This window comes from Pseudomonas sp. Q12-87 (assembly GCF_001269755.1).
GTDB lineage: Bacteria > Pseudomonadota > Gammaproteobacteria > Pseudomonadales > Pseudomonadaceae > Aquipseudomonas > Aquipseudomonas fluorescens_S.
On the sequence record NZ_LHVI01000005.1, the window covers coordinates 1 to 55,482 of the forward strand.

The window sequence follows — 55,482 nt, forward strand, 5'->3', positions numbered from 1 at the left end:
GTAAGCGCTGTGAGGCGTTGAGCTAACCTGTACTAATTGCCCGTGAGGCTTGACCATATAACACCCAAGCAATTTGCTTGCTTCGAGCTGAAAAGCGAACGAGCACCAGATTGCGGTGTGTGAAGACGAAACGAACCGAAAGTTCGAACGTCACAAAACACCGAAACCTATCACATACCCATTCGCTGGAACGTGACCGCAAGGCACGCGCTGGCTACCGAATTTCTTGACGACCATAGAGCATTGGAACCACCTGATCCCATCCCGAACTCAGCAGTGAAACGATGCATCGCCGATGGTAGTGTGGGGTTTCCCCATGTGAGAGTAGGTCATCGTCAAGATTAAATTCCGAAACCCCTATCTGCTGACGCAGGTAGGGGTTTTGTTTTGCCCGCAGGAAAGTTCTTACGATAGGTACGGAAAGGTCCCGGCTGTCACAGCCCCCCGACAGTGCTAAGGTTCTGCCCTAGCTTTTGCATTTTCAAGGATGCCCTTCATGCCGGACGCAACGTCCCTTAGCCCAGCTTTCATGGTGGTTCACGGGAATCGCCTTGATGAATTGCGCAGCCTGGTGATCAGCTTGATGCGGCGCTATCCGCTGGCACCTCTTGAGAATGAAATCGCCCTGGTCCAGAGCAACGGTATTGCACAATGGCTCAAGCTAGCCCTTGCTGAAGATCCGGAAGAAGACGATAGCGGCGGCTGCGGTATCGCCGCAGCCATTGACGTGCAGCTACCTGGCAGCTTCATGTGGCAACTCTATCGAACCGTGCTGGGCCGCGACGAAATCCCGGCCAAATCCCTGCTGGATAAAGCCCCGCTGACTTGGCGGCTGATGCGCCTCCTGCCCCAATTGATCGAGCAGCCTCATTTCGAGCCTTTGCGGCGATTTCTCACTCATGACACAGACTTGCGCAAGCGCTATCAATTGTCCGAACGCCTTGCCGATCTGTTCGACCAATACCAAGTGTACCGGGCTGACTGGCTTGAAGACTGGGCTGAAGGTCGACATCAAACACGGAATGTCCGAGGCGAAATAAAACCGCTCGCACCGGCCAATTGCTGGCAAGCGGAACTGTGGCGCGCCTTATTGCTAGATGTGGGGGAGCAAGGCATGGCCCAAAGCCGTGCCGGCGTACACCAACGCTACATCGAACGCATCAACAACCTGGAAGTCGCGCCCAAAGGCCTGCCTGCGCGGGTGATCGTGTTCGGTATTTCTTCGCTGCCCGCCCAAGCGCTCGAGGCGCTCGCCGGTCTGTCCCGGTTCAGCCAGGTTCTGTTGTGCGTCCATAACCCGTGCCGTCACCACTGGGCGGACATCGTGGCCGACAAGGATCTGCTGCGTCACCAATACAAGCGTCAGGCGCGCAAGGCCGGGATGCCTGTCGCGCTCGATCCGCAGACTTTGCATCAGCATGCTCATCCGCTTCTGGCCGCCTGGGGCAAGCAGGGGCGCGACTATATCAACTTGCTCGACAGCTACGATGACCCCAACAGCTATCGTTCGGTGTTTCGCGACGGGCGTATCGATCTCTTCAGCGACGCGACTCCCACGTCCATTCTCAGCCAGTTGCAGGATGACATCCTGGAGCTTCGTCCCCTCAACGAAACACGAACGCATTGGCCTGCGGTCGATACCGCGCGAGACGGGTCGATCCGTTTCCATGTTGCTCACAGCGCCCAGCGTGAAGTAGAGATTCTCCATGATCAGTTGCTGGCCCACTTCAGTGCGGATCCGGCGCTGCGCCCTCGGGATATCATCGTCATGGTTCCGGACATCGACAGTTATGCGCCGCATATTCGCGCGGTGTTCGGCCAGCTCGACAGGACTGATCCCCGCTTCATTCCGTTCACACTGACCGACCAGGGCCAGCGCGGACGTGATCCGCTGCTGATTGCCGTCGAGCATTTGCTCAAGCTGCCCGACAGTCGCTTTCCGGTCAGTGAAATCCTCGATCTGCTGGATGTCCCGGCGCTGCGAGAACGGTTCGGCATCGACGAAGCCGACCTGCCCACACTGCATCGTTGGATCGAAGGCGCTGGTATTCGCTGGGGAATGAACGCCGAACATCGTGCTGGTTTGGGTTTACCCGCAGAGCTTGAGCAGAACAGCTGGCGCTTTGGTCTGCGGCGCATGCTGCTGGGGTATGCCGTGGGCAGTTCGCACGCCTACGAAGGCATCGAACCTTATGATGAAATTGGCGGCCTGGATGCGGCCCTGATTGGTCCTCTGGTCGCTTTGCTGGATGCGTTGGAGATTGCCCACCAGGAGCTCACTCGGCCGGCGACACCACAGGACTGGGGCGCGCGTCTGCAGCAACTGATGCAGCTGTTTTTCCAGGCTAGCAACGAGCACGACGACTATCTGCTGGCCCAACTCGAAGATCTGCGAGAGTCCTGGCTGCAGATCTGTGAGTCGGTTGGCCTGCACGATGAACTGCCACTGACGGTGGTGCGTGAGGCTTGGTTGGCTGGGCTGGATCAAGGCCGCCTGTCCCAGCGCTTCCTGGCAGGTGCCGTCAATTTTTGTACTTTGATGCCGATGCGCGCGATCCCTTTCAAGCTGGTGTGCCTGCTGGGTATGAATGACGGAGATTACCCGCGAGCCCAGCCACCTCTGGATTTCGATCTCATGGGCAGCGACTATCGTCCGGGTGATCGGTCCCGGCGTGAAGATGACCGGTATCTGCTGTTGGAAGCGCTGCTGTCAGCCCGGGAAAAGCTTTACATCAGTTGGGTGGGTCGTAGCATTCGCGACAACAGTGACCGGCCGGCCTCGGTATTGATTGGCCAACTGCGCGATCATCTCGCCAGTGGGTGGCGAATGGAGGATGGCGGCAAGGACCTTCTCGAAGCCCTCACCCAAGAACATCCTTTGCAGCCGTTCAGCGCGCGCTATTTTCATCAGGGCGATGACTTGTTCAGCTATGCCAGCGAGTGGCGGATACTCCACGATACTCAGGACCGGCCCCCCAAGGCGCAGGTCCTGGAGCCCTACGTTCAGGAGGAGCCCTTGGGGCTCGGTCAGTTGCAGGATTTCCTGCGCAATCCGGTACGCCACTTTTTCAGCCAGCGACTCAAGATATTCTTCGAGGCAATCGAAGCACCCCTGGCTGACGATGAGCCGTTCGTTCTCGATGCGCTTGAGCGTTACAGCCTGAGCGACAGTCTTCTTGAGGCCGCCCTGGTTCGCCTTGACCAGTCGGACCTCGCCCTGGCCGCCCACGCCAAGCGACTCCAGAACAGTGGCCTGCTACCAATGGCCGGCTTCGGTGAGTGCATGCAACGTGAATTGATCGAGCCCTTGCCGGACCTGCTCCAGCGTTACCAACAGCTCCTGGCGTTATGGCCCACACCGCTGGCCAGCGCCGTGCCTGTCAATTTGCAATTACACGGTGTGAATGTCGAAGGATGGCTCAGCGGCTTACATCGACGCGCTGACGGCGCAGTCCTTGCCGTTACCGCCATCCCCAACAGCATCGGTTCCGCCAAGACCCGTAAATGGCATCGTTTGATACGGCCCTGGGTCAATCACCTGGTGGCCTGCGCCAATGGCCTGTCGATGACCACGGCGCTGGTAGCCAGTGATGACAGCTTGCTGCTGGCTCCTTTTGAACAGTCGGTCGCACAAAGGCTGCTCGGTGATTTGTTGCAAGCCTGGCAGACCGGCATGCGTCAACCGCTGCCGGTAGCGGTGAAGACTGCGTTTGCCTGGCTTGGCCAGCATGATCCGGCCAAAGCCGATGCGGCTGCTCGAAAAGCTTACGAAGGTGACGGGCAGAACACTGAAGGTGAGCGTCGGGAAAGCCCGGCCTTGGCTCGACAGTTTTCCGACTTCGATGCCCTGACGGCCGACGAGACGTTCCCCGACTGGTGCAATGCGCTTTACCGTCCGCTGCTCGAAGCCCCATGGCATTCATCTGTCGGCGAGGAGCCACGCTCATGAGTCGACAGACCCCATTGGCCCTGGCTTTTCCGCTACGTGGCAGTCAACTGATCGAGGCCAGTGCAGGCACCGGCAAGACCTTTACCATCTCGGCGTTGTACCTGCGTCTGGTCCTGGGCCATGGCGGCCCGGCGTCTGGGTTCGGTCGCGAGTTGCTTCCTCCGCAAATCCTGGTGGTGACCTTTACGGACGCTGCCACCAAAGAGTTGCGCGAACGCATTCGCACCCGTCTCGCCGAGGCGGCACGTTTCTTTCGCGATGAGATTCTCGCTCCGGATTCGTTAATTGCAGAGCTGCGCGACGAGTTCGAGGCTGAGCAATGGCCTGGCTGCGCGAACCGGTTGGATATTGCCGCGCAGTGGATGGACGAAGCTGCCGTGTCGACCATCCACAGTTGGTGCCAGCGCATGTTGCGCGAACACGCGTTCGACAGCGGTAGCCTGTTCACCCAGACCCTGGAAACCGATCACAGCGAGTTGCTCGGCGAGGTGCTGCGCGATTATTGGCGGTTGTTTTGCTACTCGATGCAGGGCGAGGCTCTGAACTGGGTACGTACCCATTGGGGAGGCCCCGCTGCGCTGTTGCCCCGGGTGAGAGGATTGTTTTCCAGTGAGCGCGATGACGGTGACGGGCTTGAGCCCGCTGAACTCATCGCGGCATCCCTGCAGGAGCGCAGTGCCGCGCTGCTCGATCTCAAGGCACCGTGGCGGCAATGGGCCGTGGAGTTGCTGGAGATTTGCCAGCAAGGCGTGGCGAACAAGTCTGTCGACGGGCGCAAGATGCAGGCTCGCTACTTCGAACCGTGGTTTCAGAAAATCACCGCATGGGTGGAAGACGAAAGCCTCGAGTTGTTGGACATCGGCACCGGCTTCACTCGCCTGACTCCCGATGGCATGGCTGAAGCCTGGAAAGGCGAAGTGCCCAGCCATCCAGGCCTGGACGCCATGTCCGGTCTCAAGGCCAGCCTGGACGCGCTGCCCACGCCTGATGCCGCAGTGCTGCAACATGCCGCGCAATGGGTTGGCGCACGATTCGAGGCGGAAAAGCGTCGTCGGGCGGAAATGGGCTTCGATGACATGCTCCTGCGCCTGGACGCGGCTTTGCAGGCCGAGGGGGGAGAGCGCCTGGCGAGCCTGATCCGCGAACAGTTTCCAGTGGCGCTGATCGATGAGTTCCAGGACACCGATCCGGTTCAATACCGGATTTTCGAAAGCATCTACCGTATCGAAGAGAACAACCCGGACACCGGATTATTCCTGATCGGCGATCCGAAGCAGGCGATCTACGCGTTCCGCGGCGCCGACATCTATACCTATCTGCGCGCTCGTGAAGCCACTGAAGGCCGCTTGCACACCCTGGGCACGAACTTCCGTTCCAGCGATGCCATGGTCGGCGCGGTCAATCATATTTTCCAGAACGCCGAGTCTCGCCCGCAGGGGCGCGGGGCCTTTCTGTTCCGTGAACCGTCGGGCGAAAATCCGGTGCCGTTTTTGCCCGTTGAGTCCCAGGGACGCAAGGAGTCCTTGCAGGTTGCAGGACAGGCGGTTGCGGCATTGAACCTTTGGCACTTGTCATCCGATCAACCGCTTTCCGGTGCGGTGTATCGGCAAAACCTGGCGGCTGCCTGCGCCAGCGAGATCACGGCGTTACTCAATGGCGGCCAGTCGGGTCGCGACGGCTTCATCAGCGACGCACAGGCACTGCGCGGATTGCGCCCGGCGGACATCGCCGTCCTGGTGCGCGACGGTAAAGAGGCGCAGGCCGTGCGAGACGAGATGTCCGCACGGGGAGTGCGCAGTGTCTATCTATCCGATAAAGACTCGGTCTTTGCTTCGCAGGAAGCGCGTGACTTGCTGACGTGGTTACGGGCTTGCGCGGAGCCGGATGTTGAACGGCCGCTGCGAGCCGCGCTGGCCAGCATCACGTTGAACCTGCCACTGAAGGAGCTGGAGCGTCTCAATCAGGATGAGCTGGCCTGGGAAGCCCGGGTCATGCAGTTTCGTCGTTATCGCACCGTCTGGCGCACCCAGGGGGTGCTACCCATGTTGCGGCGCCTGCTGCATGATTTCGAATTGCCCCAGGCTTTAATGGCGCGCAGCGATGGCGAGCGGGTGCTGACCAACTTGCTGCATCTTTGCGAACTGTTGCAGCAGGCTGCCGGGGAGCTGGACGGCGAACAAGCCTTGATCCGGCATTTGTCCGAGCATCTGGCCCTTTCGGGGCAAGCGGGCGAAGAGCAGATCCTGCGACTGGAAAGCGATGAACAACTGGTCAAGGTCGTCACGATCCACAAGTCCAAGGGGCTTGAATATCCGTTGGTCTTCCTGCCCTTCATCTGTTCGTCGAAGCCGGTGGATGGCAGTCGATTGCCTTTGCATTATCACGATGAAGCCGGCAGGACACAGATCAGCCTCAAGCCCACCGCCGAGCTGATTGCCAAGGCCGACGCCGAGCGCCTGGCCGAGGACCTGCGGCTGCTCTACGTGGCGCTGACCCGTGCACAGCATGCTTGCTGGCTGGGTGTGGCTGATCTCAAGCGGGGCAGCAACAGCAGTTCGATCCTGCACCTGTCCGCGTTGGGGTATCTGTTGGGCGGCGGTGCGCCGTTGACCGAATCGACCGAGCTGAGGCGCTGGCTGGAAGACTTGCAGCAGGGCTGTGCCGCGGTGAGTTGCCAGGAAATGCCCGAAGCCACCGATGAGCGTTACCACCCTCCACGTAACGACGCGGTATTGCTCGAGCCCCGAGTGCCCGTGCGAAAGGCCAGTGAAAACTGGTGGATTGCGTCCTATAGCGCTTTGCGCATCGGGGAGAGCCTGAGCGAAGGCAGCGACGCCGCACCAGAGAATCCGCAGGCCCAGAAACTGTTCGACGACGAGCGGCTCGATCCGGATGCGCCTAGGGAGCTCATGGCAGTCGGTGGCGATATCCATCGTTTTCCTCGCGGTCCCAATCCCGGGACGTTCCTTCACGGCCTGCTGGAGTGGGCCGCCGGTGAAGGCTTCGCAGCTGCGCCGTCGGAGATTGAGGATGCCATTGCCCGACGCTGCAATCGCAGGGGATGGCAAGGTTGGATCCCTACGTTAAGCGACTGGCTGCAACACCTGGTCAAGACGCCCTTGCACATCGGCACCGACCAGGCGCCGGTGGTATTCGAGCAGTTGACTCAGTTCCAGATCGAAATGGAGTTCTGGTTCGCCAGCCACAAGGTTGATGTGCTCAAGCTCGATCAACTGGTATGCCGGTTCACCCATGGTGGTGTCGCCCGCGTCGCCGCCGAACCGGTGTTGCTCAACGGCATGTTCAAAGGGTTTATCGACTTGACGTTCGAACACGACGGCCGCTATTACGTCGCCGATTACAAATCCAACTGGCTGGGTGTCGATGACCTGGCGTACACCGCACAAGCCATGGAAAAGTCGATCCTGGACAATCGCTACGACCTGCAATACGTGTTGTACCTGCTGGCCCTGCATCGCCAGCTCAAGGCACGGCTTCCCGACTACGACTACGATCGGCATGTTGGCGGCGCGTTGTACCTGTTTCTCCGCGGTACTCGCTCAGCCAGCCAAGGCGTGTATTTCACCAAGCCGCCACGGGCGTTGATCGAACAACTGGACCGTCTGTTCCAGGGGGCGCCCGAGCCCAAGGCTGAGCCGGCGTGGGTCCAGGGAGAATTGCTATGAGCCGTTCGTTTGCCGATCTGCTGCCCAAATCTTCCGACGATGAGAGCCTGGTCGCCCTCGCGCCCTTGAGCCGTGCAGATGACCTGCTGCTATTGCTGACGCGTTGGGTCGAGCGCGGCTGGCTGCGTGCCCTGGATAAGGCATTCGTCGCGTTCCTCCATGAGTTGGCGCCTGACGATGATCCGTTGGTCCTGCTTGCCGCTGCGCTCACCAGCCATCAGTTGGGCCATGGGCATGTCTGCCTGGACTTGTTCGAAACCCTCAAGGAACCGGACTTCGCCCTGTCGCTGCCGCCCGAAGGTGACCTGTTGCACGGTGCGATGCTGCTGCCATCGCAAATACTTCGCACGCTGGACGGTGGCCATTGGTGCAAGATCCTGGCTTCCAGCCCGCTGGTGGGCCTGGCTGTCGATGAAAGCGAAGAAGCGCAGCAGCGTCCGCTGGTGCTTTCCGGCAAGCGTCTTTACCTGCGTCGTTACTGGAGCTATGAACGGCGGATCGATGAAGCGCTGCGTCAACGGCTTGCTGAAGATGAAACCGCGCCCGGCGACCTGCGCGAGCGACTGGACGGGTTGTTCGGGCCCGCCCGTGCCGAAGCTCCTGTGGACTGGCAGAAACTGGCCTGCGCCCTGGCGACCCGGAGGGCTTTCAGCATCGTCACCGGCGGCCCGGGCACCGGCAAGACCACCACAGTGGTGCGCTTGCTGGCCTTGCTGCAGGCACCGGCCGTCGAAGCCGGCCAACCGTTGCGAATTCGCCTGGCTGCCCCCACCGGCAAGGCGGCGGCGCGCTTGACCGAGTCCATCAGCCAACAGGTCAGGAGCTTGGACGTGGACGACGCGGTGCGTGAACGCATCCCTTGCGATGTGACCACAGTCCATCGCTTGCTCGGCAGTCGACCCGGCACCCGGCATTTTCGCCACCACCGGGGCAATCGATTGCCGCTGGATGTGCTGGTGGTCGATGAAGCGTCCATGATCGATCTGGAGATGATGGCCAATCTGCTGGATGCGCTGCCGGCGCATGCGCGACTGGTGTTGCTGGGAGACAAGGATCAGTTGGCGTCGGTGGAGGCCGGTGCGGTGCTGGGGGATTTGTGCCGAGACGCAGAAGACGGCTGGTACAACGCCCAGACTCGCGCCTGGCTTGAATCGGTCAGTGGCGAAAACCTGGCGGCCAACGATCTGCAGCAAGATCTCGACGGGACCCATCCTTTGGCACAGCAAGTGGTCATGCTCAGGCATTCACGGCGTTTCGGCGAAGGCAGCGGTATTGGTCAGTTGGCCCGCTGGGTCAATCAACAACAACCGGAGCGCGCTCGCCAATTGCTGAAGGGCGGTCAACATGCCGATTTGTTTTCCCTGGCGCTAAAGGGTGAACAAGACGGGAACTTGGAGCGTTTGCTGCTGGAAGGCAAGCCAGAGGGACCACAGGGGTATCGGCACTACTTGAGTGTTCTGCGAGAGCATCGCCCGGACATTGCACGTCCGTTGCAAGACAGCTGTTGGGCCGATTGGGCTCGGGAGGTCTTGTCGGCATTCGATGAGTTCCAGTTGCTCTGCGCGGTGCGCAAAGGCCCGTGGGGTGTCGAAGGGCTGAACCAACGAATCACCGCCGCGCTGCTCAAGGCTCGTCTGATCGATAGCGATCATCAGTGGTACGAAGGGCGTCCGGTGCTGATGACTCGCAACGACTACGGGTTGGGGTTGATGAACGGCGACATCGGCATTGCCCTCAAGTTACCCGAGCGTGACGGGCCGGATGCCGGCAAGCAGGTCCTGCGGGTTGCCTTTCCTCGTAATGACGGCCAGGGCGGTGTGCGCTTTGTCCTGCCCAGCCGCCTGAACGACGTGGAAACCGTGTATGCCATGACGGTGCATAAATCCCAAGGTTCGGAATTCACCCACACGGCGTTGATTCTCCCGGATGCGTTGAATCCTGTATTGACCAAGGAGCTGGTCTACACCGCCATCACCCGGGGCAAGCAGTGGTTCAGCCTGATCGAGCCACGAGCGGGTGTCTTTGAAGAGGCAGTGCGGCGCAAGGTCAAACGCTTGAGCGGGCTGATGCTCGAGCTTGAGCTGGCGGACTCCATCCCTCGGGTTCGGTGATGGACGGCCCTGGTGGCAACTTTGTCTGTATCGCCCGCAAGTCTATGTAACACGCTGTCTCGCTGGCTTTTTGGCACTGTGCTATCGTTCCGGCACTTATCGCATCGACCAAGAGATTTCCATGGCAGTGGCTGTACGGGAGGCAGTGCGCAGCAAGGGCTGGGAGCAGTTTCTGCTTGCCGGCTTCCTGTGTCTCCTGTCGTCCGTCGGCATCGCCCAGGGAGAAGGCTCCACGACCCAGGCGGAGCAGCGCGCCGAAGCCGTGACCCAAGTGGTATTGGGCATCCTCAGCTACGCCCGTTGGCCTGTCGAGCCAACACAACTGCAACTGTGCATCGTCGGCCCGACCCAGTACACCGACGATCTGGTCAAGGGCACGACTCAGCCCACCGGGCGGCCGGTGAACGTGCAACGGTTGCTGGCTGATCACCCCGACCTCGCCAATGAGTGCAACGCGGTTTATATCGGCAGGCTGACCAGCGACGAACGTACCCGCCTGTTTGCGTCCCTGATCGGCAAGCCGGTGCTGAGCATCAGCGAAGGCGGTGACCAGTGCACAGTGGGTAGCTTGTTCTGCCTGCGGGTCGGCGATGAACAGGTGTCATTCGAGGTCAACCTCGACTCGGTGGCGCGCAGTGGCGTGCGCATCCACCCGAGCGTCTTGCAACTCTCCCGCCGCAGGCCGGCAGCACCATGAGCCTGGGAAAATCTCGGGTCCGTCCCACCCTGGGTTCGGTCATCGGTCGCGGTCATCTGATCGTCGCCCTGGTGGCCATCACCATGGCCAGCGTTTCCCTGACTTTGCTCGGCGTCCTGGCGCTGCGCGTCTACGCCGACCACAACCTGCACTTGATTGCCCGCTCGATCAATTACACGGTAGAGGCGGCCGTGGTGTTCGACGATTCCGCAGCGGCCACCGAAGCACTGGCCCTGATTGCCTCTACCGAAGAAGTCGCCGATGCCCAGGTGTTCAACGAGCACGGTCGGCTGCTGGCGCGCTGGCAGCGGCCGGATACCGGTTTGCTGTCGGAACTGGAAATGCACATCGCCAAGGCGTTCCTGGAAAAGCCCATTAGCCTGCCGATCGTTCACCAAGGGCAGAACATCGGCCGTATACAGTTGGCGGGGCATGGCGGCAGCTTGTTGCGCTTTTTGTTGAGCGGCCTGGCGGGCATTATTTTATGCACGGCAGTGAGCGCCTGGGTGGCGCTTTACCTGGCGCGCCGTCAGCTGCGAGCCATCACCGGGCCGCTGCGCAGCCTGGCCGAAGTGGCGCACGCGGCACGCAGCGAACGAGCCTTGGACCGGCGCGTGCCACCGGCGGCCATTGCCGAACTGGACAACCTGGCCAATGACTTCAACGCCTTGCTCGATGAGCTGGAGTCCTGGCAAACCCACCTGCAAAGCGAAAACGAAACCCTGGCGCACCAGGCCAGCCACGACAGCCTGACCGGCTTGCCGAACCGGGCGTTTTTCGAAGGGCGGTTGATCCGCGCCTTGCGCAACGCCAGCAAGCTCGATGAGCAAGTGGCGGTGTTGTACCTGGACAGCGATCGCTTCAAGGGCATCAATGATAATTTCGGCCACGCCGCCGGGGACGCGGTACTGACCGCCGTGGCGACACGGGTCCGTGCCCAGTTGCGTGAAGATGATTTAGTGGCGCGCCTGGGCGGTGATGAGTTCGCCGTACTGCTCTCGCCCCTGCATAAGGCTGAGGATGCTGAGCGGATCGCCGAAAAAATCATCGCCAGCATGGAAATGCCGATTCAATTGCCCGGCAATGCCTCGGTACTGACTTCCCTCAGTGTCGGCATTGCCATTTACCCCGAGCATGGCGCCACTCCGGGCGCCTTGCTCAATGCCGCCGATGCGGCGATGTACCAGGCCAAGCGTCTCGCCCGAGGCGGCCAGCATACGGCGGGGTCGGATGACCCTGTCGCTGATCTTCAATCAAGGAGTTGATCCGTGCGTTTATCCCCTCAACGTTCCCTGCGCTGGGTCGCGGGTTTTTTGTTTGTCGCTATCCTGGCCCTGACGGGTTGCCAGACTGCACCGCAAAAAGGACTGACCCCAGCCCAAGTAGCGGTGCTCAAGCAGCAAGGATTTCAACTGACTGACGAAGGCTGGGCCTTCGGTCTGTCGGGCAAGGTCCTGTTCGGCAGCGACGTGGAAAACCTCAACCCGCCCAGCACCGAAATTGTCGAGCGGATCGGCAAAGCGCTGCTGGGGGCGGGAATCGAGCGGGTACGCGTCGATGGTCATACTGACGCATCAGGCTCCCCGGCCTATAACGAAAAGCTGTCGATACGCCGTGCCAACAGCGTGGGCAAGGTACTGACAAGCATTGGCATGCGTGAAGAGAACGTCCAACTGCGCGGCCTGGGCAGCACCAACCCTGTCGCCTCAAACGACACCGCCAGCGGCCGCACCGAAAACCGCCGTGTCGCCATCGTGGTCATCGCCGATTAATCGGCGAACACGATTTCGCGGCTTTCCCCCATCAGCAGTGGCTGGTTCTGTTCAGTCACCTCCCTGATGTAATCCCACAACAAAGTAATCCGCTTGAGCTTCCTCAAATCCTCACGGCAGTACATCCAGAACTGCCGGGTGATGGTGATTTCCTCCGGCAACACTGGCAGCAGGCGTGGGTCTTGAGCGGCGAGGAAGCACGGCAGGATTGCCAGCGAGCGCCCTTGCTGGGCGGCAACGAACTGGGCGATGACGCTGGTGCTGCGCAAGTGGGCATGGGCGCCCGGCAGGACGTTGGCCAGGTAGAGCAACTCGGAACTGAACGCCAGGTCATCCACGTAGCTGATGAATGAGTGCTTGTTCAAGTCGGCCGACCGCTGGATAGGCGGGTGGTTGTCCAGGTATTGCTGGGTGGCGTAGAGCTGCAGTCGGTAATCACACAGTTTGCAGCACACATAGGGCCCATGTTCGGGGCGCTCGAGGGCGATGACGATGTCGGCCTCGCGCTTGGAGAGGCTGATGAAGTGCGGCAGGGGCAGGATGTCCACCGAGATGGCGGGGTAGGCTTCGACGAAGTGGCTCAGTTGGGGGGTGATGAAAAAACTGCCAAAGCCTTCGGTGCAGCCCATGCGCACGTGGCCGGACAGTGCGACGCCGGAGCCGGAAACCTGTTCGCAGGCCATGTGCAGGGTGCTTTCGATGGATTCGGCATAGCCCATCAGCCGCTGGCCTTCAGCCGTCAGGATAAAGCCGTTGGTCCGGGATTTTTCGAACAGCAGCGTGCCCAAGGACGTTTCCAGCGAGCTGATACGTCGCGACACCGTGGTGTAGTCGACTGCCAGGCGCTTGGCTGCCGTGCTGGCCTTGCGGGTACGGGCCACTTCGAGGAAAAACTTGAGGTCGTCCCAATTCAGCGACCCCAGGGAGGTAATGTTTTTTTGCATGATGGACCGGCTTTTATGTGCGTTCTTATTAGATGTTTGCACATCTATACTCCAAAAATCGTCCTATCACCAAGGTGTCTATTACCTTGGCCAGTGCTGAAACAGCGCTCTCTTATAAGAACAAGCCCGGAGGCCAGCATGAACATTTCCCTTACGCCCAGCGATACAGCCCTGCAAACCGTCAAACTGTTGATCAATGGCGAGTGGGTTGAATCCCAGTCCAGTGAATGGCACGACATCGTCAACCCGGCCACCCAGCAAGTATTGGCGAGGGTTCCGTTTGCCACGGCTTCTGAAGTCGATGCCGCCATTGCCGCGGCCCAGCGGGCTTTCCAGACTTGGAAGTTGACGCCCATCGGCGCGCGGATGCGCATCATGCTCAAGCTCCAGGCCTTGATTCGCGAACACTCCAAGCGTATTGCCGCGGTGCTCAGCGCCGAGCAGGGCAAAACCATCGCGGACGCCGAGGGCGATATTTTCCGCGGCCTGGAAGTGGTCGAGCACGCCTGCTCCATCGGCACCCTGCAAATGGGCGAGTTTGCCGAGAACGTTGCCGGTGGCGTGGACACCTACACGCTGCGCCAGCCGATTGGTGTGTGTGCGGGCATTACTCCGTTCAACTTCCCGGCGATGATTCCGCTGTGGATGTTCCCGATGGCGATCGCCTGCGGCAACACTTTCGTGCTCAAGCCGTCGGAACAGGATCCGCTGTCGACCATGCTGTTGGTGGAGCTGGCCGTCGAGGCGGGCGTGCCGGCGGGCGTGCTCAACGTGGTGCATGGCGGCAAGGATGTGGTGGATGCGCTCTGCACCCACAAGGACATCAAGGCAGTTTCCTTCGTCGGTTCGACGGCAGTCGGCACCCACGTGTATGACTTGGCGGGCCGTCATGGCAAGCGCGTGCAGTCAATGATGGGCGCCAAGAACCACGCGGTGGTGTTGCCCGATGCCAATCGCGAGCAGACCCTCAACGCCTTGGTCGGTGCCGGATTCGGCGCGGCGGGCCAGCGCTGCATGGCCACCTCGGTGGTGGTGATGGTCGGCGCGGCCAAGCAGTGGTTGCCGGAACTGAAGGCCTTGGCACAAAAGCTCAAGGTCAACGCCGGCAGCGAGCCGGGCACGGACGTCGGCCCGGTGATCTCCAAGCGGGCCAAGGCGCGAATCCTGGAATTGATCGAAAGTGGCGTGAAGGAAGGCGCGAAGCTGGAGCTTGATGGCCGTGGCATCAGCGTGTCGGGTTTCGAGCAGGGCAACTTTGTCGGCCCGACTTTGTTTTCCGGTGTGACCACCGACATGCGTATCTACACCGAAGAAATCTTCGGCCCGGTGCTGGTGGTGTTGGAAGTCGACACGCTCGACCAGGCAATTGCCCTGGTCAACGCCAACCCGTTTGGCAATGGCACCGGCCTGTTCACCCAGAGCGGCGCGGCGGCGCGTAAATTCCAGAGCGAAATCGACGTCGGCCAGGTGGGCATCAACATCCCGATCCCCGTGCCGGTACCGTTCTTCAGCTTCACCGGTTCCCGCGGTTCGAAACTCGGCGACCTCGGTCCCTACGGCAAACAAGTGGTGCAGTTCTACACTCAGACCAAGACCGTTACCACGCGCTGGTTCGACGATGACAGCGTCAATGACGGTGTGAACACCACCATCAATTTGCGTTAAGGAGCCGGACATGAAGATCGCATTTATCGGCCTGGGCAATATGGGCGCTCCCATGGCGCGCAATCTGCTCAAGGCCGGCCATTCGTTGAATCTGTTCGACCTGAACCAGACGGTACTGGCCGAACTGGCAGCGCTGGGCGGCACGATCAGCGCTTCGCCGCGTGATGCAGCCCAGGATGCAGCTCTGGTGATTACCATGCTGCCGGCCGCTGCTCATGTACGTAGCGTCTGGTTGGGCGAGGACGGTGTGCTGGCCGGCATTGCCGCTGGCACGCCTGCCGTGGATTGCAGCACCATCGATCCCCAGACCGCCCGTGATGTCGCCGCTGCTGCGGCCAAGCAAGGCGTGGTGATGGCGGATGCCCCGGTCTCCGGCGGCACCGGCGGTGCGGCGGCCGGCACGCTGACCTTCATGGTTGGCGCGACCGCTGAGTTGTTTGCCACCTTGCAGCCAGTGTTGGCGCAGATGGGCCGTAACATCGTGCATTGCGGTGAAGTCGGCACCGGACAGATCGCCAAGATCTGCAACAACCTGCTGCTGGGGATTTCCATGATCGGCGTCAGCGAGGCGATGGCTTTGGGCGATGCCTTGGGGATCGACACCCAGGTGCTGGCCGGCATTATCAACAGCTCGACGGGCCGTTGCTGGAGTTCGGATACCTACAACCCATGGCCGGGCGTGATTGAAACGGCGCCAGCATCCCGCGGATATACGGGCGGCTTTGGCGCTGACTTGATGCTCAAGGACCTGGGGCTGGCAACCGAAGCCGCGCGGCAGGCCCGCCAACCGGTGGTGATGGGGGCGGTGGCGCAGCAGTTGTATCAGGCGATGAGCCAGCGGGGCGAGGGCGGCAAGGATTTCTCAGCGATTGTTAACAGCTATCGCAAGCCGCAATAGGGCTTTGTTGTTCCCAGGCCGTTGTGGTGAGGGGATTTATCCCCGAGGTCCGGCAACCTGAAAGTTGTTTTCCGAGAGACCATGTCGGGTGGTCTCTCGGTTTTTGTTTCAGGCAAAGACGAAATATTTGCGCACGGTTTCGACCACTTCCCACGTGCCCTTCATTCCCGGCTCGACGACAAAGATATCACCGGCACGCAGATGGATCGGCGCCATGCCATCCGGGGTTATGACGCAGTAGCCTTCCTGGAAATGGCAGTATTCCCACTTCACATAATCCACACGCCATTTGCCAGGCGTGCAAATCCAGGTGCCCATGATCTTGCTACCGTCTTCGCTGGTGTAGGCGTTGAGGTTGACGGTGTGCGGGTCGCCTTCGAGTTTCTCCCATTTGCAGGCGTCGAGGACAGGCAGTGGATGGGTGTCGCGCAGGACAGTGATGGGGGCGGTCATGTGAGCTCCGGAAGAGTCAAAAGAGAACCGGCACCCTAGCGCGGCGCAGCGAAGGATAGATGCCTGTGCTCGACACTGGGCTATCCAGAAGCGCGCATCACTCGGCCAGATGCCGGGCCAGGGCCTTGGCGTAGGCGGGCAAACCTTCGAAGTTGCGCGCACATAGCAGCAGTGCCCGGTGCGCCCAAGATTCTTGCAGCGGGACGTACCGATAGGAGGCCTGGGCCGGGCGACGCAGGACTGCAGCTTGCGGCACGACGGCGATGCCTGCGCCTTGGGCGACCATGCGAATGACTCCGTCGAAACTGTCGGCGCGAATACGGATCTGCATGCGCATCCCGGTATGCAGCGCCTGTTCCTCGAGATAGATGGCCAAGGCGCTGGAGGCGTTCAGGCCGACATAGTGGTGGCTCAAGGTCTCGCCGAAGCTTGGGGTTCGGCCGTCAGCCAATGGATGTCCAGAGGGTAGGATCAGTACCAGTGGGTCGTCGCGAAAGGGCCAGGTCTGAAGGCTGTCGGTGTCCACCGCGTCGGAAACGATCCCAAGGTCCGCCGCGCCCTCGCGCAGCGCATGGGTGATTCGTGAGCTGGGCAATTCCTGCTGATCGATGTCCAGGTTGGGGTGGGCCTTCAAGAAACCGGCTAGTAGCTCGGGCAGGTATTCGGTCAGGGCGCTGGTGTTGCACAACAACCTTACCCGGCCTTTGACGCCCTGGGCGTATTCGGCCAGGTCCTGTTGCATATGCTCGACATGTTGCAGCAGGACCCGGGCATGCTGCGCCAGGGCCTTGCCGGCCGGCGTCGGGATTACCCCGCGTCGGCCGCGTTCGAGCAGCGCCGTTCCCAGGGACGATTCCATGGCACGGACTCGTGCACTGGCCGCCGCCAGGGATAAATGGCTGCGGGCGGCACCGGCGGTGATATTGCCGGTGTCGAGGATGTGCAAGTAGAGGCGCAGGTCGGTGAGGTCGAAGTGCATGGCGAAGGGATCCTGTGCCGTGTTCAGTGGTGGCTGATTTGCCGCCATCGCGAGCAGGCTCGCTCCCACATTGAAATGCATCCCCCTGTGGGAGCGAGCCTGCTCGCGATGGCGTCGGTAGCATCAACAAAATCATCAGCCTCTCGCTGTGCAAGAGGCACCATCAGTATATGGCAGATTTTCAAGCCAAGGCCGCGGGCGCACGATAGCCCCATGAACACACTCATCGATTTTTATCAGAACCTCGGTCTGATGCTGACATTGCTGGTGATTGGTACCTTTGTGCTGGCCGGTACCATCAAGGGCGTGATAGGCCTCGGCCTGCCGACTGTCTCCATGGGCTTGCTCGGTCTGGCTATGGCGCCGGCGCAGGCTGCGGCGCTGCTGATCATTCCAGCGACCCTGACCAACCTCTGGCAGCTGGCCTTCGGCGGTCACCTGCAAGCACTGGTTCGGCGCTTGTGGGCGCTGCTGCTGGCGATTTTCCTTGGCACCGGACTCGGCACGCTGTGGATCGGCATGACGGGCGGGACCTGGGTGGTACGAGGCTTGGGTGGCGCGTTGTTGCTGTACGCGCTGAGTGGGTTGTTTCTGCCTACGTTACGGGTCAGTGCCCACGCAGAGCCTTGGCTTGCCCCGCTCTGCGGGTTGCTCACCGGCATCATCACTTCCGCCACCGGGGTGTTCGTCATTCCGGCGGTGCCCTATCTGCAGGCATTGGGCTTGAGCAAGGATGAACTGGTGCAAGCCCTGGGTCTGTCATTCACTGTTTCCACCCTGGCATTGGCCGCCGGCCTGCTGTGGCGCGGCGCCTTGGGTGGTGGCGAACTGGGTGCTTCGATGCTGGCGCTGGTCCCGGCGCTGCTGGGGATGTGGCTGGGGCAGTGGCTACGCCAGCGAATCAGCGCCGTGCTGTTCAAACGGGTATTTTTCATCGGCCTCGGTGTGCTCGGCGGCCACTTGCTGATCAGCGGCTAGCCGAGGACGGGCTGAGCATGTCGACCCGGCGGATGTCGAAATCGCGTTCCAGGTAATCCATGCGCTGCTCGAAAAACTGCTTCATGTGCGGCAGGTTCGAATGTATATCCAGGTGCGCCTGGGAGGCCCAGATTTCATAGAAGATGAACAGTGTAGGGTCTTGCTGGTCCCGTAGCATGTGATATTCGATGCAGCCGGGCTCGGCACGACTTGGCTCGACGTAGGCACGGAAAAGCGCTTCGAAGGCTTCGGATTTTTCCGGACGGGTTTTGGCGTGAAGGATAAAACCGTGCAATTGGCTCATCGGAGAATCTCGCTAATTGGAAGTCCGCGAAATTCTAAGGCAACAATAAGCCGTTGATTCGTGCGTATGGGTCAAAACAGTTTTGCACTTGTGGCGCTTATTCCGCCCGAGTCTCATCGGTACTCTGCCGCCATCGTTTTCAATCCTTCCATTCGGCGCCATGTATTTGGTCCATGCCGAGGAAACCCGATGAGGCCCACATGAAAAAAGTCCTGTTGCTCAATGGTGGCAAACAATTCGCTCATTCCGACGGTCGTTATAACGCGACCCTTCACGACACGGCGGCCAGCGTGCTGGACCGCGGTGGTTTCGACATCAAGACCACCTTTATCGACGGTGGCTACGACATCAAGGAAGAAGTGGCGAAATTCCTTTGGGCCGACGTGATCATTTACCAGATGCCGGGCTGGTGGATGGGCGCGCCGTGGACCGTAAAGAAGTACATCGACGAAGTGTTCACCGAAGGCCACGGCAGCCTCTATGCCAGCGACGGCCGGACCCGCTCCGATGCCTCGCAGAAGTACGGCAGCGGTGGCCTGGTGCAGGGCAAACAGTACATGTTGTCGCTGACTTGGAACGCCCCGCAGCAAGCCTTCGACGACCCGACCGATTTCTTCGAAGCCAAGGGCGTGGACGCGGTGTACTTCCCGTTTCACAAGGCCAACCAGTTCCTGGGCATGACCGGCCTGCCGACCTTCCTCTGCGTGGACGTGATGAAGCGGCCGGACATCGCGACCGATGTGGCGCGGTATGAGCAGCATCTGATCGAGGTGTTCGGTCTTTCTCGGTAATCCGGCTACCATCGGGGCCTGCCTGAGTTGCATTTCCAGAGAGGACGCCCGTGAAAGCCAGATCCGACGAACTACAGATTTTCGTCTGCGTGATCGAGTGCGGATCCATCTCCGCCGCCGCCGAACAAGTCGGGCAGACACCGTCGGCGGTCAGTCGCACGTTGTCGCGCCTGGAGGCCAAGCTCGACACCACGCTGATCAACCGCACCACGCGGCGCATGGACCTGACCGAGGAGGGCAAGTACTTTTTCGAACAGGCCAAGGGTATCCTCGACCAGATGGATGAGCTGGAGGAGCGCCTGTCGTCCCGCCAGAAAAATCCCGCCGGACGTTTGCGCATCAACGCGGCCTCGCCGTTCATGCTGCACGCCATCGTCCCGCACATCGAAGAATTCCGCAGGCTCTACCCGGACATCCAGCTCGAGCTGAACAGCAACGATTTGATCATCGACCTGCTGGAGCAAAGTACGGACGTTGCCATCCGCATTGGAACACTCACCGACTCGACGCTCCACGCCCGCTCCCTGGGCTGCAGCCCGTTGCACATCCTGGCCAGCCCGGCCTACCTGAAGCAGCACGGCACACCGTCAAGCGTCGCCGAGCTGGCGGACCATGCGCTGCTGGGGTTCGCCCAGAATGACGGGCTCAATCAATGGCCGCTGCGTCATCTCCACGGCGATCGCTGGCCGATCCAACCCGCCATCAGCGCGTCCAGCGGCGAGACCGTGCGCCACCTGGCATTGCAAGCGCAGGGCATTGCCTGCCTGTCGGACTTCATGACCCGTGAAGACATCCGAGTCGGTCGACTCAAGGTGCTGCTGGTCGATGCCAATAGCGGCTATCGTCAGCCGATCAATGCGGTGTACTACCGAAACTCCCAACTGGCGCTGCGAATCCAGTGCTTCCTGGACTTTATCCAGGGCAAGCTCGCCGAATACGCTTCGCGGGAATTCGCCGCCGAGCCCACTGCAGAACCCTGTGGGAGCGAGCCTGCTCGCGAAGGCGATATGTCAGTCGATTAAAATGTTGCCTGACACGCCGCATTCGCGAGCAAGCTCGCTCCCACAGGTTTTGTACCGGCGGCATCTTTAGTCGTGCTGCACGCCCGCGCGCTTGAGCATTTGTTTGCAGCGTTCGGACAGGTGAAATACCCGCAGGTGTTTGCCGGCCTTGCTGTAGCGCTCGCGCAGGGTTTTGAGGGCGGCGATCGCCGAGTAGTCGACGAAGCGCAAGTGCCGGCAATCCAGGGTCACTTGGGCCGGGTCGTTGGCCGGGTCGAACAGGTTGAGGAACGGCGTCGTCGAGGCGAAGAACAGCGTGCCGTGCAGGCGATAGAGTTTGCTGCCGTCGGCTTCCAGTTGCGCGTCGGCATACAGCTCCCGGGCCTGTTGCCAGGCGAAGTTGAGCGCCGCGATGACGATGCCGCAGAGCACGGCGATGGCCAGGTCGGTGAACACCGTGATGACCGTCACCGCGATGATCACCAGCACGTCGTTTCTCGGGACTTTGTTGATCACCCGCAGCGAGGCCCAGGCAAACGTCTGTTGCGATACCACGAACATCACCCCCACCAGCGCGGCGAGCGGGATGCGCTCGATCAGCGGCGACAGGAACAACACGAACAGCAACACCATGACCCCAGCCACCACGCCCGACAACCGACCACGTCCGCCCGAGCTGAGGTTGATCATCGTCTGGCCGATCATGGCGCAACCGCCCATGCCGCCGAACAGGCCGGAGGCCACGTTGGCCGCACCCAACGCCACGCACTCGCGATCCGGGTAACCACGGCTCTGGGTGATTTCATCGGTGAGGTTCAAGGTCAGCAGGGTTTCCAGCAGGCCGACCATGGCCATGATCACCGCATAGGGCGCGACGATCAGCAAGGTCTTCAGGTTCCACGCAATATCCGGCCACGCAAAGGCTGGCAAGCCGCCGGCGATGTGCGCCATGTCCCCCAGCGTTCGGGTTGGCAGGCCGAGCAGGTAGACCGCCAGGCCGACGCCGAGGATTGCCACCAACGCCGGCGGCACGCTGCGGGTCAGGCGCGGCAACAGGTAGACGATGGCCATGGTCAGCGCCACCAGGCCGGCCATCAGGTACAGCGGAGCGCCGCTGAGCCAGGCCCCGCCATTCTTGAAGTGTTCCAGTTGAGCCAGTGCAATCACAATCGCCAGGCCGTTGACGAAGCCGAGCATCACCGGATGCGGCACCATGCGCACCAGTTTGCCCAGGCGCGACAGCCCGAACGCCATCATGATCAGCCCGCCCAGCAGCACGGTGGCCAACAAGTACTGCACGCCGTGCTGCACCACCAGCGCGACGATCACTACCGCCATCGACCCCGCCGCTCCCGACACCATGCCCGGACGTCCGCCGAACAGGGCCGTCAGCGTACAGATGATAAACGCGCCGTAGAGTCCCATCAGCGGGTTGAGATGGGCCACCAGGGCGAAGGCGATGCACTCGGGAAGCAAGGCGAAGGACGTGGTGAGGCCGGCGAGGACGTCGGCGCGAAGGCGTGCTGGTTTCATGGGATACCTGACTGGGGCACCGGCTGAGTATCGATTGCCGGGCATGATGCAAAAACAGGTGCGGATGGTACGGAATTGAGGGCGGAGCGGCCAGCCGTTGGTCGATTTGTATTGATGGGAATCTGGGCCACTGCGTGCCCCAGCGGGAGCAAGCTCCCTCGCCACGGAGGGCAATGAAAATCCTCTGCTGGATTTTCATCAGCACCGTTTCTCGATGTCCGTCAGCGACATTTCTTGTCTGTGTACGAAAGTTACTTTCAATGGGTTTGAAGATTGCTCGTCGAAATGATTTATGAGTTTCACAACACATCGACGTCACCCCATTCGAGGAGTCACGCATGGCACCTGCTTTCGGTTATTGGCTGTTGGTCTACGCCGCCATCGCCATCATTGCGCTGATCGTTCTGATCGCCCGTTACCGGCTCAATCCGTTCATCGTGATTACGCTGGTGTCCATCGGCCTGGCGTTGCTGGCCGGCATGCCGCCCTCCGGTGTGGTGGGCGCATACGAGGCGGGTGTGGGTAAGACGCTGGGGCACATCGCGCTGGTGGTGGCGCTGGGGACGATGCTCGGCAAGATGATGGCCGAGTCCGGCGGGGCGGAGCGCATGGCGCAGACGCTGATCGAGCGCTTCGGCGAGCGCAACGCCCATTGGGCAATGGTGTGCATCGCCTTCCTGGTCGGGCTGCCGTTGTTTTTCGAAGTCGGTTTCGTGCTGCTGGTGCCCATCGCATTCACCATCGCCCGGCGCGTGGGCGTGTCGATCCTGATGGTGGGGCTGCCGATGGTCGCCGGGTTATCGGTGGTCCATGCGCTGGTGCCGCCACACCCGGCGGCGATGCTGGCGGTGCAGGCGTTCCAGGCCTCGGTGGGGCAGACCCTGCTGTACGCGATCCTGATCGGCATTCCGACCGCGATCATCGCCGGTCCCCTGTACGCCAAATTCATCGTGCCGCGTATCCAGTTGCCGGCCGAAAACCCGCTGGAGCGGCAATTTCTCGACCGCGAGCCGCGCGCCAGGCTGCCGGGTTTCGGCGTGACCCTGGGGACCATCCTGCTGCCGGTCATCCTGATGCTGATCGGCGGCTGGGCCAACCTGATCTCCACGCCGGGCAGCGGTTTCAACCAATTCCTACTGTTCATTGGCAACTCGGTGATCGCCTTGCTGCTGGCGACCATCCTCAGCTTCTGGACCCTGGGCCTGGCCCAGGGCTTCAATCGCGAGTCGATCCTCAAGTTCACCAACGAATGCCTGGCCCCGACGGCCAGCATCACCCTGCTGGTGGGCGCCGGGGGCGGTTTGAATCGAATCCTGGTGGACGCCGGCGTCACGCAGCAGATTGTTGGCCTGGCCCAGGAATTCCAATTGTCACCGCTGGTCATGGGCTGGTTGTTCGCCGCCCTGATGCGCGTGGCCACGGGCTCGGCCACGGTGGCGATGACCACCGCTTCGGGTATCGTCGCGCCCGTGGCGATCGGCCTGGGTTATCCCCATCCCGAACTGCTGGTGCTGGCCACCGGGGCCGGGTCGGTTATCTTTTCCCACGTCAACGACGGCGGCTTCTGGCTGATCAAGGAATACTTCAATATGACCGTCACGCAAACCTTCAAGACCTGGACCGTGCTCGAGACGCTGATTTCCGTGGTCGCGTTCGGCCTGACCCTCGGGCTTGCACAGTTGCTTTGACGCAGCACAACCCACAGGAGCCGTCATGGACATCCTTTACCAGATCCGCTCCCGCCAGGACTCCTTCAGCGCCGGCGAAGGACGCATCGCCCGGCTGATGCTCGACGACGTAGGATTTGCCGCCTCCGCCAGCCTCGATGAACTGGCCCAGCGAGCGGAAGTCAGCAGCGCCACGCTGTCGCGTTTCGCCCGCACCGTCGGCTGCCGTGATCTTCGTGACTTGCGCTTGCAACTGGCCCAGGCCAGTGGTGTCGGCAGCCGGTTTCTCGACCCGGCCGGCGCGCCCGAGCAGTCGGCGTTTTATGGGCAGATTGTCGGCGATATCGAATCGACCCTGCGCCAACACCTGTCGGGGTTCGAAGAGTCGCGATTCGACGATGCCGTGCGAATGATCGGCAAGGCGCGGATGATCCATGCGTTCGGGCTCGGTGGCTGGTCGGCGTTGTGCGGCGAAGAACTGCAGGTGCGGCTGGTGCGTTTTGGCTACCCGATCGCCGCGTGCCGTGACCCGGTGATGATGCGCATCACCGCCACATCGTTGAGCGAGGCGCATCTGGTCATTGCGTGTTCGCTGACAGGCATCACGCCGGAGCTGCTCGGAGCGGTTGAGCTGGCCCGTGGCTACGGCGCGCCGATTCTCGCCATCACCCGCGCCGGTTCACCGCTCGCCCAACTGGCCGATGTGGTGCTGCCGCTGCAAGGCGCAGAAACCTCGTTCATCTATAAACCCACGGCGGCGCGCTACGGCATGCTGCTGGCCATCGACGTGCTCGCCACCGAGCTGGCGCTGGCCCATCCCGAAGACAATCAAGAGCGGCTGCGGCGGGTCAAACTCGCCCTGGACGATTACCGCGGCGGCGACGATCACCTGCCGCTGGGAGACTGAGATGTTGTACGACACGCTAATCCGCAATGCGCTGGTCATCGACGGCAGCGACACACCCGGCTACAGCGCTGATGTAGCGGTTCGCGCCGGTCGCATCGAGCGCATCGGCAGCCTGGGCGATGCCCGGGCGGTGGAAGAAGTCGTCGCCGCTGGCCGCGTGCTGGCGCCGGGCTTCATCGATGTGCACACCCACGACGACACCGTGGTGATCCGCCAACCGCAGATGTTACCCAAACTCAGCCAGGGCGTGACCACGGTCATCGTCGGTAACTGCGGCATCAGCGCTTCACCGGTCAGCCTGCGTGGCGATCCGCCGGACCCGATGAACCTGCTCGGCACCGCCCAAGCGTTCGCTTACCCTCGCTTCGCTGATTATCGGCAGGCGGTGGCGGCGGCCATGCCTGCCGTCAACGTCGCGGCGCTGGTGGGGCATACGGCGTTGCGCAGCAACCATATGGATGATTTGTTGCGCACGGCTACCGGGGACGAAATCGCCGCCATGCGCCAGCAACTGCGCGAAAGCCTGGAGGCCGGCGCCCTTGGCCTGTCCACTGGCCTGGCCTACGCCAGCGCGTTTTCAGCCTCCACTGACGAGGTGATGCAACTGGCCGAGGAGTTGAGCGCCTTCGGCGCGATCTACGCCACTCACCTGCGCAGCGAATTCGAACCGGTGCTCGAAGCCATGGATGAGGCGTTCCAGATCGGCCGTCACGCCCGCAGTCCCGTGATCATTTCCCACCTCAAATGTGCCGGGGCCGGTAATTGGGGACGCAGCCCACAGGTGCTCGCAGCGCTGGAAAACGCCGCGCAAGGTCATCCCGTCGGCTGCGACTGTTACCCCTACGCGGCAAGTTCCTCGACCCTGGATCTCAAGCAAGTGACCGATGCCCATCGCATCACCATCACCTGGTCGACAGCGCATCCGCAGGTCGGTGGCCGCGACCTTGCCGACATCGCCGGCGAGTGGAATGTGTCGCTGCTGGAGGCGGCGCGTCGCCTGCAACCGGCCGGTGCGGTGTACTACGGCATGGACGAAGGTGACGTCAGACGGATCCTCGCCCACCCACTGTCCATGGTGGGCTCCGACGGTCTGCCTGAGGACCCGTTTCCCCATCCGCGCCTCTGGGGCGCTTTCCCACGGGTGCTGGGACATTTCAGTCGTGACGTCGGGCTTTTTCCCCTGCACACCGCCGTGCACAAGATGACCGGCCTTTCCGCGGCGCGATTCGGCTTGAAGGAACGAGGTGAAATCCGGGAAGGCCATTGGGCAGACCTGGTGTTGTTCAATCCGCAGACCATTCGCGACGTTGCCGACTTCAACGAGCCGCAACGGGCCGCCGAAGGCATCGATGGGGTATGGGTCAACGGTGCCTTGAGTTATGGCGGGGGCCAGGCGAATGGGCGCAGGGAAGGGCACTTTCTGCCGCGCGACGGCGACTTGCGCCCAGGATTCAGGGTTTGACGGTTGTAAGCGGCTGAATTTACTCTAATTGACGCCACAATAATGGCACTGCGACACTAAAGAAGCCGGGGCCAAGGCCGAAGTATTAAGGTCACCCGTCTAAACTGGGTATTTTCAGCCAGGGAGCAACCCATGAGCTTCGGTAAAACCACTCCGATCCTGAGGATCTTCGATGAAGCCAAAGCGTTGGCGTTCTATGTCGATTTCCTGGGCTTTACCGTCGACTGGCAGCATCGCTTCGGTGACAATTTTCCGCTGTATTTGCAAGTCTCCCGTGGCGACTGTGTGTTGCACCTGAGCGAGCATCATGGCGATTGCACACCCGGCTCGGCGTTGCGGATCGAGACCGATGAGCTGGAAGCGTTCCAGGCGCAGCTGCTTGCCAAGGATTACCGCTATGCTCACCCGCAGATCCAGGCCATGCCCTGGGGCAGCCAGGACATGACTATCAGTGATCCGTTTGGCAATCGCCTGGTGTTCACCAACGCAATCAGCGTTTGAGCCGCGTCATCTTCTGTTCCGACTACCTCCTGGGCGAACACGTGAAGGCTCGTTCAGTTCCTGGACGCGAGCGTTGTACCCGGCGTAGTCGACGACGGTGCGTCCGGTAGGCACGGTGATTTGTGAAGGAAGGATCCCACTGCAATTGATGCACGCAGGGAATGGCTCGGGGGCGTCCCCCCTGGATATCCTGTCAGTCAGTATCGTGGTGTCCGAAAGCATTCTTTCCGCTCTGTCCGGGTAGAGCGCTACGATGGAATTCGCCAGCCGCACTTCCGCATGGGCTCCGGGCCCGCCAGCAAGCATCGGCATGATCCCGTCCATTTTCTCGATATGGGTTTCGATCCAATCCCGGGTGGGTTGTTGCAGTTGATGGACCTGATCGGTCAACCGGCTCAGCGTCGGAGCGTCTTTCAGGACGTCTTCCTCTATTGCCACATTGTGGAACATGTCGTTTTTCGCGGCGGCGTAGCGGTTGGATAAATCAGTCAGGTAGTCGGCGGTATTACCGATCCGATAAGTGCCGAAATTCAAATAGTATTCCTGAGGCGTGGCGGTCCTGGCCCTGCCGTCATAATCACGGTCCACGCCTTTGTAACCCTTCATGCTGCCTTGCGGTTTTGGAAGATTGAAAAAGTCGCTGAGCCCAACTCCTTCGGTCTTGATGTAGCCATAGGAGTGCGCGAGAAACTCGCGGCCCACTAACTCACCACTGAGAAACTGATCGGACGTTTTATCGTAGGAGTCCGGCATCAAACGATAGGAATAGTCACCCTGGGCAGAATCCATGATTTCCTGGGAACGGGCCCGGCCCCAGCTTTCGAATTCCTTGAGTTCTTCATCCCTCATCAGGCCCGAAGGGTCGATGAATCTCATCGGGTTGTTCCCCACCATGCAATACAGGTTCAACCCATCCACCGCCCCCGCCGGATCGGGGCTGATCCAACGTTGCAGCCACGGCGCGTAATACCTTTGCCCGTAGTAGTACAGGCCGCTGGCATCACGCTCCTTGCCGGAATAGCGAATGGTCCGGTAGTCGGCTTCCACGGCCGAGCGGGACGCTGCCCAAGCGGTTCCGCCATAGGGCAGGTAGCTTTCCTGGCTGATCAGCCAGCCTTCATCGTCGAGCTCCAACGAGCTGGAACCCAGGTGATCCTCGAGGCTGTAGCGCAGTTGGTTTGACGCGATGCCGGCCGGACGGCCTTGCGTCCAATGCAAATATCTCACGCTGCAACGACCGGCCTGCAGGGTGATGACCTCCAGGCGTTCGTTCTGACGGGTATGGATTTCCAGGCCCGGCAGGTAACGGACCTCCCTGGTGTGCGTCACCGTCGACGCATGGGTGACCTGTATTTTGCGCACCCGTTGACCCGCGCTGTCGTAGCTATAGCGTTCAAGGTCATGCTGGCCGTCTGCGCGCTGTACCAATGTCACGCTGGCGAGTTGATTGCGCGTCGTCCATTCCAGCGCCCGGCCTGGATGCAGGACCTGTGAGTTGCCGTTGGCATCGAAGTGTGCGGCTTTGTTCCAGGACAGCAGGCGATTGCTGTTGGCGGCGATGTGCAGTGTCCGGGTGTAGTTGTTACGGTCGCGAACATGGCGCAGTTGGATCAGGTTGCCACCGGCGTCGTACTCGTAGTGCTCGGTAAACTGGAACAGTTGCTGGGCGTCGAACGGTACCCTGCCGAAGGCCGGAAGGCTCGGGTTGCCGGTCAGCCCGGCAGCTTCACGGCCCGTGGCACGGGTCAATTGATAGAGGCTGTCGTAGGCGAACTTGCAAGTGGCGTCGACCCGCTGGTTGCTGCCGAACCGCGCCGGTTGGGCCCGGTCCTCGATCTGGGTCACGTTACCCACTGCGTCATAGCTGTAGTGCAGGTCCTGCAAGATGCTGGCGGACACCGATGCGCTGAGTGAGGTCAATCGACCGCTGGCCGGATCGAACACCGCACGACTGACCACGCCATTACCGGCGACCTGGGATTCGACTTGGCCGGACGCGTTGTAGACCAGGTCTTTCACGATGCTTTTGTACGTCGTCGCCCCCGTTACTTTCAGGCTCACCGACTTGAGTTGGCCCGCCACATCAAACGCGTAGCGTTGTTGGTGCAAGGCCGCATCTGACTGCAGGATGGGTTGCGCCAATGCGTCGTAGCGCCATTGCGTTGTGTAGCCGTCGCCCTTTTCCAACAGCACGTCGCGTTCCGCCTCAGCGGACGGCCAGTGCGCTTGTGTGGCATCGAGGAGGAAGTGCCGGGTTTGGCTAAGCGGCTTGGCGCAGAGCGCGTATTCGCTGATGAACAAGCTGCCCGCGCTGTCATCGTGGCGGGTGAGGGCGCCGCATAGATTGCGTGCCGCAGATGCTGGCGAGCTGTCGCCGTAGCGCAGGCATTCGACCTGGCGTGGATCCTGGCCTGGCGCATATTCACGGATGGCGATCGTCCTCAACTGATCATCGTAGGTCGTGTGCCAGTGGTTTCCCCGTTGGTCCCAGCGGCGCAGGATCTGCCCGGCGACGCCAGGCAGGCTCAAGCGCCAGCCGGCATCGACACTGTTCACCAACAGCGGTCTGCCGCCAAGGCTGTAGAGGGTCGTCAGGTTGGCTTCGGGCGCTGCGCCGAACAGCCGGGGATCCCACTGCGCAGCCAGGCGTCCAGCCGTGTCGTGGTGCTGGCGGGTGACACGCGTCAGAGACTGTTCTTCTGCGTTGCGCCGACAGTAGGCGACCTGCCGCACGGGCAGGCCTCGGCTGTCGACAGCGTTGATGGTAGGTGTCTTGCGGTGAAGGCGCGGGTTCATGCCTCACCTCCGTTTGCCTGGACGTGTTCGGCCATGACTTCTTCCAGAGTGTCGTTCTCATCCTCGTCCAGGGCATACCAGGCGTAGCGGGTTTGGCGCCGCATCAGCGAAAGACCATTTTGCCGGGCAAGACGGGTGCGGGTAGGACGGCCCAACGCGTCGTAGAACTGCTGGTCAAAATGGCCGAACCGGCGTATTGACGCGTCGTTGATGTAGCGACGCTGATTAGCAAAGTAGGGACGATAGAGGCGGATCGGCAAACCTTTATGGTTGTATTCCACGCGCTCACTGACACGCCAGCGTGTTGGCGTGTTTTGCTCCACAGGGGTTGCGTCCTTGAGTGTCAACGCTCCATTGGCATCGATGATGTAGGCCATGCCCGACTCGCCCCGTTGTTTGCTTTGCAGTGTTCGACCGAAGCCGTCGAAGCAGGTGATGGCGATGCGGATCTGCTGCTGGTCGTCAGTGGGATAACGGTCAGCCGTCAGCACGGCGATGTGTACCGGTTCACGGATGGCGGCATCCATTTCTTGTTTCAGTTTCAGTTCGTCCACCGAGAGTATGCGCAGGTCCGCCAGTCGCGCCCGCGCCGATGCGCAGATGTGCCCGCCGGGCAGCAGATCGTGATTGAGCACGCAACGCGCCAGCCACTCGCTGTCGACCAGAGCGTCCTTCGATACGCAACCCATCCAACTGAACGGGGCGTAATAGAGCGCGGTGGCGGCGTTCTGTAACGCCTCCGAGCTCTGTTCGATCGCCTCATTCGGCGTGTTGAAGCTTGGTCGCGCGAACTGCGCGATGGGCTGGAAACCCACGGGTGTGTTGTTTTCTTCGCCGTAGAAGGTCGTGGCCAAAATCTGGCCGAAGGCATCAACGCGGCCCTCCTGTGTGTTGCCGTTGGGATCGGTAATGCGCCATGGCACAAGCGTGCGGTAATCGTAGAGCGCCCTTGTGACGCAGCCATCGGGCAATTTGAACGCGGTGATGCAACAGTGATAGGCGTCGTAGCTGAACGTGGTCAACCCATGGCTTTCACTGGCCTGCTGGGTCTGGATTTTGTAGAAGCCTTGCAGTGGGGCATAGGTTGCAAAGCCGCTCTTGACTGACCAGAGCCTGCCCTGCGGCGATGTTGCGGGAAGAAAGGCGTCCATGTGGTGGTAACCGATGCTTTCCAGCAACTCGTGCTGGGGGCGCGAGGCTTGTGGCAACACGTGGAAAGCTTGCAAGGCTGTGTCGTCCAGCTCGGCGGTTTCCAGGTGATCGCTTAGGGCTTCGAAGTGTGCGACGCCGTCCGGCAGGGTTTTTGCGGTTCTGGCGTCCTTGTAGCGGTGCACGGACAGGCTCGTCAGAACGCTTTGGGTTGCCCAGGTCGTTTCCTCGGTCAGTTCGATGAGCTTTTCATACGACATGCCCCGTGTGCTAAGCCCTCCGGCCTGCGGTGCCTTGGGTCTTTTGTGCGCATTGGTCCGCTGGCGATACGGTAGGCCCAGGCGCCAACCTTGGGGTGCGGGGAGATGTATATATACGGCGCGGGTTTCGCTCAGGTAATGGAACTGTTGCACCGGATCGTGAGCATCGCGCCACCAGCGTTGCTGGTCGATGTCACTGAACGGCGGAGGATCGTCGACGGTTTTTCGTCGGGCGTAGTGGGCGGTGATGCTGTGGGCCAGAGCGCCATAGGCGTCATGGTGCAGGTTGAAGGTGTGCTGGCATTGCGGATCGTCGGTGATGCCCTCGTACTGGTAGCGGATGGATTCGAGCAGCAGCGGCAATGAACTGGCGTAGGGCAAATGACCGGTGGATGCCTGGAGCAAGCGTATTCGATAGCGGTTTTCCTGGACCGAATACAACGTCCTCCCGTTCGACTGTGGATCGACGCCGAAGACCTCGCTGCGGAGCAGACGACCATTCAGCGCGCGCGACATCTCAACGACGATGGTGGACGTTGGCGAGGCAATGAGCGTGTCGCCCCCGTTCTCAGGCTGGTATTGGCACAGGACCGTCGGGCCCAACGCGGCGGCTTGCGTGTCGGCGCGGCTATAGCCGAGGCGGGGCAGGTCCAGCGCTTGTCCGGTGTGGAACCAGGTTTTTGTCAGGCTCGGCGCTGTGAAATCCGGCGAGTCGGCGTTGCCGGGGCGGGTCTCCTGATCGGTTTGCAGCAGCAGGCCGAAGCCGCGAAACTCCCGTTCGATACCGTCGTAATAACCTTGGCGGTAAGCGAAGGTCTGGCACAGTCGGTTGCCGGTGATCTCATCCATCTGGGTCTGGCTCGACACCACTTGCAGGATCAAGGGCACATGACAATCCAGGGAGCTGTCGGCCTGGGTTCTTTCGGCTTTCTCATCCAGCCATTCCTGCGCTGAGCTGCGGTAGGCGATGCGGTGGGCCGCACCGGTATTGTTGTGGGTGCCGGTGAGCAGATAGGGTTTCTCCCGGACGAAGTCGCAGCGCCAATGTTGGTCCCCTCTGTGGGGCAGGCTAAGGATCAGGCTGGAACAACCGAGCCCCTGAACGTCAGCGATGCTTACCTGGCATAACGAGTCGTAGTGGATCCCCGGCGGCCAGGGCAGCGCAACGGGAGGGCTGAAGCCATTGCCGCCGCGGTTCATGAAGATCAACGCCTGATTCGCTTGTAGATAGATCAGGTCGGTCGCGCCGGAACCGTCCAGGTCCGCCAGGCGGATACGCGAGGGATCGAAGCTTTCGTCGGCAAGGTCCGGCGAGCCGAGCACGATGCCGTTGCCAAAACGTCCATGGCCCAGGTTCGGCCAGCACTTCACTTCGTTGTGACGGATGCGCACCAGGTGCTGTTGGCCGCTGCCGAGGATGTCGCTAAAGGCCACCAACTCGCGCAGCGAAGGGCCGATGACCGGGAGGGCATCGGCCTCTTCGTCGCGAGTTGCTTCGCGGGCGGCGGCGAACCCCTTGTGGCGCTGGTTGGCGTACAGCCGGACGCTGCGCGGACCGATCATTGCCAGGTCGCTGAGGCCAGCGCCCATCAGGTCGGCCAGTTGCCCGTGCCGATGGCAGAACTCTGCAGGAAACGCCCCGAACGTGGCGAAATCCGACCAGTCCCGATTGGTACCGAGGGCGAAGAAACCGCTCCACCCGGGCTGGGCAATGACCCAGTCCAGTCGACCATCCCCCGTGAGATCCCTCAATGACTGGAGCATGGGTTTTGTTGTGTCAGCCACGGGAATGCGCGGCAATGCCTGCCATTGGCCGTAGGTCACTTCGTCGGTGTTGGCCTTGGCCCGCGTCGGCTCGCGGTAATACCAACCGCCATCGCCTTGGTAGAGCACGCCGGGCAGGCCTTCGCCGTAAAGGTCCACCCATTGGCAGCCCAGACTTCCGGTGAGCCCTGACATATTCGGCCAAGGCTGCCAGCCCGGAACCTTATCCAAGAGCTTGAACTCGCTGTAGCTGAACTCAATGGGAGGGCGGCTTTCGGGCGTCTGCGACTCGCCAAATGCCTGGTCGTGTGCGGCGATCAGGTGCTGATAACCCTGGTCCGTCTGGCGATAGTCGAGCAGCAGGCGTCGCACCAGCACGGGATCCGCGCCGCATTCTTCGGCAAAACGGTGGAACATCAATACCTGACGGCACAGCCGTTCGGTACGCAATTCGAAGCCGTAGGCGAAGCTGGAAAATACATCGTCACGGGCCAGCCATTGCTGGCCTTCATAGGGCGGTTTCTCCTGGTATTGCGTGCTTCGTTCGCCGTAGTCGAGCAACAATTCGAAGTGCCATTGCACAGTCTTCAGCCGATCCGTTTTCCACAGGTAGAGGTCCGCGTCGGCCTGGAAATTGCCGTAGCTTACCCGACTCAAATAGCGCTGGCCCATGACGTCGACTTTGTATTGGTAAAGGATGTGCTCGCCATGGGCGTTCAGGCTTTCCTCCAGCAGCCATTCACCTACGCGCCTCGCATCCCGAGGATCTGCACGGCGTGCCGAGTGATTTTTTCCGTACACGTGAAGGCTGCCGTCGGCACCGTGTACGAGCCAGAAGCCCGGTTCGCCAGGGGCCGGCGACCAGTACTCGATCCGCTCGAAGCTGCTTTCGATTCTCGGAAAATGGCGAGTCACCGTGTAGGTTCTCTCCAGCTCCAGACTGTTGTAGCGGTCGACGCGGGTCGAGCGGATGTTTCCTTGCGTGTCGCGTTCGGGCAGCCACACTTCACCGCCGGTGCCGATGATCGGGTCATCCTCGGTATAGGCCGGTACACCCTGGCTGGTGCGTCGCGCTACGCAGGGCAGCGACAGCCCCCAGCCGAGGCCGAACACGCCGTTGCCGCAGGAACTGGCGTAACCCAATGACAAGGCCGGTGCAAAACCGCGCCCCGGCGAAATCGGCAGGGCGATGTCATAGGACGCCGTGCCGTGGGCGCCGATCGCATTCCAGCCTTTGCCGATGCTCTGGATGGCGCCGCCGCCCTTGGGCAATGACGGCGCGGTTACAGGTAATTCGCTGTGTTCGCTCATTGCGAGCCTCCGCCAACCCTGGCTGTGTAGCTCACCTGCACGATGATGTCGGTGAGCGATTCCAGCATGTCCTTTTGCGCTTCGGGGTTCGGGAAGGTCAGGCACCATGTGGAAACCGCGCCGGTGTATTCGAAAGGCAGGTAGCGTTCATCGTTGAAATTGAGGGTGAACAGGCCGTTGTCATCGAGCCCCGTGGACAGGGCAATCTGCTGGTTGGCGTAACGGCTTTCCACGGACCGGCCTCCTGGAGACATGAACACTTTGCTGGCGGTCTGGGTCAGCGTGGCCCGAATGTTTTCGTAAGGGCCGACGAGGGCCGGCAAGGAGACGCTGAGGGTCTTGATGCGTCGCAGGTAATGTTGCTGGCCCTTGTAGTCGTCTTCGAACAGCTCGTGGGTCAGCTCGAATTCGCACTGGCCTTGCAGCAGGTCAGCGTGGATTTGCGCCCATTCCTTGTTGAGGGTGCTGGTTGCGGTTTTGCTCTTGAGTTGGCGCAACGAAACTGTTTTACGAATTTCTAGCTCCCGCTCGTTACGTCGCAGGTATTCGGCGTGCATGTTCAACAGACTCAGCTTCAGTTGCTCACCCAATCCCAGGCCGCGATAGGTTGCATTCCAGGTGTAGGGTTGGATGAAGCGCTTGTTTGTATCTGCGATTTCGTACTGCCAGCAGGCTTCAGCATCCAGGCACAGCGCCAATGTTGCGTCATAGGCCTGGCGGTAAAGCGCGCAGAACTGGCTGTTCAGCCATTGGTACAGTTGCGCCTTGCTAAAGCGCTTGCGGAAAAAGTCGTAGTTGGCCTTGGCTTGGCCGAGGCTCGATTCCGCCAGGCGAAGTTGCAGGCGCGTGGCCGTTTCCTGCTCGGCAAAGTGCGCCAGTTGTGCGTCGACCTGGGTCAGTTCGAGCCGGGCCTGGTCATGGGCCTGGGCCCATTCCTCCCGACGGCGATGGAATTGAGCGGTCCGTTCCAGGTGGGTCGCTGCCGTGCGAGCGCCGATGGCGGTCCCTTGGGCGATGGCGGCGGCAGCGTGCATCACGCCTTCCCAACGACTGCCACCGTTGCTCAGCCCGAAAACGTTAGGCGTCAGCATCAGCCCGCCCGCCAAAGCCTGGGCGTCGGATGCCTCCAGTTCGGACGCGCCGCTTTTCAAATACAACCGACAGGCCCGCCGCTCGGTTTCGCTGACGCCTTTGTCCAGCAGATGCCGGTAGTGATTGACCCGCCCCTCGACGATGGAGCGGCTGGCCAGCAGCGCCTGGCGGTTATGGCGGTCGATCTTCAGTGCCTGACGTTGCAGGTCGACAGAGATTTTCGCCAGATCCCAGGCTTGCTGTTGTTGCAGTTCCTGCAATTGCGCCTGTTCTTTGCGCTCGATCAGCGACAGCAGCGTGGCGCCGAACTGGCTGAGGCTTTCGACGGCGCCCTGGGCCTGGCTGTGCAGGGTCACGAAGCGATAATTGGGCAGGTATGGGAGCGATAGGCCTGGTGGCGCGCTGTCGGTGATGTTCAGGGCGTTGGCGCCGGGCAGGGCACGAGGATCCAGCGGCGCGGCAAATACCGGCAAATGCAGCGGCTTGCCGATGATATCGAGGTTATGCCGCAGGTTGTACAGGCGACTTTCGATCATGTCCCAACGCTTGAGCAGCTCCGGGTTGAACGGTACGCGTAAATGGGCGGTGTCGATGGCGGGTAGGGATGACTGCGATGGGTTTTCACGAAGGTGCAGCGAGTGGTTGGCGTTCGAGCCGGTCAGGGATTGTTCGAAATCGCGCAGCTTGTCGTTGGTGGTTTCGCTCAGCGCTTGCAGGCTGATCTTCGCCCATTGATCGGGTGGTTGAACGTCTGCCCGCGGTCCCAACAACTCCAGTGCCCGCACATACCAAAGCTTGGCCTCGCTGAGACTGTCGGGCGTCAGCGCGCGGTACGCGGCATCGCCTCGGTTGATCAGGATGTCGAGGTACAGAAAGTACAGCGCTTTGCGAAAGTGCACCGGATGACTGAGGGCGATCTGGTGAGGATCATGGGGCGCCTGGTCGTGATAGGCGGTTGTGTTGCTGTCGACCAAAGGGACGCTTCGCCAACACTCTTGATCCCCTAGACCTGGTTCGAAGACATGACGGAGCCAGCGTTCGGCCTCCTCGTATCGCTGCTCGGTGTTCAACCGATGGGCGATCAGCCATGGCACGTAGAGGAACAGCTCGGTGAAATAACGACCGTAAGGGCCGTGGAAATCCATCTTGTTATGAGGGCTGCCTGATAAAGCGGGTTCCGGCAGGTGTTGCGTCTGCCAATCGAACAATTCATTCAGGCTGTTTTCGGTGCGGCGGATCAGTTCCGGGGCGAATGCGGTGGTGAGCCTGATGGGTTGGCGTGGGGTGTCCAGGGCATCGTTGTCGCTGAGCGCTGAGTTGGCGAAATCGAGAAACTGAGTGTTCCCCTGGCTGGACTTCACGCTGGTAATCTCGGGAGGAAGAGTTTCAGGCCTCAGCTTCTGACCAAGAAAAACGCCTGTTATCGGCGGCTCGCCTTCCGTTTGGAGAGGCACCTTCAGTTGAATGCGATGGATGTTTGAGTGCGAAAGATACTGTTCTGCCGGCGTTTGTTTTGAGGTGTCTGAACCTGCGGGTTCGACGCCGAGATTTTTATCGAGGTAAGTGGTTTTCTTGAATATGAAGGTGTTGGACGAGTTTGCTTGGGGCGCTCTGACGCACAACGCGAGATAAAGTAAGTCGTGCGAGTCTTGTTGGTGATGTACAGCAACAGTGCCGACCAATGCCTTGATCGCATCCAGACCCTTGCTGCGAAGCGCAGTGTCCTCGCAATAACCTTGCAGGCAAACCCGCGGAGTGCTCCAGCTTCCATCCGGTTTTTTGAAACACAGGCTCAAGCGCAATAGAGGCGGGTGAGTACCCGTTGGTGACGCTGAAGAAGCGTCGCGGGTGGCCGACGGCTCTTGATGGATGTATTCGGCCCATACAACGAACAGGCGATTGTTGAACCACACCGGTCGTATCGAGTGTTCGATCGCGCTGTCGGAAATCGGCACGTTGGCTTTTTCCCAGTCTGACCAGGCCTGGGGATCCGGCTGGTCAAGTTTGGGCGGGATGGCTGGCGGGAGCGGTGGCGGGCCGTCGAGCGGGCGTTGGGCCATGTTCAGCGAGCGCCAGAAATAGCTGTTCTCCGAGCGGGATTTGGCAATGAAGTAGTAAGTGTCGTTGGCAAGGTCCGCGCCGTCGATGTAGCCATTGAGAATGTTCAGGTTGGCGACTTCTTCGAAGCGGGTCAGGTACGCCATGACCGCCGACTGGACCGCATCGGGTTGAATCTGGTTCTGGTTGAGGTCGTTTTCCAGTTGTCGGAAGTTGTCGCTCTTGTTGCTCCTGAGCTGTGGGTCCAGATAAGCCCCGGGGAAATAGAGCAACTTCTGATGGGCGGCCCAGATCGGGTACTGATGCATCTCGTTGCGCCAGGTCTTCAGGTGCTCGACGCTCAGGCTGGCCGAGTCATAACCGGGTTCCAGGTTCATCAGGATGCGATGGATGTATTGCTGCAGGCTGGCGATGGCACACGCCACAGGCGTGGTGGGCACATCCTGGCTGACCAGCACGTCGAGCAGCCAATGTTCGTAAAGCGCCTCGGCCGTCTTGAGCTTCAGGTTTTTTGTCGTGGGGTTGTTGGGCACGACCTTGTACAGATAGAGCGCTAACTGTGCATCGCGCAGACTTTCATCAAGCTGCTTTTTCATGGCAACGGTCATATTCAATCCTTGAATGTTGAAGCAATAGGGAACATGTCAGTGACGGGCCGCGACCAGCGCTTCACCGACGGTCCTCCAGTCCGATGTCTGGCTGTCGCTGTTCAATGCGCTTGCCTGGAGCAGCAGGCTGGCCGACAACCCGGTGCGCTGGCAGCACGCCTGGCAGCGCATGACCCAATCCACCGCCTCCATTGACCGGGCTCGTTTGTGCTCCAGCTGTGCAGTCAGGCAACTCACCTCGTCAGTGCTCCAATCCAGCAGGCTGGCTAGCAACTTGTTGGCTTCTTCCGCAGCGCCTTCCGTCGGGTCTTGATTAGCAAGTTGCAAGTAGTGCAGCAGGTGTTCTTCTGACCGGGCCTGATGCTGTGCGCAGTGGCTGAAGCGATCGAGCAGGTACAGGGTTTGAGGTGTCAGCGTCCCCGGGTGATTGGCGGCCAGCCAACTTGGGTTGTTCAGCAACTGCCGCAGCGTGCTGCTGTTCAGGTGGATTGCTTTGCACGCTTGGGCAGTGCGCAATACGGTCGCCAGCAGGGCGGGCATTGTTCCAGGGGACTTCTCGATGGCCGCGACAATCGCCGTGGCATGGGTGTCGGCCAATTGCATCACGCAGGAAGCATAGTCTGCGGACAAGTCGACAAAGTCGTGCAGCAGGGTTTCCACCACGTGCCGGTCGCCGCTAGGGAGGCGGTCCTCTGCCAGCAGTATCGATAGTCGTCGCTCCATATTCTTGTTCATTGGCAAGTCACCTTCGATGGCGTCGAACAGGCGACACCATGGCGCGACGTCCCGGTTGCCTTCCTTGAGCCAGTCGACGGCCCAATCCAGTGCCATCAGAACATCGAGGATGTCTGGCTGCGGGGCGTGGGACGGGCTCAATGCACCGGTCACCAATGCTTTGCAAAACTCTTCGCCGCCCAATAGATGGGCCAGTGCCGTGCATTCGACGGGCGTGAGCCCGAATATCCCGGCGATCCGGGCCTGGCGGTAGAGGGACGAGAGTGTGGATAAATCGTATTTAAACGAAGGCAGGTATTTCTCGGTCTGCTTGATCAGCCACAACAGCGAATCTTCTGTAACAGTAAGACCGAGGCCCGCGCTGAGATAGCTGAGGGTTTTCGGGTCCGTCGTGACAAGGTCTTGCACTGGTGGATGTTCGAGCAATCGGGTTCGATTGAAGACTTGATCAAACAATGACGCTTGCTGCCCGCAGGCTGAAATCGGCATGTCATGCAGCAGCGACGCGAACTCTTGCGGCGCGATGCCGTGGCGTTGGTTCAGGTACCGATAGACCCCCAGCGTGCGCAAGGTATTGGTGTTGAGGGTCATCGTCGTGCTGCTTTCCGAACGCAGGGCGTTGACGAGCAGCGTATCCAAGTCCGCAACGGGAATGCCGGTCCAGCGGTGCAGTCGGATCATTCGTTGCAAGCGTGCGAAACGTTCTCGCGAACCGTAGGCAAAGGCATTCGATGCTCTGGAAATAGCCAGGGCGGGTTCCGATTCGGATCCATTGATGTAACCGGCGCCATGGCTGGGAAGAGTCGAGGGCGGGCTATTGGTCGAAACCCGTGGGCTGTATGGGCCCTGCGCCAGTAGCTGCTCGACCTGTTCGGTGGTGAGCCCGGTGCGCTCCTTGAAGAACGAAAGATCGTGCAGGCGATTGATGTCTTCAGTGCCGTAGCTTTTCTTCAGGACGCCAAGGTCCAGGTCGGAACTGGCGGGCACAAGAAGCAGTTTCTGTTGTTCGGGACTCAGTCCGGACAGCAGTTTTTGCGCCTCCACATGAGATTGCGATACGCGCCCATAAGGTGAGTCGCCGGGGGAGAATGGCAGTTGCAGGCTGACCCGGTAATTCAGCTCGCCCAGCGCGGGTCTATCTGCGTCGAGCCCAAGCAGGCATTGGTGATGATGCAGGTCATAAGGCAGTGAGAAAGGGTAATGTTCGCTGGCCAGAACCTGGTGGACGGTCCTGTCGGTCGTTGCCAGATGGGCTTCGATTGCGCTGCGCAAGGTGTCGTTGACGATCTCCAGCATCGGTCGCGCAACGAAGGCACTCTGCTGATCGAGCATCAGCGCCGTGAGGTCCGGGCGCCGTTGCTTCAGGGGGATTTTGTCGCTTGATGGGGAGGCGTTTTCCAGCTGGCCGGCAAACAGATACAGCGCCCGCAGATAGGCCACCGGCGAGTCGATGGCAGCGATGTCGCCTTCCTTGCAGAACTGATCCCAGCGCTCGTTGAACAGCGCTTGATAGCTGACGGACGTCGAGGTTGAACCCGAAACCAGGCTGCGCCGGGTACGTTGCCGGGCATTGCCGGGCGCTATCAAGTGTTCCTGAAACAGGCGGCTGACCTGCTGGGCAAAGCTCGCGGCATTTTCGTAGGCCTGCCCGCCATCCACATCGGTGTGCTTGCCCAGTTCAAGAATGAACTTCGCCTTGCCCATGCGCATGACATCGAAGACCGACGCCAATCCCATGCGCTGCATGGCTGTGCCGAAATCGGCCCGGGCGTTGTCCTCGCTAACTGGCGCGTCGATGAGCCGATGCAACAGTGAATCGTTGCTTGCGTCCATGTGTTGTCCATCTCCTTTCCGAACGGAATGTGCGTGTCCAGGAGAAACCGTACAGCAGCGTGCGACAAAAGGCGGTAGGACGAGAGGGGGTGGGTTTTGTACGAAAGGGCGATGCGTTGCATGGAGATTGAACAGGCGGAATACAGTCGATATGGAGGATTTTGTCGACAGGATCCTGCCCTTTGATGCCCACGCAGCTGTCGAGTACGCGGCCCTGGTTGCGTCATGCGAGGCTGAGGGGCGGGCGGCGAGTATGGCCGATGCGCAAATCGCAGCCATTTGCCGAACGCACGGCGCTCTGATTGCAACCCGTAACACCAAGGACTTCAAATTCTCAGGAATTGAAGTCATCAATCCCTGGAACCCTTGAGTAATACCTTCACACCAAACGCCCATTTCCAGCTGGAAACGGGCGTTTGTCGTGATCAAACCCTGAAGTGGCTCACCATCATCTGCAACTGATTACCCAACCGCGCCAGTTCAACGCTGGAAGCTGCGGTTTCTTCGCTGGCGGCTGCGGTCTGTTCGGAGACGTCGCGCACGTTGATGATGCTGCGGCTGATTTCCTCGGCCACGGCGCTCTGCTGTTCGGCGGCAGCGGCGATCTGCTGGTTCATCGACTGGATATTCGACACCGTGCGGGTGATGTTTTCCAGTGACACGCCGGCCTTGCGGGTCAGGGCCACGCTGCTGTCGGTGAGGTTGCGGCTGTTATTCATCACGGCCGCCACTTGCTGGGTACCGTTCTGCAGGCCGGCCACCAGGCCTTCGATTTCCTCGGTGGATTTCTGCGTGCGCTGGGCCAGGCCACGGACTTCGTCAGCCACTACGGCAAAACCACGACCGGCCTCACCGGCGCGGGCCGCTTCGATGGCCGCGTTGAGGGCCAGCAGGTTGGTTTGCTCGGCCACGGCCTTGATCACGTCCATGACGCTGCCGATCTTGTCGCTTTCCTGTTGCAGCACGGTCATGGCGTCGGTGGAACGCACCACTTCGCTGGCCAGGCGCTCGATCTGAGCGATGGCTTCGTTGACCACCTTGTCGCCGGCACGGGCTTCGCCGTCTGCGGCGGCGGCTGCCTGGGAGGCTTCTTCGGCATTGCGGGCCACTTCCTGCACCGTGGCGGTCATTTCGTGCATGGCGGTCGCGACCTGATCGGTCTCGACTTTCTGGCTATTGACCCCGGCGCTGGTCTGCTCGGTCACGGCGGACAATTCTTCAGCCGCGCTGGCGATTTGCGTCACGCCATCGCGGATGCCGCTGATCAGGTCGCGCAGGGTCACGCCCATGCGCGCAATGCCTTGTTGCAGCACGCCCAGTTCATCACGACGGGTGACGATGACGTTGTGCGACAGGTCGCCACTGGCGATGCGTTCGACCACGGCCAGGGTGTCGCGCAGCGGGCCGGTGATCTGGCGAGTGATGATGACGGCGGCAATGATGCCGACCAGCAACGCCAGCAAGGTGCTGACCAGTTGCAGGGTGCGCGCCTGGGCGCTTTCGGTGTCACGGCGGTCGAGCTGGATCTGGTACAGCTGCTCGCTCAAGGTCACGATGGTCGTGCCTTGGTCGGTCATTTCCTTGCGCGCCTGCACCACATCGGCGGTGGCCAGCTTGAAGGCCAGCAGGGCGCTGCGGTATTGAGTCAGGGCGTTTTCCAGCTGGCGCAGTTCATTCTGTCGGGTGCTGGAGAAGTGCTCGTTCAACGGCTTGAGCGAAGCGATGGCGTCGTCCAGTTGGGTGACGGCCTTGCGTTCGGTGTCGGCGTTGCTGTTGGCGGTGTAGCCGCGCACTTCATAGCGGGCCAGCATGAAGGCCTGTTTGGCCTGGGTGATGGCCTGGAACTGCGCGAAGCGCTCGTCGCTGAGGGCCATTTGCCGTACGTCGGAATCGATAGTCTCGATCAGCTTGTAGGCAATCTCGGCGTTTGCCCCCATCGCATCGCGGGCAGTGTTGCCGGTGCGGTAGGCGCTGCGCATCTTGTTCAGGGACACCTGGTAAGCGCTGATGATCGCGCTCTGCTCCTTGAGCAGCTTGACGTTTTCCGGGCTCTTGAAGCTGCTGAGCAGTGCGTTCTGTTGCGCCACGAACCCATCGAGGGTGGTCTGCACATTTTGAGCGGCGGTTTCGTCGCCGTTGGCCAGCATGTATTGCAGGCGAACGACCCGAAGTTTGGTCAGGCCGGCATTGAGCTGGGTGATGTCGCTCATCCAGTTGCTGCGCTGGATCAGGCCGCCCAGGCTGGTCCAACTGGTCAGGGCCAGCAGGCAGGTCAGGACCAGCACCAGGCCGAAACCCAGGCCCAATTTCATGTTGACGCTAATGTTGCCAAACCAGCTATTCATCAAATTCCTCCAGGAACGTTGTGCTGCTTGATCATCGATTGGCTGGAAGATTGTTGTTGTTAAGAGCCAGCAAGAACATGTAACAGGGCTGTATCGGCCGCCGCCGTGGAATCTGAAAGATTTTTTCCGGGCCTTGGGATTTCGCGGGATATTTCGTCGGGTATTCCAAGCTTTTTTTCACATCGGTTTCACCGTGTGCCTACGTCGTGCCCACTACTGTCGCGCCATCGAATGATTGGATGGATGCCGTCGAGGCGGCTTGATGTGGAACTGAGACTGAGCCTTTTCGGCCTGACGCGCTCGATCGATACACGCCGGTTTGCCCGTCACCAAAACGCCCTAGTGGTGCTGGCTTCGGCATTGCTGGTGATCCCATTGGTCTTCTGGCTGCTGCGCCCGGCGGCGGTGCCGGACCTGGCCCATGGCAACGTCGCCGGTGCCCGGGCCTTGGCCGATGGCTGGGCCAAGGGCGACATGATCGTGCTGGTACGCCATGTCGAACGGTGTGACCACTCCAAGGCTGCTTGCCTGAATGACCCCTCTGGCATCACTGATCGGGCTCGTGCGGTTGCGGTAGGCCTGGGTGCCCGATTCGAGCAGTTGGGGCTGGACAACGCCGACATCTATAACAGCCCGCTGATCCGTGCCGCGCAGACGGCGGGATACATGTTCAACAAGGTCGGCGCCGGAGACGATTGGCTGGCCAATTGTCGGCACGACCTGCTGCGTAATGCCCTGGCCCACAAGGTGCCCGGGCGCAATCTGATCCTGGTCACCCACAGCGAATGCATGCAAGCCATGGAAACCACGCTCCACCGCCCGACGTCGGTGTTTGGCTATGGCGCTTCGTTGTTCGTGTCCACCGCCCAGCCGGCGCCACGGTTGCTCGGGTTTATCGAAGCGTCTGACTGGCGCTCGGTGATGTTTCAGTAATTTTTCCCACGATTAGGATCGCTCATGCTGATGTCTGCTCGCGCCCGTTTCTACGGGTTCAACCTCGGAATCCCCCTGCTCTGTGCGGCGGTGGTGTTCTTGCTGTTCGACATGACCCGCATCGACATCGCCATCAGCGATTTTTTCTATGACCCGGTGCGCCAGGTATTCCCTTTGGAGCACGTGCGGTTGTTCGAGCAAATCACCCACAAGTGGGCTCGGATCATTCCGAACTGGACCGGCGAGGCGGCCATCATCGGTGCGCTGTTGTCGTTTTTCTGGCCGGTATTCAAGCCGGAAAAACGTGCAGGCCTGTTGCGCGTGCTGGATAAGCTCAGGCTGACCAAGCCGCTGCGTTTTGCCCACGAGCACCGTCGCGATTTCCTTTATGTGGTCTTTGCGTTTGCCTTGAGCACCGGGGTCATTCATTACCTCAAGGGCCATACCAGCGTGTACTGCCCGGTGGAAACCACCCAATACGCCGGCAAGATCGAACACAAGGAGTGGTATCAGAATTTCGATTTGCTGAAAGTCGCCGGCGACGGTCGCTGCTGGCCTGGCGGTCACGCGTCCGGCGGCTTCACGATGCTGGCGCTGTATTTCGTCGCCCGACGTTACCGCTGGCGTCATGCCAAAGCCTTGATGTACGGCGCCCTGACCCTGGGGTTCATCTATGGCACGACGCGGGTCTTTCAGGGCTGGCACTACATGTCTCACACCTTCTGGGCGGGCATTTTCGTCTGGTTGAGTTGTGGGTCGATGGCGTTGCTGTTCTATGGCCGGGCCGCGTTGGAGCAGCCGCTGCTGAAGCAGGGGCCAGTGACGACATCCGTCCAGTCGGCGTTGGGCGAGGCCCAGACCTCAGCCTGAACGCGAGGCAAAAAAAAAGCCCGCGGGAGAGCGGGCTAAAACCTTAGTTTCTTGAATGAGCGAGGGGACTTTACCGAATCCTGCGGGCGTCCGGGGTGAAGAAAAGTTCATGCGGCGCCGTCCTCTGCAGCGGCCCATCCGGGCGGTCACGTAAGTGGTTTTAGACGCGTCCTGTGAGATGCGTCTCTTTTTTGATCAGAAAAATTCCGCTCTCTTGAACCGAAAGCGATAAGCAGGGTCTGGTGGTGCGCGTAGTTTTGCGCGTCAGCAGCGTGGGTGTGTTTCGGGGTATGTGTCCCCACTCACGAGCTCGCTGTCACTTCCGTATCGAGGGATCGAACATGTTCCTACCCGCCCATTGGGCGAGGTTATGCCTGGCTTTGCTGTGCCTTTCTCCGCTAACGCTCGCTTACGCCGCCCCCACGCCCGGTGACACGGACCTGATCCGTGAACGTCAGGATCGCCTGCTCGAAGAACAGCGCCGGCGTCTTGAAGAACTCAAGGACCTGCCAGGCAAGTCCGCCGCGCCCCAGGCCCCTGCCGCGCCGACCGACAGCCGTTGTTTCCCGATCAAGACCATCGAGCTCAAGGGCGCCGATGCCTTGTCCGAAGTGGAGCGCCAGCGCCTGCCCAAGCCTTTCCTCAACCAGTGCCTGGGCGTGCCGCAGCTTAACCAGTTGCTCAAGGTCATCACCGATTACTACCTGGAAAAAGGCCTGGTCACCAGTCGCGCCTATTTGCCGCAACAGGACTTGTCCAGCGGCCACCTGCAAGTGCTGGTCGTCGAGGGGCGCCTGGAAGGCCTAAAGGGCGCCGAGGGCAGTGGGTTGTCCGAGCGGGAACTGGCGATGGCGTTTCCCGGCAACCCGGGGGAACTGCTCAACCTGCGGGATATCGAGCAGATGGTCGATCAGCTCAATCGCCTGCCATCGAATCAGGCGCAGATGGAATTGACGCCCGGCCAGAACATCGGTGGCAGCCAGGTACGGGTCAAGAACGCCCCGCAGAAGCCCTGGCGCGTCGGCCTGTCGCGGCATAACGATGGGCAGAAAAGCACCGGCGAGCAGCAATGGGGCACCTCCCTGGACTGGGACAGCCCCTTGGGCCTGGCTGATCAACTGGCCCTGCGCGGCGGCCACGATGCCGTCAGCGACCACCAGAAAACCTCGCGCAATGCCATGCTCTATTACAACCTTCCGTTTGGCTGGTGGAACCTCAGCTACACCTACAGCCAGAGCGAGTACCGCGCACTGGGCCAGGCCAATGGTTTCAATTTCAAGCAGAGCGGCGACAGCCAGAACCACCAAGTGCGCCTGGAGCGGGTGATTCATCGCGATGCCCTGAGCAAGACCTCCCTCAACACCGGCCTTGCGTACCTGCGCACCAACAATTTCATCGAAGACAGCAAGCTCAACGAGAGCAGCAATCGCATCAGCGAGGCGCAGTTCGGTATCAACCATGGCCGGCGAGTCGGCAATGCCTTCGTCAACCTTGACCTGGGCATGCAGCAAGGCATCGGCGCCCTTGATGCCCAGGGCGATCACGAGCCGGGACCTGGGGTGCCGGATGCCCGCTATCGCAAATACACCGCCACCCTCAGCTATCTGCAGCCGTTCGTGCTGGGCGGCGAATCCTTCAGCTTCAGCAGCCTGATGACCGGCCAACGCAGCGAGGACGCGCTGTTCAGCTCGCAGCGCATGAGCCTGGGCGGCCAGTCGTCGATTCGCGGTTACAAAGACCAGACATTGTCCGGCGACAGCGGCGGCTACTGGCGCAACGACCTGCGCTGGAGCCGCCCGGTGACCTTGGAATGGCTGCGCCCGGTATTCGCCGAATACGGCACTGGCCTGGGCTATGACCAAGGCGTGATTCGCGGCAATCGCTACAACGGCGATGAGCACGGGCGCGTGTCGAGCAATTCGGTGGAGCTGTTTGCCCGAGGTGAACACCTGAACGCCAGCGTCACCTTCGCTCATTCCCTGGAACGCCCAGACGCGCTGACTGAGCGCGAAGCGCCGATCTACTTTCGCCTGGATGCGTTTTTTTAAGCACGGGTTCTTTAATTTCTGCTGCAACGAGACTTGATCATGGACGACCGCCAATACGCTTTCCTGGCCCGCCATCCTTCTGCTGCCCTGAAAACCCGCGACGTATTCTGGGGCATGCCCAAGCGCGCCCTGGCGTTCCTGTTGGCCAACGTCATGTTCTGGCAACCGCTGTGGGCCCAGGCGGACGGCATCGTGGTCAGCGCACCAGGCACTACGCTCGGCCAGGCAGGCAACGGCGTGCCCGTGATCAATATCGCCAAGCCCAACGGCAGCGGTCTGTCCCACAACCAGTTCAAGGACTACAACGTCGGCAGCAACGGCGTGATCCTCAACAACGCGACCAACCCCGCCCAGTCCACACAACTGGGCGGGATTATCCTCGGCAACCCGAACCTCAACGGCACCGCCGCCAAGACCATCCTCAACGAAGTCAACGGCGGCAACCCTAGCCAACTGCGCGGCTACACCGAAGTGGCGGGGCAGTCGGCCCACGTCATCGTCGCCAACCCCTACGGCATCAGCTGCAACGGCTGCGGTTTTATCAACACGCCCAAAGCGACCCTGACCACGGGTAAACCGATTATCGAGAACGGCCAATTGAGCCGTTATCAGGTGGACCAGGGCAGCGTCGCTATCGAAGGCGCGGGCCTGAACGCGAACAACGTCGACCGTTTCGAAATCATCACCCGCAGCGCCAAGATCAACGCCGAGATCCAGGCGAAAAATCTGACGATTGTTGCCGGGCGCAACGACGTCGATGCAGGCACGCTCAATGCCACTGCCCGTGCCGATAATGGCAGCGTGAAACCGGAACTGGCCATCGACTCTTCGGCCTTGGGTGGCATGTACGCCGGGGCGATCAAGCTGGTGGGCACCGAGGCCGGGGTTGGGGTGAAGCTGGACGGCAAGATGGTTGCCAGTGGGGGTGATATTCAGCTGGATGCCAATGGGCATTTGAGCATGGCCGAGACGGCTGCGGCCGGTGCCGTCGCCATCCAGGCCAAAAGCGTGGAAACCCGTGGCCAGGTGTACGCTGGCAGCCGCCTGGACGTGAAGACCCAGGGCGACCTGACCAGCCAGAACAACCTGGTGGCGCGCGACAGCATTCACCTGGACAGCGGCGGCACGCTGAGCAACAAGGGGATTATCGAAGCCGGGGTCAATGCCGATAACAGCCGCAATACCACAGGTGATGTCACCCTCTCAGCCAATCAACTGAACAACAGCGGCAAAACCATCATTGCCAGCCGTGACCTGAAAGTCACGACCACCGCGGCGCTGAATAATCAGGGCGGTACGCTCAGTGGACGGGGCAAGACCACCGTCACGGCCAATGTTGTGGATAACCGCAATAAAGGCCGGATCCTGGGCAACTCCGAACTGCACCTGAATGCCGATCAAGTCCTCAACAGCCAGGGCGGCCTGATCAATAGCCAGGGCCTGCTGACGGCCAACGTGGGCCATCTGGAAAACAATGCCGGTGAACTGTCGAGCCTGGACAGCGCGACGCTGATCCTCGGCAACCTGGATAACCTGACCGGCCTGGTAATGGCCGGCAAGAACCTCGACATCACTAACACCGGCGCGATCAATAACCGGGGCGGCGAACTGTCCAGCCAAGGCATCGTGACTGTGCGCACCGCCAGCCTGGACAACAGCAACAAAGGCACCGTCGCCGCCAATGGCAAGCTGCTGGTCAGCGCCACCGGCGCGGTCAACAACGCCGATAAAGGCCTGCTCGCCAGCCGTGCTGCCGAGGTCGAGTTCGATGCTGCCAGTCTGAATAACGCCAAGGGCACGCTGCAAGGCGAAGGCCTGGTCACCGTGGATGTATCGGGCAACATCGATAACCAGGGCGGCAGCATCATCGCCAAGGACGCCAAGCTGAGTGTCTTCGCCACCAACCTGGACAACCGTGGCGGCGTGCTGTCCAGCGTCAAGGCCGCGCTGGAGGCACGCACCACCGGCGTGCTGAAAAACGGCTATGACGTGAACCGTCAGGGCGGCACGATCCAGGCTCAAGGACTCAGCATCCGAGCCTTGGCTGGGCTGTTCAACGACGGCGGGCGCATCGCTGCACAAGCTGGTGATGTCGTAGTCACCAACGCGGCGGCGGATATCAACAATCGCAACGGCGGGATGTATGCCACTGGCAAGGTCTGGGTCACTGGCCGGAATCTGGAAAACAGCGGCGGTGGGCAGGTCAGCGCCAGTCGTATCGACTTTGACCTTTCGGGTGCGCTGAACAACAACGCCGGCATCATCGAAAGCCAGGACAGCCTGGATATCCTTGCCGCCAGCCTGAGCAACCAGAAAGGCCAACTGCGCACCCTGGGCAATAACAGCACCACAGCGTTCAACATCGGTGGTCTGTTCGATAACAGCGACGGCACCCTCGAAACCGCCAGTAAGGATGTGGACTTCGACACCGGCAGCGTCCAGAACGTGGGTGGCAAGCTGCTGCACACCGGCCTGGGACTGTTTGGCATCAGCCAGGCCAACCTGGGCCAGGCGGGTGGGCAACTGGTGACCTACGGCAACCTGACGGTGAAGGCTGACCGCTGGACCAACAGCACCGCGATCCAGGCCGGGCACCTGGTGGTTCATGTCGACCAGTTGACCCAGACGGCCACCGGCCAGTTGCTCAGCGCCAACAGCATGGAGGGCCGTGGCAGCAACTGGCGCGTCGACGGCCTGATCGGCAGCGATGGGGCCATCGACCTGCAACTGACCGGTGCCTATACAGGCAACGGCCGCTTGAGCAGTCTCGGCACCTTGGGCCTCAAGGCGGCGCTGATCAACCTGGAGCAAAACGGCAGTATCGCCGGCGGCGGCAGCACAACCGTCGTGGTCGATGGTGTCCTCAACAGCTACGGTCGCCTGACCTCGGCGGCGGACATGAACGTCACGGCCGCCACGATCAACAACTACGGCACCCTCGGCAGTGCCGGCGTGCTCGGCGTATCGACCGGCGATCTGCTCAACGAGCACGGATTGATTTTCAGCGGCGGCAATACCAGCCTGCGTGTCAACAGCCTGACCAACCGCTATGCCGATATCTACAGCCTCGGTGATCTGAACATCGATCGCGACGGCCTCGGCACGCGTGCCAGCCGCATCCTCAACAGCTCCGGCACGCTGCAAAGCGACGGCAACATGCGCCTGGCGGCCAGCATGATCGACAACGTCCGCGAGGTCTTGACCACCCACGATGCAGGCATCTACACCGCCTCGATCAGGGAAGTGGCCTGTATCGAAGGGGTCAACGCCGGCGACTGCAGCGGTGGCAAGGAAAACCACGTCTGGCAGATCATCCAGCGCGACAAGTTCGAAGTCACCGCGGCCAGCGCCGCCTCCAGCATCACCACTGGCGGCAACCTGGATATCCAGGGCGACACCCTGACCAACCGGAGCAGCAGCATCGGCGTTGGCGGTGCATTGAGCGCCAACCTCGTCAGCCTGAACAACATCGGCATCGAGACTGGCGAGACCGAAACCTCGCGCACCTTCATGTCCGAGCGCACGCGCAGCCCAGGCGGCTGGCGCGCCGCCGCCAATGACTTCACCAACAAATACTGGTTGCAGAGCCCAGGCTACAACGCCAATGACCTGGGTGGCCTCGAGGCAGCGATGAGCCGCTTCATCGGCATGACCGAACGTGAGCTCCCGCAGTTCCGCACCCAGACAAGTACTACCGATACCCAGACCTACGCCGCGATTATCCAGGCCGGCGGTGCGGTCAGCGTCCGCACCCAGGGCAACGCCGACAACAGCGTCGTGCGTGGCGGCTACAACTATGTCGGTGCCGGCCCGCGCACCGATACCCAGGCTGACAACGTTTTCTCCACCCGCGTCAGCGTCAATCGGCAACTGCCCCCGAACCTGACCCAGCAACAGGTCGATCCGCTGGCCTTGCCGGGCTTTGACTTGCCGACCGGGCAAAACGGCCTGTTCCGCATGAGCGGCGACGCCTCGACCACGCCGACTCAAGGCTCAGGCCTGACCCAAGTGCGCGGCCTGCCGGACAGCTCGTTCCAGACCAACCCGCAAAAGTACCTGATCGAAACCAACCCGGCGCTGACCGACATGCGCCGCTTCATGAGCTCGGACTACCTGCTGACGAACCTGGGCTACGACCCCGACATCGCCGCCAAGCGCCTGGGTGATGGCTTCTACGAACAGCGCCTGATCCAACAAGCCGTGATCGCCCGCACCGGTCAACGTTTCCTCGACGGCCAGACCTCCGACGACGGCATGTTCAAGTACCTAATGAACAACGCCATCGCCAGCAAGGACGCGCTGAACCTGTCCCTGGGCGTCAGCCTGACGGCCGAACAAGTCGCGGCCCTGACCCACGACATCGTCTGGATGGAAACCCGGACGGTGAACAACGAGCAGGTGCTGGTGCCGGTGCTCTACCTGGCCCAGGCCAACAATCGTCTGGCGGCCAATGGCGCGTTGATCCAGGGCTCAGATGTCAGCCTGATTGCGGGTAAGAATCTGAACAATGCGGGCACCTTGCGTGCGTCCAGCAACCTGAGGGCCTCGGCTGGCGACAGCTTGGTCAACAGTGGGTTGATGGAGGCGGGTGGTCGGCTGGATGCGTTGGCGAGTAATAACCTGACTAACAGGGCGGGTGGGGTTATTGCTGGGCGGGATGTCAGTGTTGTGGCCGTGGCCGGTGACTTGACCAACGAACGAACCATCACCACGCATGCCAGCAGCACCGGCTCCAAGACCGAACAACGTGGTTTTGTCGACAGTGCGGCGCGGATTGAGGCGAGTCATGATCTGAGCGCGGGCGCTGGGCGGGATATCGCCAATGTTGGTGGTGTGCTCAAGAGTGGTAACGACACCACATTGCGCGCTGCCCGAAATATGAACATCACCGCCGCCGAGCAGGTGGACAGCCATACGCAGGGCAGCAAACACCGGGATCAGACCATTATCCAGAATGGTTCTAGCGTTACGGCTGACCGCGAGCTGAAGGTAACGGCCGGGCAGGACCTGAGGGTCGTTGCGAGCAACGTTATCGCCCAGAGCACCCTGGCGCTGACGGCCGGGCGCGATATCGCCATCGAGTCCGAGGCCAACGAAAGCCATCGTTCGTCCCAGAGCAAAAAAGTCAAAAGCAGCAGCGACCTGGTGCGCCAGCAGGCTTCGGTTATCCAGTCGGGAGGCGACCTCAGCGCCAAGGCGGGGCAAGACCTGAGCCTCATAGCCAGCCAGATGAAAGGCGCCAAGGATGTTGCCCTCGACGCCACGCGCGATATCAATCTGTTGTCCGCAACGGACGAAGCTGCTGAGTTTTACTCGAAGAAAAGCAAAGGCTCTTTCGGGCGCAGCAAAAGCGAACAGCGGGAAAGTTACCACAGCACCAACGTCGCATCCGTGGTGGAGGCGGGGCAGGACCTGACGGTCAATACCAGCCAAGCCGCCGGTGGCGGTGTCACGCTGGATGGCGGTCGTAATGTCACCGTGATCGGCAGTCAGTTGAAAGCCGGCAATGACCTGGTCGTCGGTGCCACCGGTGATGTAGCAGTGCTCTCGGGTGTCGAGGAGCACGGTTCCTACAGCAAGAAAACAAAATCGGGTTTCCTCGGCTTGTCCAAGAGCGGCAAGAGCGAGTTGAAGACCACGGCCTCCCAGGTAGCCAGTGAGCTAGAGGCCGGCAACGACGTGGTTATCGCGGCGGGCAACGACTTGCGCGTGCGGGCCAGTGAGACCACTGCTGGCAATGATGTGGAACTGCGTGCGGGTCTGGTTAAGGACAGTGGCGACATTAACCTGGTCTCGGCCAACGATACGGCTTATAGCCGGAGTGAGGAGTACAAGAAGAAAAACGGGTTATCGGTGTCGGGTGGTTTCCTGTCCTTCGCATCAGCCAAGAAGGCCGGACGCGAAGCCCAAAGCAGCACTAGCGTGGGCAGCCAAGTGAAGGCCGAACGCGACGCCGCTTTGCAGGCCGAGCGCGACATCAACGTCGTTGGTAGCAGTGTTAAGGCCGGCGGCAACGTCAGCCTGGACGCCGGACGCGATGTGAATGTCCTGGCCGCGCAGAACAGCCGTTCCGAGCGGGACTGGGAAAAGAACAAACAAGCCGGGATCGGTGTGTCTTCGGACGCCAACGGCATCAATTTCTTCGCCGGTGCGGACCGTACCAAAGAGAAAAACCGGCTGGAGCAGCAAACCGCTGCGGCCAGTCAGATCATTGCCGGTCAAAACCTGGCCGTCAACGCCAAGCGAGATATCACCCCAGATCGGCTCAGACCTTGAGGCGTTCAACGATATCGACTTGACGGCCGGTCGCAATATCAAGATCGACGCTGCCCGCGAAATGCAACTGATCGAGCATCAACGCGAGAGCGAACGAAACGGCGCCAGCCTGAGCATGAACCACAACTACGGCCGAACCCGCGATGCCGTCAAAGGTGCCGGCCAGGGCGAAGATGGTGTCAGCAAGGCTTCCAGTACGTTGAAGGCTGTGGACGGCGTTTCCCAATTTGTTTCAGGCCCTACGTTCGACGCCAAGATCGGTAACAGCAAGCAGAGCACCAGTCAGCAGTTCATTGAACAGACCCGTCGCTCGTCGACGCTGAACGCAGGTAACGATCTGAATATTGCTGCCAACAACGATGTTCAGATCAGCGGCAGCCAATTGATCTCCGGTCGCGATATCAATATCAAGGGACGCGATGTCACCCTCGATGCCGCCAAAGGCAGCTATGCCGAAGAGACTCGTGAGCGACAAAGTTGGGGCGGTATCCATGGTGGAACCAGCGGCGGCTTCAAGCTTGGCGTCGGTGGCAGCAATGGTATTGCCAGCGGCGACAGCGAACAGCAAACGTCGACGGTCACTTCTCTGGATGCGGCGCGGGACGTCAACCTGCAGGCGAGCAATGATCTGAACCTGATTGGCTCGCAGGTCAAGGCTCAGCGTGATATCGACCTGCGCGCAGCAAACAACCTGAACATTCGCGCCGCCCAGAACGACAGCGGCAGCGACAACACCCGCAAGAGCGGCGGCGGTGAGGTAGGCCTCAGCGTCGGCTCTGAAGGCGTCGGCATTTACGCCAGCGTCAATCTGGGCAGAGGCAACCTGGAGCGTGAAGCCCAGCGGCAACAACAGGCCTATCTGTACGCAGGTAATCGCCTGGGCTTCACCAGCGGCAAAGACACGAATATCGCCGGTGCGGACCTGCGCGGCAATGAAGTCATCGGCCGGGTTGGCCGCGACCTCAATGTCTCGTCGGTGCCTGATACGGGCAAGGTCGAAGGCAAGGAATTCGACCTCAGCGTGACGGTGACCGTGGGGCCGGGAGCGGGTGTCAGTGGTTCGGTCGGCTATGGCCAGACCACTGGCTCGACCGAATGGGTCGAGCAACAGACTCGCATCACCGGGCAGGACAAGGTCGACATCCGTACCGAAAACCACACCCAGCTCGACGGGGCGCTTATCGCTTCGGATACCGGCAAGCTCAAACTCGACACCGGCACGCTGGGCTTCAGCGATATCGCAGGCAAGGACAAGGAGCATGGCTATTACCTGAACGTCGGTGGCAGCTACTCCAAGGGGGGCGGCGGAGCCCAGGACGGTAGCCAGGTCGGCAAGGGCGAAAAGGACAAGAACGGCTGGAGTGTCGAAGGCTGGAACTATGAGAAGGACCGCCAGCAGCTCGTACGGGCCACCGTGGGGGCGGGCGACGTCGTGGTGCGCAATGACGCCGGGACCGTAGCCGATTCGACCAAAGGCCTGAACCGCGACGTCGACAAGGCCTACGAAATCACCCGGGACGATGAACACCGTACAGACCTGTACGTGACCAAGTCTTCTATGACGGCAGCTCTTACGCCGTTTGAAACCGCCAAGGAGTGGACCAAGCAACTCCGCAGTTACGACGAGACGGCCAAGAAAAACTTCCAGCAAGCCGGCTACGACTTCAATGCGGCGGTCAACAAGATCGAGGCAGGGTTGGGGCGGAAAATGGATGCGGGTGCCTCGGCGATGGTGGGCGTCGATTTCGCCGAAGCGACTATGGAGGCGTTGATCATCGGTGGTCTTACGCGTGCTCAGGCCATGAAGACCATGAGTAACCCGGACTTCCAAGAGCGGGTGCTGGCTGAGGTAGGCCGGCTCGCTGGTGTGGATGTTAAGCAGGTCGAGGCTATTAGCAAGAAAGTTCAGGTAACCCCGTCTGACACAGGGCGCCCACCGGCTTTGGAACTCGATACCTCTTATGTCACTGAGGACGATGTCGAGAGGTTGAGTCTTGCCCAAGATACCTTACGGACATTTTCGGGTATCAATGAGTACACCGCTGCGCATCAGGATGAGCTGCAAGCGATCTCGGTGGTGATTGCTATGGCACAAGGTCCCAAAGGGCTTGTGCAATTGGCGGTCATCAACGCGGCCTCTGAAACCGCGCCGGGCAAAGCACTGCTTGAGAAAACCGAACAATTCAGCGAAGCCGTAGGGAAAGAAATCGCGGATGAGATAGAAGATACTACGCTTGATCCAAAGTTCGAAACGGACAAGTACCTGATCGGCGGCGGTCAGTTCATGGCCTCAGTGTTGACAGGGGTGCTTTCGAAACGTAAAGGTGTGGAGGAGCGTACTTCTGTTTCGGTGATGGATGGGAAAGGGGCAAAAGGTGCATCAGGTTCAAACGAGGTTTTGGGTGGAGCGCATCGCGATACATCGAAACCTGTAAACGACAATCTTGACTCTCATCATTGTCCTGCAAGATCCTGTTATACGGATGCTCCGATCAGTTCTGTTGATGGTCCTGCGATAAAAATGGACCCAAATGACCACAAGTTTACTGCTAGCAATGGAAATTCAGATGCTGCAAAAGCTTATAGAGCGCAGCAAGAGGAATTGCTAAAACAAGGGAAGCTTCATGAAGCTATAAAAATGGATGTCGACGATATACGAAGTAAGTTTGGTGATAAATACGACGCGGCTATTGAGCAAATGTTAAAGTATTCAAAAAGTCTTAATCCTGAAGATTTTAAACCGAGGTAGATTTCATGAGGTTAAATTACAGCCAGTCTAATGGTCTCGAAAATTTCTTTTGCGGGCAAGGTAGAGAGGAAGTCCGGAAAGTTATTGGTTTGCCATATAGGGTTTTTCCTAAAACTGAGTTTTCAGAAAATTCAGTTGACGCGTTTGGTGAGGCTGTAATGCAAGTTTGGTACAACTGCTCTGATGAGTTGTTGGGGTTGGAGGTATATCTTCCTAATGCTTGTTTTTATTATGATGGTAAGCAGCTTTTAGGTCTGTCTATTGAGGATGTTGAGAATTTTTTTGTGGCTGAGGGTGTGTCTTTTGAAGTGGAGAAAGATAAAACCGGCATAAACGTTAATCAGAACTCGGTCAGGT

The 55,482-nt window shown here is 60.6% G+C and carries 31 protein-coding genes, 1 rRNA gene and 1 pseudogene; 23 read left to right on the forward strand and 10 right to left on the reverse strand.

Going from position 1 to position 55,482, the window contains the following annotated elements; all coding sequences use genetic code 11:
* The first annotated feature begins 225 nt into the window (after nt 1-225).
* The 7 genes from rrf (at nt 226) to AD663_RS03105 (ending at nt 12,215) form a co-directional block, all read left to right on the forward strand.
* Nucleotides 226-341: ribosomal RNA gene (gene rrf / locus AD663_RS03075) — 5S ribosomal RNA — on the forward strand.
* A gap of 155 nt (nt 342-496) precedes the next feature.
* Entirely contained in the window at nt 497-3,949 is a 3,453-nt protein-coding gene (recC, locus tag AD663_RS03080) for an exodeoxyribonuclease V subunit gamma (protein ID WP_003177732.1), read from the forward strand.
* On the forward strand, nt 3,946-7,635 hold the full coding sequence (recB, locus tag AD663_RS03085) for an exodeoxyribonuclease V subunit beta (protein ID WP_053213259.1): 3,690 nt from the start codon (nt 3,946-3,948) through the stop codon (nt 7,633-7,635). The genes recC and recB overlap by 4 nt, the downstream gene beginning before the upstream one ends.
* Nucleotides 7,632-9,746, forward strand: a complete 2,115-nt coding sequence (gene recD, locus AD663_RS03090) for an exodeoxyribonuclease V subunit alpha (RefSeq protein WP_053213260.1) — start codon at nt 7,632-7,634, stop codon at nt 9,744-9,746. The genes recB and recD overlap by 4 nt, the downstream gene beginning before the upstream one ends.
* Nucleotides 9,747-9,867: 121 nt before the next feature.
* Nucleotides 9,868-10,443, forward strand: a complete 576-nt coding sequence (locus AD663_RS03095) for a YfiR family protein (protein WP_053213261.1) — start codon at nt 9,868-9,870, stop codon at nt 10,441-10,443.
* The gene (locus tag AD663_RS03100; RefSeq protein WP_003177738.1) at nt 10,440-11,708 is read left to right on the forward strand and encodes a diguanylate cyclase domain-containing protein; all 1,269 of its coding nucleotides are present in this window, start codon (nt 10,440-10,442) and stop codon (nt 11,706-11,708) included. The genes AD663_RS03095 and AD663_RS03100 overlap by 4 nt, the downstream gene beginning before the upstream one ends.
* A 3-nt stretch (nt 11,709-11,711) precedes the next feature.
* The gene (locus AD663_RS03105) at nt 11,712-12,215 is read left to right on the forward strand and encodes an OmpA family protein (RefSeq protein ID WP_053213262.1); all 504 of its coding nucleotides are present in this window, start codon (nt 11,712-11,714) and stop codon (nt 12,213-12,215) included.
* Here AD663_RS03105 and AD663_RS03110 read toward each other — a convergent pair.
* Nucleotides 12,212-13,159 (reverse strand): LysR family transcriptional regulator, encoded by a 948-nt coding sequence (locus tag AD663_RS03110; protein WP_053213263.1) that lies wholly within the window; start codon nt 13,157-13,159, stop codon nt 12,212-12,214. The two genes, AD663_RS03105 and AD663_RS03110, sit on opposite strands and share 4 nt — an antisense overlap.
* Before the next feature lie 138 nt (nt 13,160-13,297).
* On the opposite strand from AD663_RS03110, the gene AD663_RS03115 reads away from it, so the two are divergent.
* Nucleotides 13,298-14,824 (forward strand): CoA-acylating methylmalonate-semialdehyde dehydrogenase, encoded by a 1,527-nt coding sequence (locus AD663_RS03115; protein ID WP_053213264.1) that lies wholly within the window; start codon nt 13,298-13,300, stop codon nt 14,822-14,824.
* Nucleotides 14,825-14,834: 10 nt separating this feature from the next.
* Nucleotides 14,835-15,722 carry a 3-hydroxyisobutyrate dehydrogenase gene (gene mmsB, locus AD663_RS03120; protein WP_053213265.1) on the forward strand — a complete coding sequence of 296 codons (888 nt, stop codon included), beginning with the start codon at nt 14,835-14,837 and terminating at the stop codon, nt 15,720-15,722.
* 108 nt (nt 15,723-15,830) lie between these two features.
* Here the strand turns inward: mmsB and AD663_RS03125 are convergent, their stop codons facing one another.
* Both AD663_RS03125 and AD663_RS03130 read right to left on the reverse strand, forming a co-directional pair.
* The gene (locus AD663_RS03125; RefSeq protein WP_003177747.1) at nt 15,831-16,175 is read right to left on the reverse strand and encodes a cupin domain-containing protein; all 345 of its coding nucleotides are present in this window, start codon (nt 16,173-16,175) and stop codon (nt 15,831-15,833) included.
* Nucleotides 16,176-16,272: 97 nt separating this feature from the next.
* A complete protein-coding gene (locus AD663_RS03130) occupies nt 16,273-17,154 on the reverse strand; it encodes a LysR family transcriptional regulator (RefSeq protein ID WP_003177749.1) in 882 nt (293 codons plus the stop codon).
* A 213-nt stretch (nt 17,155-17,367) separates the two neighbouring features.
* Here AD663_RS03130 and AD663_RS03135 point away from each other — a divergent pair, with 213 nt between their 5' ends.
* Nucleotides 17,368-18,132, forward strand: coding sequence for a sulfite exporter TauE/SafE family protein (locus AD663_RS03135; protein WP_003177751.1), 765 nt, complete (start codon nt 17,368-17,370; stop codon nt 18,130-18,132).
* On the opposite strand, the gene AD663_RS03140 is transcribed toward AD663_RS03135, so the two are convergent.
* Nucleotides 18,122-18,436, reverse strand: a complete 315-nt coding sequence (locus tag AD663_RS03140; RefSeq protein ID WP_003177752.1) for a putative quinol monooxygenase — start codon at nt 18,434-18,436, stop codon at nt 18,122-18,124. The genes AD663_RS03135 and AD663_RS03140 overlap by 11 nt on opposite strands.
* A gap of 200 nt (nt 18,437-18,636) precedes the next feature.
* Here AD663_RS03140 and AD663_RS03145 point away from each other — a divergent pair, with 200 nt between their 5' ends.
* Both AD663_RS03145 and AD663_RS03150 read left to right on the forward strand, forming a co-directional pair.
* Nucleotides 18,637-19,227 carry an NAD(P)H-dependent oxidoreductase gene (locus AD663_RS03145; protein ID WP_003177754.1) on the forward strand — a complete coding sequence of 197 codons (591 nt, stop codon included), beginning with the start codon at nt 18,637-18,639 and terminating at the stop codon, nt 19,225-19,227.
* A 50-nt stretch (nt 19,228-19,277) separates the two neighbouring features.
* A complete protein-coding gene (locus AD663_RS03150) occupies nt 19,278-20,249 on the forward strand; it encodes a LysR family transcriptional regulator (RefSeq protein WP_053213266.1) in 972 nt (323 codons plus the stop codon).
* A 66-nt stretch (nt 20,250-20,315) separates the two neighbouring features.
* Here AD663_RS03150 and AD663_RS03155 read toward each other — a convergent pair whose 3' ends face one another.
* Nucleotides 20,316-21,761 (reverse strand): SulP family inorganic anion transporter, encoded by a 1,446-nt coding sequence (locus tag AD663_RS03155; RefSeq protein ID WP_053213267.1) that lies wholly within the window; start codon nt 21,759-21,761, stop codon nt 20,316-20,318.
* A gap of 338 nt (nt 21,762-22,099) precedes the next feature.
* On the opposite strand from AD663_RS03155, the gene AD663_RS03160 reads away from it, so the two are divergent.
* From AD663_RS03160 to AD663_RS03175, 4 genes are all read left to right on the forward strand, one after another.
* The gene (locus AD663_RS03160; RefSeq protein ID WP_003177760.1) at nt 22,100-23,449 is read left to right on the forward strand and encodes a gluconate:H+ symporter; all 1,350 of its coding nucleotides are present in this window, start codon (nt 22,100-22,102) and stop codon (nt 23,447-23,449) included.
* A gap of 25 nt (nt 23,450-23,474) precedes the next feature.
* Complete coding sequence (locus AD663_RS03165) at nt 23,475-24,335, forward strand: MurR/RpiR family transcriptional regulator (protein WP_053213268.1); 861 nt, start codon at nt 23,475-23,477, stop codon at nt 24,333-24,335.
* A gap of 1 nt (nt 24,336) precedes the next feature.
* Nucleotides 24,337-25,797, forward strand: coding sequence for an amidohydrolase family protein (locus AD663_RS03170; RefSeq protein WP_053213269.1), 1,461 nt, complete (start codon nt 24,337-24,339; stop codon nt 25,795-25,797).
* A gap of 132 nt (nt 25,798-25,929) precedes the next feature.
* Nucleotides 25,930-26,298: a glyoxalase superfamily protein gene (locus AD663_RS03175; RefSeq protein ID WP_003177766.1), complete on the forward strand. Its 369-nt coding sequence runs from the start codon at nt 25,930-25,932 to the stop codon at nt 26,296-26,298.
* 6 nt (nt 26,299-26,304) lie between these two features.
* Here AD663_RS03175 and AD663_RS03180 read toward each other — a convergent pair whose 3' ends face one another.
* From AD663_RS03180 to AD663_RS03195, 4 genes are read right to left on the reverse strand one after another with little or no spacing between them, the layout of a single operon-like run.
* On the reverse strand, nt 26,305-29,094 hold the full coding sequence (locus tag AD663_RS03180) for an RHS repeat-associated core domain-containing protein (protein ID WP_053213270.1): 2,790 nt from the start codon (nt 29,092-29,094) through the stop codon (nt 26,305-26,307).
* On the reverse strand, nt 29,091-33,578 hold the full coding sequence (locus AD663_RS03185; protein ID WP_053213271.1) for a SpvB/TcaC N-terminal domain-containing protein: 4,488 nt from the start codon (nt 33,576-33,578) through the stop codon (nt 29,091-29,093). Before AD663_RS03185 ends, AD663_RS03180 begins: the two co-directional genes overlap by 4 nt.
* Entirely contained in the window at nt 33,575-37,336 is a 3,762-nt protein-coding gene (locus AD663_RS03190) for a neuraminidase-like domain-containing protein (protein ID WP_053213272.1), read from the reverse strand. Before AD663_RS03190 ends, AD663_RS03185 begins: the two co-directional genes overlap by 4 nt.
* A 36-nt stretch (nt 37,337-37,372) precedes the next feature.
* Nucleotides 37,373-39,904 (reverse strand): Tc toxin subunit A, encoded by a 2,532-nt coding sequence (locus tag AD663_RS03195; RefSeq protein ID WP_053213273.1) that lies wholly within the window; start codon nt 39,902-39,904, stop codon nt 37,373-37,375.
* Nucleotides 39,905-40,058: 154 nt separating this feature from the next.
* On the opposite strand from AD663_RS03195, the pseudogene AD663_RS29240 reads away from it, so the two are divergent.
* A pseudogene (locus AD663_RS29240) lies at nt 40,059-40,274 on the forward strand (VapC toxin family PIN domain ribonuclease); the annotation flags it as partial.
* 55 nt (nt 40,275-40,329) lie between these two features.
* Here AD663_RS29240 and AD663_RS03205 read toward each other — a convergent pair.
* Nucleotides 40,330-42,249 (reverse strand): methyl-accepting chemotaxis protein, encoded by a 1,920-nt coding sequence (locus AD663_RS03205; RefSeq protein ID WP_053213274.1) that lies wholly within the window; start codon nt 42,247-42,249, stop codon nt 40,330-40,332.
* A gap of 264 nt (nt 42,250-42,513) precedes the next feature.
* Here AD663_RS03205 and AD663_RS03210 point away from each other — a divergent pair, with 264 nt between their 5' ends.
* The 6 genes from AD663_RS03210 to AD663_RS28850 all read left to right on the forward strand — a co-directional run.
* A complete protein-coding gene (locus tag AD663_RS03210) occupies nt 42,514-43,182 on the forward strand; it encodes a histidine phosphatase family protein (protein ID WP_003177778.1) in 669 nt (222 codons plus the stop codon).
* A 24-nt stretch (nt 43,183-43,206) separates the two neighbouring features.
* Nucleotides 43,207-44,052 carry a phosphatase PAP2 family protein gene (locus AD663_RS03215; protein WP_003177779.1) on the forward strand — a complete coding sequence of 282 codons (846 nt, stop codon included), beginning with the start codon at nt 43,207-43,209 and terminating at the stop codon, nt 44,050-44,052.
* A gap of 341 nt (nt 44,053-44,393) precedes the next feature.
* Nucleotides 44,394-46,100 carry a ShlB/FhaC/HecB family hemolysin secretion/activation protein gene (locus AD663_RS03220; RefSeq protein WP_053213275.1) on the forward strand — a complete coding sequence of 569 codons (1,707 nt, stop codon included), beginning with the start codon at nt 44,394-44,396 and terminating at the stop codon, nt 46,098-46,100.
* A gap of 39 nt (nt 46,101-46,139) precedes the next feature.
* Nucleotides 46,140-52,376, forward strand: coding sequence for a hemagglutinin repeat-containing protein (locus AD663_RS03225; RefSeq protein WP_371261147.1), 6,237 nt, complete (start codon nt 46,140-46,142; stop codon nt 52,374-52,376).
* Between the two features lie 19 nt (nt 52,377-52,395).
* Nucleotides 52,396-55,125, forward strand: coding sequence for a hemagglutinin repeat-containing protein (locus AD663_RS29540; protein WP_371261148.1), 2,730 nt, complete (start codon nt 52,396-52,398; stop codon nt 55,123-55,125).
* A 5-nt stretch (nt 55,126-55,130) separates the two neighbouring features.
* Nucleotides 55,131-55,482 (forward strand): hypothetical protein (locus tag AD663_RS28850; protein WP_157062700.1); only part of this gene is annotated, 352 nt, incomplete at its 3' end.

What these genes read in the sequence shown, in the direction of transcription:
- recC (WP_003177732.1), top strand. Translation starts at nt 497, where the DNA reads ATGCCGGACGCAACGTCCCTTAGCCCAGCTTTCATGGTGGTTCACGGG.
- recB (WP_053213259.1), top strand. Translation starts at nt 3,946, where the DNA reads ATGAGTCGACAGACCCCATTGGCCCTGGCTTTTCCGCTACGTGGCAGT.
- recD (WP_053213260.1), top strand. Translation starts at nt 7,632, where the DNA reads ATGAGCCGTTCGTTTGCCGATCTGCTGCCCAAATCTTCCGACGATGAG.
- AD663_RS03095 (WP_053213261.1), top strand. Translation starts at nt 9,868, where the DNA reads ATGGCAGTGGCTGTACGGGAGGCAGTGCGCAGCAAGGGCTGGGAGCAG.
- AD663_RS03100 (WP_003177738.1), top strand. Translation starts at nt 10,440, where the DNA reads ATGAGCCTGGGAAAATCTCGGGTCCGTCCCACCCTGGGTTCGGTCATC.
- AD663_RS03110 (WP_053213263.1), bottom strand. Translation starts at nt 13,159, where the DNA reads ATGCAAAAAAACATTACCTCCCTGGGGTCGCTGAATTGGGACGACCTC.
- AD663_RS03115 (WP_053213264.1), top strand. Translation starts at nt 13,298, where the DNA reads ATGAACATTTCCCTTACGCCCAGCGATACAGCCCTGCAAACCGTCAAA.
- mmsB (WP_053213265.1), top strand. Translation starts at nt 14,835, where the DNA reads ATGAAGATCGCATTTATCGGCCTGGGCAATATGGGCGCTCCCATGGCG.
- AD663_RS03125 (WP_003177747.1), bottom strand. Translation starts at nt 16,175, where the DNA reads ATGACCGCCCCCATCACTGTCCTGCGCGACACCCATCCACTGCCTGTC.
- AD663_RS03130 (WP_003177749.1), bottom strand. Translation starts at nt 17,154, where the DNA reads ATGCACTTCGACCTCACCGACCTGCGCCTCTACTTGCACATCCTCGAC.
- AD663_RS03135 (WP_003177751.1), top strand. Translation starts at nt 17,368, where the DNA reads ATGAACACACTCATCGATTTTTATCAGAACCTCGGTCTGATGCTGACA.
- AD663_RS03140 (WP_003177752.1), bottom strand. Translation starts at nt 18,436, where the DNA reads ATGAGCCAATTGCACGGTTTTATCCTTCACGCCAAAACCCGTCCGGAA.
- AD663_RS03145 (WP_003177754.1), top strand. Translation starts at nt 18,637, where the DNA reads ATGAAAAAAGTCCTGTTGCTCAATGGTGGCAAACAATTCGCTCATTCC.
- AD663_RS03155 (WP_053213267.1), bottom strand. Translation starts at nt 21,761, where the DNA reads ATGAAACCAGCACGCCTTCGCGCCGACGTCCTCGCCGGCCTCACCACG.
- AD663_RS03160 (WP_003177760.1), top strand. Translation starts at nt 22,100, where the DNA reads ATGGCACCTGCTTTCGGTTATTGGCTGTTGGTCTACGCCGCCATCGCC.
- AD663_RS03165 (WP_053213268.1), top strand. Translation starts at nt 23,475, where the DNA reads ATGGACATCCTTTACCAGATCCGCTCCCGCCAGGACTCCTTCAGCGCC.
- AD663_RS03170 (WP_053213269.1), top strand. Translation starts at nt 24,337, where the DNA reads ATGTTGTACGACACGCTAATCCGCAATGCGCTGGTCATCGACGGCAGC.
- AD663_RS03175 (WP_003177766.1), top strand. Translation starts at nt 25,930, where the DNA reads ATGAGCTTCGGTAAAACCACTCCGATCCTGAGGATCTTCGATGAAGCC.
- AD663_RS03180 (WP_053213270.1), bottom strand. Translation starts at nt 29,094, where the DNA reads ATGAACCCGCGCCTTCACCGCAAGACACCTACCATCAACGCTGTCGAC.
- AD663_RS03185 (WP_053213271.1), bottom strand. Translation starts at nt 33,578, where the DNA reads ATGAGCGAACACAGCGAATTACCTGTAACCGCGCCGTCATTGCCCAAG.
- AD663_RS03190 (WP_053213272.1), bottom strand. Translation starts at nt 37,336, where the DNA reads ATGACCGTTGCCATGAAAAAGCAGCTTGATGAAAGTCTGCGCGATGCA.
- AD663_RS03195 (WP_053213273.1), bottom strand. Translation starts at nt 39,904, where the DNA reads ATGGACGCAAGCAACGATTCACTGTTGCATCGGCTCATCGACGCGCCA.
- AD663_RS03205 (WP_053213274.1), bottom strand. Translation starts at nt 42,249, where the DNA reads ATGAATAGCTGGTTTGGCAACATTAGCGTCAACATGAAATTGGGCCTG.
- AD663_RS03215 (WP_003177779.1), top strand. Translation starts at nt 43,207, where the DNA reads ATGCTGATGTCTGCTCGCGCCCGTTTCTACGGGTTCAACCTCGGAATC.
- AD663_RS03220 (WP_053213275.1), top strand. Translation starts at nt 44,394, where the DNA reads ATGTTCCTACCCGCCCATTGGGCGAGGTTATGCCTGGCTTTGCTGTGC.
- AD663_RS03225 (WP_371261147.1), top strand. Translation starts at nt 46,140, where the DNA reads ATGGACGACCGCCAATACGCTTTCCTGGCCCGCCATCCTTCTGCTGCC.